A 56,082-nucleotide genomic window follows, 5' to 3' on the forward strand; every position below is an offset into this window, starting at 1 on the left:
GTGACCTCCCGCCCCGGATCCGAGCGAATCCGGGGCGGAAGGTCACTTCTCGGCGGTTACGGGCGGCAGGAAATGCGCGTGCCCGACGCCGGTCGCTCGCCTAGCGTGGTCGGCATGCCCTCCCGCCCGGTCACGAGCGCGACCGCCGCCGCGCCGCTCGCTCCCATCGCCCAGCGCGCCGCGGCACCCGCGAACCTCCCGCCCCTGACGGCGGGCGGCCTGACGTGGCGGCCCGCCGCCGCGGCCGACGCGCCCGCCCTGCTCACGCTGAAGAACGAGATCGCCGCGACCGACGCCGAGCCGTACCGCGAGACGCTCGCCGAGGTCGAGGAGATGCTCACCGCGCCGTGGCGCGCGTTCGAGACGGACTCGCTCGTCGGTGTCGACGCCGACGGCGCGCTGCGCGCGTACGCCCTCGTCGACACGCACCCCGGGGACACGAGCACGGTGCGCGTGTACCTCTGGGGTGGCGTCCACGCGACGCACCGGGGCCGCGGCGTCGGGCGCGAGGTGCTCGCCTGGACGGTCGCGCGAGCGCGCCAGGTGCTCGCGGCCAGCGGCAAGGAGATCCCGGCCCGTCTCGCGGTCTACGGCGAGGACACCGACCCGCCGTCGAAGGCCCGGCTCTACGAGCGGTTCGGCTTCGAGGCCCGCCGCTTCTACTCCGACCTGCGCCGTGATCTCGTCGCGCCGGTCCCGGACGTGCCGCTCGACGGGTCGCTGCGGGTCGTGCCGTGGTCGGAGGACCTCGACGAGGCGACGCGCCTCGCGCACAACGACGCCTTCCGCGATCACTGGGGCAGCGAGCCGCGCACGTCCGAGGCATGGACGCACGGCCGCAGCGAGTTCGCGCCGCAGTGGTCGTTCCTGGTGCTCGACGACGCCCCCGACGTCGAGGTGCTCCTCGCCGATCCGCACACGGACCCGGAGACCGCGGCGACGCTGCGGGCCGGCGGTCCGCTCGTCGTCGGGTACGAGATGGCCGGGCGCTACGACGAGGACTTCCCGGTCCGCGGCTACACGTTCGGCTACACCGAGCTCCTCGGGGTGCGCCGCGCGTACCGGGGGCGGAAGGTCGCCGTCGCGGCGCTCGCGACGGCCATGCGCGCGATGGCGGCGGACGGCATGCAGTACGCGAGCCTCGACGTCGACACCGAGAACCCGTCCGGCGCCCACGGGCTGTACGCGAGCCTCGGCTACGAGAAGGTCAGCGGCTCGCGGATGTACTCGATCGAGCTGTGACTCGCTGCGGAGGGCTACAGGGAGGGGGCGTCGAGCGCGTTGCAGTCCTGGACAGTGCCGCCGTTGTAGCCGATGGTGAACCAGCGCTGGCGCTGCTCGCTCGAGCCGTGGGTCCACGCCTCGGGGTCGACCTGACCGGTCGCGGACTCCTGGATGCGGTCGTCGCCGACGGCGGAAGCGGCCGACAGCGCGTCGCGCAGCTGCTGCTCGGTGACCGGCTCGAGGAACGTCACGCCGGTGTCCGGGTCGACCGTCGTCGCGGCGTGCCCGGCCCACATGCCCGCGAGGCAGTCGGCCATGAGCTCGATCCGCACAGAGTCGGACTCCGGACCGGTGCCGCTGCGGTCCGCCGCCTCCATCGCGCCGACCTGCTGCTCGATGTGGTGCCCGAACTCGTGCGCCACGACGTACATGCGCGCGAGCCCGCCGTCGTTCGCGCCGAACCGTGACGTGAGGTCGTCGTAGAAGGCGACGTCGATGTAGACCGTCTGGTCGGCCGGGCAGTAGAACGGCCCGACGGCGCTCGTCGCGGTACCGCACCCGGTCGACACCTGACCGGATAAGCTCACGACGTCAGGGAGCTCGTACTGCACCCCGGCCTGGGCGGGGAGCGCCTCCTCCCAGTAGGCGTCGAGAGCCTGGGCGGTGGCGCTCAGCTCGCACTCGAGGTCGGTGTTGGCCTGCTCGGCGGTGCAGTCCTCGACGGCCTGGGCCTGCCCCTCGCCGAGCATGTCCGAGGTCGTCCCGCCACCGCCCGTCAGCCCGCCGAGGTCGATGCCCGTCTGGCCGTTGAGGAACGCGATGGCGAGCGCGACGAGCACGGCACCGATCCCGCCTCCGGCGATCATCGGTCCGCGACCCCGGCCGCCGCCCTTGCGCACACGGCCGCCCTCGAACGAGCCACCCTCCTGGAACGTCACGAGCACAAGGTACCGCCGGGTCTGTGAGCAGGCTCCCGGACGGGCGGTCCGGTGGACCGGCCGCCCGGCCCGTAGAATCGACGAGGCCCACCGCGGGCCGGTCCTGCCTGCGACGGCCTGCGACGGCCTGTGACGGCCTGTGACGACCCTGTGTCTGTCCGAGTCCCAGGCGACCGGCCGCCGTCGGGCACCACGACCCACCCGAGAGGACCTCTCCTTGATCACCGCCCACGGCGTCGAGCTGCGTGTCGGCGCCCGTGTCCTGCTGCACGAGGCCACGTTCCAGATCGCCTCCGGCGACCGGATCGGCCTCGTCGGCCGCAACGGCGCCGGCAAGACGACCCTGACCAAGACGCTCGCGGGGGAGACCCAGCCGACGGGGGGGAAGATCACGCGGGGCGGCGACATCGGCTACCTCCCGCAGGACCCGCGCACGGGCGACCTCGAGGTCGTCGCGCTGGACCGCGTGCTCTCCGCCCGCAACCTCGACTCGATCGTCCGCCAGATGCGCGAGACCGAGGGCGCGATGGCGAGCGCCGACGTCGAGACGCACGAGGCCGCGATGGAGCGCTACCCCCGCTTGGAGGCGCGCTTCCAGGCCGCGGGCGGGTACGCCGCGGAGAGCGAGGCGCACCGGATCACGAGCAACCTCGGCCTCGACGACCGCGTGCTCGGCCAGCCGCTCAACACGCTGTCGGGCGGCCAGCGGCGTCGCGTCGAGCTCGCGCGCATCCTGTTCTCCGGGGTCGAGACGCTGCTTCTCGACGAGCCGACGAACCACCTCGACGCCGACTCGATCATCTGGCTGCGCGACTACCTCAAGGGGTACTCCGGCGGCTTCGTGGTCATCTCGCACGACACGGAGCTGCTGCGCGCGACCGTCAACAAGGTGTTCCACCTGGACGCCAACCGCGGCGAGCTCGACCAGTACAACCTCGGCTGGGACGCCTACCTGGCCCAGCGCGAGTCGGACGAGCGCCGACGTCGCCGGGAGCGGCAGAACGCCGAGAAGAAGGCCGGTGTCCTGCAGGCCCAGGGCGAGAAGATGCGCGCCAAGGCGAGCAAGGCCGTCGCGGCGCAGAACATGATGCGGCGCGCGGAGAAGCTGCTGGCCGGCATCGAGGGCGAGCGTCAGTCCGACAAGGTCGCCAAGCTGCGCTTCCCGAAGCCCGCCCCGTGCGGGCGCACGCCCCTCACCGCGTCGGGGCTGTCCAAGGCGTACGGGTCGCAGGAGGTCTTCGCGGGCGTCGACCTGGCCATCGACCGGGGGAGCCGCGTCGTCGTGCTCGGGCTCAACGGCGCCGGCAAGACGACGCTCCTGCGGATCCTCGGCGGCGTCGAGAAGCCGGACACGGGCGAGGTGCACCCCGGGCACGGCCTGAAGATCGGCTACTACGCCCAGGAGCACGACACGCTCGACATGGACGTGACCGTCGTGGAGAACCTGCGCCACGCCGCGCCGGACCTCACCGACACCGAGGTGCGCTCGACGCTCGGGTCGTTCCTCTTCTCCGGGGACGACGCGGACAAGCCGACCAACGTGCTGTCCGGCGGCGAGAAGACGCGCCTCGCCCTGGCGACGCTCGTCGTGTCCTCGGCGAACGTCCTGCTCCTCGACGAGCCCACCAACAACCTCGACCCCGCGTCGCGCGCCGAGATCCTCGGGGCGCTCAAGACGTACGAGGGCGCGGTCGTCATGGTGACGCACGACGACGGCGCGGTCGAGGCCCTCGAGCCCGAGCGCGTGCTGCTGCTGCCCGACGGCGACGAGGACCTCTGGAACGACGGCTACGCGGAGCTGGTCTCGCTCGCCTGACGCGCCTTCAGCTGGGCGTCGACGAGCGCGTCCTCCTCGTCCTCCGCGGTGGGTCGCCGGGTGCGGGCGTCGCGGCGGGCGCGCGCGGCGCCCGGGTCGTCGGCGGCGAGGAGGTCGCCCGCGGTGAGCGTCGTGTCCTCGCCGCGCGCGTCGCGCCGGTCGCGGCGCACGAGCAGCCAGAACCCGATGACCGCGCCGAGCGCGAACACGGCCCACTGGAACGCGTAGGACAGGTGGGACCCGGGGGTGGTGTCGGGCTTCGGCAGGGCCTCGAGCGGCTCGGCCGCAGCCGGTTCCTCCGACCGCAGCTGCCCGTAGGCGCCGACCGTCCGGCCGTCGGCCCACGCGGCGCCGTCGGGCCCGGCGGCGAGCACCTGGTCGGTGGAGATCGCCTGCACCTGGCCCGCCGGTGCGTCCCGGCCCGACGGCGGCTCGTCGGCCCGCAGGGTGACGGTCGCCTCGACGTCTCCCTCCGGCGGTGAGGGCAGGTCGCCCGGGGTCACGGCGTCGGTGCCGAGCGGCACGAACCCGCGGTCCACGACGACCACGAGCCCGTCCGGCGCGCCGGGGCCCGGCTCGGTGACGAACGGCACGAGGACGTGGAAGCCCGGGCTCCCGCCGACGGGACGGTTGCGCAGGAGGACGGTCGCGTCGGCCTCGTACCGGCCCTCGAGGACCACGGGCCGCCACACGTCGGCGTCGTCGAGCGCCGCCCCGGGCGACGGCAGGAGGTCGGCCACGGGGACCGGGTCGGAGACGTAGTTCGCCTCGATCTGCTGGATCTCCGCGTCGCGCGCGACGTACCGGTTCCACTGCCAGCGCCCTGCCAGGAGGCACAGCGCGACGAGCACGACGACGCCGACGGCGAGCGTCACCCACTGCCGCGGCGTGCGGGGCTGGTGGGCGTCCGCGGTGGCGCGCTGCGGCGTCGGGCCCGGGGCGGCTGAGGGTGCGCCCGGACCGGTCGGTGCAGCCGTCACGGCGCCGGCCGGCGGTCGAGGTCGTCGACGGGCACCGTCGACCGCCAGAACGAGCGCGCGCCGAGGAAGGTCTCGAGGTGCTCGCGGTGGGCGTCGCACGCGAGCCACACCTTGCGCCGCTCGGGCGTGTGGATCTTCGGGTTGTTCCACAGCAGACCCCACGCGGCGCCCTCACGGCAGCCCTTCGCGCTGCACACCAGCTCCTCGTCGCCGACCGGGTCGGCGAGGCCCAGGACGTCGGTCATCGCGGGTCTCCGGACGTCGGTCCGGGGCCCAGGCCGTGACCGCCCGGCACGTCGCCGGGCGGCAGGGCGCGGTGCTCCATCGGGGAGGTGTCGTAGTGCACCTGGTCGCGCCCCGCGTTCGCACCGAGAACCGCCGCGTACGGCAGCACGACGGCCGCGACGGCGAGGACCAGGGTGAGCCACGGCAGCGTGTTCCACACGGCGATCGCCGCGACGAAGCACACGAGGCGGATCCCCATCTGGACGAGGTACCGGCGCGTGCGGCGCGCCTGGTCCTCGGCCAGCGGCTGGGGCGCGGCCGTGATGCTCGGGACGGGCTCGGAGGGTCGCCCGCCCGCACGTCGTGTGCTCACCCGACCAGTCTACGTTTGTGCGGACCCCACAAAGCGCGCCGCGGCGACGTATGACGGTCCGCGCGCGCACCTCGTCGAGCTCACGGGGTAGGTTCGGTGCGGTGCCGAGCGCCTGCCGACGCGGGCGCGCACCTCCCCACCGTCGCCACCGAGGAGACCCACGTGTCCGAAGTCACCAACCCCGCCCCGCGCACCGTCGTCGTCACCGGCGCCGCACGCGGGATCGGCCGGGCCATCGCCGAGCGGTTCGTGGCCGACGGCGACCGGGTCGCCACGGTGTACCGCGGCGGGGACCTGCCCGAGGGTGTCTTCGGCGCGATCGCCGACATCACCGACACGGCCGCTGTCGACGCCGCGTTCACCGAGATCGAGAACGCGCTCGGGCCGGTCGAGGTGCTCGTCGCCAACGCGGGCGTGACGCGCGACCAGCTCCTGCTGCGCATGACGGACGAGGACTTCGAGTCCGTCGTCGACGTCAACCTCACGGGAACCTTCCGCTGCGTGCGGCGCGTGACGAAGGGCATGATCCGCCAGCGCCGCGGGCGCATCGTGCTCGTGTCGTCCGTCATCGGCCTGTACGGCGGCGCCGGCCAGGTCAACTACTCCTCGTCGAAGGCCGCGCTCGTCGGCATGGCACGCTCGATCACGCGCGAGCTCGGGACGCGCGGCATCACCGCGAACGTCGTCGCGCCGGGCTTCATCGACACCGCGATGACCGCCGAGCTGCCCGAGGAGCGCCAGGCCGCCTACAAGGCGGCGATCCCGGCCGGCCGGTTCGCGCAGCCCGAGGAGGTCGCGGGCGTCGTCCGGTTCCTCGCGTCCGACGACGCCGCGTACGTCTCGGGGGCGGTCATCCCCGTGGACGGCGGCCTCGGCATGGGCCACTGACGCCTCGTCAGCCCGCACCTCCGGGCGTCCCACGTCGCCCGGATCCCGCTCTCTTTCAGTACGCTCGCCCCAGCGCGCCCTCTCACCGGGCGCTCGACGGAAGGAAACCGATGGGTCTGCTCGACGGCAAGAAGCTCCTGGTGACGGGGGTCCTCACCGACTCCTCGATCGCGTTCCACGCAGCGCGGCTCGCCCAGGAGGAGGGAGCGCAGGTGGTGCTCTCCTCGTTCGGCCGCCAGATGAAGCTCACGCAGGCGTTCGCCAAGCGTCTGCCCGCGGAGGCCCCCGTCGTCCAGCTCGACGTCACCGACCAGTCCGACCTCGACGGCCTCGCGGACGCGGTCCGCGAGCACGTGGAGGTGCTCGACGGCGTCGTGCACTCGATCGGCTTCGCCCCCCAGTCCGTCATGGGCGGCAACTTCCTCTCCGCCTCCTGGGAGGACGTCGCGACCGCGCTGCAGGTCTCCACGTTCTCCTACAAGTCGCTCGCGACGGCCGCCAAGCCGCTCATGACGAACGGCGGGGCGCTCGTCGGCCTGACGTTCGACGCGCAGTTCGCCTGGCCCGTCTACGACTGGATGGGCGTCGCGAAGGCCGGTCTCGAGTCCGCCAACCGCTACCTCGCGCGCGACCTCGGCCCCGACGGAATCCGCGCGAACCTCGTGTCCGCCGGGCCCATCCGGACGACGGCCGCCAAGTCGATCCCCGGCTTCGCGACGATGGAGGACGCCTGGCCGACGCGTGCCCCGCTCGGCTGGGACCAGACGACCGCCGAGCCGGCCGCGCGCGCCGTCGTCGCGCTCCTGTCCGACTGGTTCCCGGCGACGACCGGTGAGATCGTGCACGTCGACGGCGGCGTGCACGCCATGGGTCAGTGAGGCAGGTGGCGCAGGTGGGCGACGAGACCGGCGGCGCGCGGCGCCTCGTGCTCCTGCGCCACGCCAAGGCGGAGCGGGCGGGAGCCGTCGACGACGTCCTGCGGCCGCTCCGGCTCGACGGCCGGCGCCAGGCCGGACGGGTCGGGGCCGCGCTGCGGGACAGCGGTCTCGTGCCCGATCGTGTCCTGTGCTCGTCGGCGCTGCGCACGCGCCAGACGTGGGACCTCCTCGCGGCGCACCTCGGTGACGTCGAGCCGGACGTGACGGTCACCGATGCGCTGTACGCGGCGGACGTCGCGGACGTCGTCGACCTCCTCGCGCAGACCGACCCGCGCGTGCGCACGCTGCTCGTCGTGGGCCACGAGCCCACGATGGCCGCGACGGCCTCGCACCTCGCGGACCCCGCGTCCGACGGCGGAGCGCTCGCCCAGGTGCGCGTCGGCGTGCCGACCGCGACGTATAGCGTCCTGGAGTCGTCGACGCCGTGGGACGCCTGGGACGCGCGAGGCGCCCTGCTGACCTACGTGGGCCGCCCGTCCTGAGTCGGAGGTGCGGCGGCGGGCTGGGGCGTGTCTCCTTCGTCGCGCAATCACAAGAATCCGGACCGGCGCGAACCGGCTGACCACGCGTTGGGTCGCTCTCGGGCGGGTTGTCGACGAAGATCCACGCCGTGGTCGACGGGACGGGCGACCGCCCGCAGTGCTCGTGACTCCGTCACCTACAGAGGCCGCAACACGGTCGAGCGGTTCTTCAACCGCAGCAAGCAATGGAGAGCGCTCGCGACGGGCGGCGGCTTCTCTTTGCCGACCCCGCGGCGGTCGCGGCGGCCATCCTCCGCTACGCGCCCGTGGCTGCGGTGATGGGGGACTTCTACCGTCGGTTCCAGCGGGAGAGCCGGGCGACGCCGTACCCGCCGGAGGCGATCCGGAAAGCGCCGGCTCGACCCACGACGCGTGAGCGCAGGCGATGACGTGCCGTCGACGGCCGGTCAGGAGCCCAGGTGCGTGATCAGCCGTCGGGTCACGCGGTCGAGGTCGGCGCGGTCCGTCGCGGTGAGCGTCGCGACGATCTCCCCCTGGGTCGCGCCGTGGCGGGTGACGGCCTCGTCCACCTGACGCTTGCCTTCGTCGGTCAGCTCGACGTCGAGGCTGCGGCGGTCCTGCGTGCTGGGGACGCGCACGATCAGGCCGCGCTTCTCCAGCCGGTCCAGGCGACCGGTCATGGTGCCGGTGGTCATGAGCAGCGCGCGCGCCAGGCTGGTGGGTGAGAGCCGGTACGGCGCGCCCGACCGCCGCAGGGCGAACAGCACGTCGCCGTCGCCACGGTTCATCCCGTAGTCGGCGGCCAGCGCCTGCGTGCGCGCGTCCACGAGCTCCGCGGCCCGGTTCAGCCGGGCGAGCAGCGCCATGGTGTCCAGGTCGAGGTCGGGGCGCTCGACGGCCCACTGCCCGACGAGCGCGTCGATGCGGTCGTTGTCGTCCATGTCCGCACTTTACCTTGCGCGCGAGTTACTCGTGCGCTAACTTCAACTCAAGCAACTCGCATGCAAGTTACTTGAGAGGGAGTAATCATGACCACGCTGACGCTCAACGGCTCGGAGACCCTGGTGGTGCAGGAGAGCACCGCGGACCGCTTCCAGGTGGAGGCGACGTATGAGCCCCGCGGCTCGCGCCCGCCGAAGCACGTGCACCCGCACCACGACGAGACGTTCACCGTTCTCGCGGGCACGCTCCGCGTCGGGTTCGCCGACCGGGAGCAGGACTTCACCGCCGGCGACTCGTTCGACGTCCCGCGCGGCGTCGTGCACCACATGTGGAACCCCGGTGACGAGCCCGCGACGGTGCGCTGGCTCAGCACGCCCGCGCCGCGCGTCGAGCCGTTCTTCACCGCCATGGACCGGCTGCACCGCGACGGGCGGGCCGGGCTCGTCGGCCTTGCGGGCGTCTTGAACGAGTACCGCGACGTGATGCGCCCCGCGTCGCCCCTCACGCGCGCCGTCGTGCGCGTGCTCGGCCCGATCTCCCGCCCGTCCGGGCGCTGACCCCCGATGACCACCCGGACAACTGTCACCACGAGAAGGAGTGCCCCTGTGTTCCGCAAGCACTTGGCATCCACGCTGACCGTCCTGCTCGCGCTCGGGATCGGCTATGTCGGCTTCAGCTACCTGTTCGCCCCGGCCGCGACGGCGCCGTCGTTCGGCATGCCCGTCTGGCCGGAGGGTGACGCCGCGGCGTTCCTCGCGACCAAGGGCATCCGCGACCTGGCCTCCGGCCTCATCCCGCTCACGCTGCTGCTCACGGGGCAGCGCCGCGCGCTGGGCTGGGTGCTCGCGGTCGAGACGATCGTCCCCGCGACGGACATGATCCTCGTGCTGGCGTCCGGGGGATCGGCGGCTGTCGCGCTCGGCGTGCACGGACTCACCGCCGTGGCCGTGCTCGCCACCGGCGTCCTGCTCCTGACCGAGCCGCGAGAGCGCACGGGCGGCGTCCCGGGGATCGGGCGATGACGTCGAGGTGGTCCGCGATCTCTCAGCCGGGCCGTGTCCCGGCGGGCGGGAGCGCCTCGGCGGCGGCCCACACCTCGGTCATCTCGACGATGCGGTCGGCGCGCAGCGTGATGAAGGTGGCCACCTCGACGTGGAGGCCGTCCCGACAGTCCTGGGCGAGCTCGTCACCCTCGGCAGACCTCGCGCGGTCACCCAACTGGGGAGACACGCGCTAGCTCGCCGTACGGCCCGCGGCGTCGGCGCGGTCGACGACGTCGAGCACCGCGTCGATGCGCGGGCCGTCGACGCCGTAGGGCGCCTGGGCACGGACGACCGGCTTCGCGGCGAACGCGACGCCGATGCCCGCGGCGCCGATCATGTCGAGGTCGTTCGCGCCGTCGCCCACGGCGATCGTGGCGCTCATGGGCAGGCCGAGCTCGGCCGCGAACTCGCGCAGGGCGGTCTCCTTCGCCGCGCGGTCCACGACCGGCCCCGTCGTGCGCCCGGTGAGACGGCCGTCGACGACCTCGAGGCGGTTCGCGCGGAACCGCGTGATCCCGAGCTCGGCAGCGAGCGGCGCGACGATCTCCTGGAACCCGCCCGAGACCAGCCCGACCTCCCAGCCGCGCCGGCGCGCCTCGGCGACGAGCTCGCGTACGCCCGGCGTGAAGGTGGCGCGGGCCCGGACGTCGTCGAACGCCGTGACGGGGACGCCCTCGAGCGTCGCGACGCGCTCGCGCAGCGAGGCGCGGAAGTCGATCTCGCCGCGCATCGCGCGCTCGGTCGCCTCGGTCACCTGCTCGCGGGTGCCGGCGTGGTCGGCGAGAAGCTCGATGACCTCCTGCTCGATGAGCGTCGAGTCGACGTCCATGACGAGGAGCCGGACCGGGCGGTCCGGGGGCGCGGGTACCGCGGTCACTCGACGACCGTGCCCTTCGGGACCACGGTGATGCCGGACTCCGTGACCGTGAAGCCTCGCGCGCGGTCCTGCTCCGGGTCCAGCCCGATGCGTGCCTGCTCCTGGACGACGACGTTCTTGTCGATGATGGCGCGGTGCACCTGCGCGTGCCGGTGCACCTGGACGCCGTCCATGAGGACCGAGTCCGAGACCGACGACCACGAGTGCAGGTACGTCCCGGGCGAGAGGACCGAGCCGACCGCCGTCGCGCCCGAGATGATGACGCCGGGGGAGACGAGCGAGTCCGCGGCGTGCCCGAGGCGACCGCGCCCGGCGTGCACGAACTTCGCGGGCGGCAGCCCGACGTAGCCGGTGTGCAGCGGCCACTCCTCGTTGTAGAGGTTGAACACCGGCGTGACCGCGATGAGGTCCTTGTTCGCGTCGTAGTACGAGTCGATCGTCCCGACGTCGCGCCAGTAGTCGCGGTCCCGGTCGGTCGAGCCGGGGACGTCGTTGCGGATGAAGTCGTAGACCGCCGCCGTGCCCTTCTCGACGAACGCCGGGACGATGTCCCCGCCCATGTCGTGGCGCGAGCCGGCGTTCGCGGCGTCGGACGTCACCGCCTCGACGAGGGCGTCGGTGTCGATGACGTAGTTGCCCATCGACGCGAGGATCTCCTGGGGGGAGTCCGGCAGCCCGACCGGGTCCGTCGGCTTCTCCCGGAAGGCGGCGATCTTCGTCGGGTCCTTCGCGTCCGTCTCGATGACGCCGAACTGGTCGGCCATGCCGATCGGCTGGCGGATGCCCGCGACGGTGAGCTGCGCGCCCGACTCGACGTGCGCGTCGACCATCTGGGAGAAGTCCATGCGGTAGACGTGGTCGGCACCGACCACGACCACGATGTCGGGGCGCTCGTCGTCGATAATGTTGAGGCACTGGTAGATCGCGTCCGCGCTGCCGAGGTACCAGTGCTTGCCGACGCGCTGCTGCGCGGGGACCGGTGCCACGTAGTTGCCGAGCAGGGCCGACATGCGCCACGTCTTCGTGATGTGCCGGTCCAGGCTGTGCGACTTGTACTGCGTGAGCACCACGATGTGCAGGTAGTGCGAGTTCACGAGGTTCGACAGGGCGAAGTCCACCAGCCGGTAGATGCCGCCGAACGGCACCGCAGGCTTGGCCCGGGACTCCGTGAGGGGCATGAGGCGCTTGCCCTCACCCCCGGCGAGGACGATGGCGAGAACTCGGGGTGCGGCGGCCATGCCCAGACCGTAGCCCCTCGGGACGGGCCCTCGCAGCCGGGGGCCGGATCCTGGTCCGATCCCGCCGTGGGCGCCCCGTGGCGGGCGCGGCGTCGTGCACTAGCGTGTGGCGCGTGAGAGTCGACCTGCTGACACGCGAGTACCCGCCGCACGTCTACGGGGGCGCCGGCGTGCACGTGGCCGAGCTGTCCACGGTCCTGCGCCGCCACGTCGACGTGCGCGTGCGCTGCTTCGACGGGCCGCGCTCCGAGGACGGCGTCACGGGGTACTCCGTGCCGGGCGTCCTGTCCGGGGCCAACGCGGCGCTCGGCACGTTCGGCGTCGACCTCGCGATGGCCGGCGACGTCGCCGGCGCCGACCTCGTGCACTCGCACACCTGGTACGCGAACCTCGCCGGGCACCTCGCCGGGCTCCTGCACGGCGTGCCGCACGTGCTGTCCGCGCACTCCCTCGAGCCCCTGCGTCCGTGGAAGGCCGAGCAGCTCGGCGGCGGCTACGCGCTGTCGTCGTGGGCGGAGCGCACGGCCTACGAAGGCGCCGCCGGGGTGATCGCGGTCTCCGCCGGCATGCGGGAGGACATCCTGCGCGTGTACCCGCAGGTGGACCCGGCGAAGGTCCACGTCGTGCACAACGGCATCGACCTCGACGGCTGGCGTCGGCCGGAGAGCGACGCCGACCGCGTGGTCGCGGACCGCGTCGTCCGGGACCTCGGCATCGACCCGGACCGGCCCGCCGTCGTCTTCGTCGGCCGGATCACGCGGCAGAAGGGCCTGCCGTACCTGCTCCGCGCGGCGCGCGCCCTGCCCCCCGAGGTCCAGCTCGTGCTGTGCGCGGGCGCCCCCGACACCCCTGAGATCGCCGCCGAGGTCAGCGGCGCCGTCGAGGCGCTCCAGGCCGAGCGCACGGGCGTCGTCTGGATCGAGCAGATGCTGCCGCGCGCCGAGCTCGTCGCGGTGCTCGCCGCGTCGACGGTGTTCGTCTGCCCGTCGGTCTACGAGCCGCTGGGGATCGTCAACCTCGAGGCGATGGCGGTCGGCCTCCCCGTGGTGGGAACTGCGACCGGCGGCATCCCCGAGGTCGTCGACGACGGCGTGACGGGTCTCCTCGTCCCCATCGACCAGGCGGACGACGGCACGGGCACCCCGCTCGACCCCGACCGCTTCGTCGCCGACCTCGCCGACGCCCTCACGCAGCTCTCCACCGACCCGGCGCGCGCCGCCGAGATGGGCCGCGCGGCACGCACGCGCGTCGAGGAGCACTTCGCGTGGGACGCGATCGGCGAGCGCACGCTCGACGTCTACCGGACGGTCCTGGGCCAGTCCTGACGCACGCGGGTTCGCCGCGGGTGGTGCGGGCGACGTGGTCGGGCTGGGTGGCCGCAGCGGGTCACGTGCTCCGGCTGTCGCGACGTGGTCGGGCTGGGTGGCCGGGGCGGCTGACGTGCTCGGGCTGCCGCGCCGTCACCTCGGTCCGTCGGCTCGCCTTGTGGGAGCGCGGCTCTGACGCCCTTCGCACGTCACCCGCCCCGGCCGCCGTCGTCTCACCTCGGTCCATCCTCGCCTCGCGGCGAACCGGTCCGATCGCGCCCTGCTGGCCGGCTCGCCCGGCGTATCGGGTGTGGGAGCGACGCGACGGGCTAGGCCGCGCGGCTCGGAAGGGCGACGGGCAGGACGAGCGGTGGGGTCGGACCGTGTGCGAAGGGCGTAGAAGCGCGCGCGGGAACGGGAGCCGACGTACCAAGGTGACGGCGCGCCAGCCCGAGCGCACGGTGCGACCGCACCGCGGACGTGACCACGACGTCGTCCGTTCGAGGTGACGGCGCGCCAGCCCGAGCGCACGGTGCGACCGCACCGCGGACGCGACCACGACGTCGCCCGTCGCGACAGGAACGGCTCAGGCGCGCGGGCGGCCGGGCGTGTCTTCGCTCACCCAGAGGGTCGCGGCCCCGATCGCGCGGCGAGAGGCGCGGTCGACCTCGCGGAGCGCCGTCGAGCGCTGGTCGGCCTGCCAGAGGTTGACGGCGCCGCCGTCGTCGGCCGCCGCGAGGTCGACGATCGCGCGCAGGCGCACGGCCTGCTCGAGCACGCGGACCGCGCGGCCGTCCAGGCTGGCCGGGAGCTGCCACGAGGGGGCGCCCCCGGAACGCAGGCCGGCGATGGCGTCGGCCGCGTCTTCGCGCCAGCGCGCGACGTCGAGCGCGTCGAGCGCCTGCGTCGCGACGAGGAGGGCGGTCCGGAGCTCGTGCTCGGCCTCGCCCAGGGTCCCGGTCGCGCCGAGCACGCGAGTCGTCCAGGGAGCGACGGCCGTCGCGTGCCACGTCACGAGGTGACCGGGTTCGAGGTCGCTGCCGAACTCGCTGACCTCGGGGGCGAGCGCCCACGATCCCGCGGACGTCGTGACGAGGACGCACTCCCCGGCGTCGGTGGCCGCGGCGGCGACCTCGGGCGGGACGCCCGTCACGTCCCCGGGGACCGGCGCGAGCGCGACGACGGCGCTCGCGCCGCCTGACCACGCGCCGACGAGGTCGGCCAGCCGGACGTCGCCGAGCGCACCGGAGGCGACGTGCGGTTCGTCGTCCCGCTCGACGGCTCGGACGGCGCGCGCGAGGGCCTCGTCGTCGTCGGGAGCGCGGTGCGCGGCCCGCAGCCACAGCGCGAGCAGGGCGCTGCGGGGCAGCGCGCCGGGCGCGGACGCCGAGGCCGCCCCGGGCCTGCTGGACGAATGGGAATCCACGTCGGCCAACCTATAGGGTCGGTGACCATGAGCGCGGTTCTCGACCTGCAGGGCGTCACGGTCCGACGTGGCACCACGACCATCCTCGACGCGGTCGACTGGCAGGTGAACGAGGGCGAGCGCTGGGTGATCCTGGGCCGCAACGGGGCCGGCAAGACGACCATGCTGCAGATCGCCTCGGCGCGCATGCATCCCACGTCGGGCGTCGCCGAGGTGCTGGGCGAGCGGCTGGGCCGCGTCGACGTGTTCGAGCTGCGCCCGCGCATCGGGCTGGCCTCGGCCGCGCTCGCCGAGCGCATCCCGGCCGACGAGACGGTGCGCGACGTCGTGCTCACCGCCGCGTACGGCGTGACCGGGCGGTGGCGCGAGAGCTACGAGGACTTCGACACCGAGCGCGCGGACGACCTGCTGCGCGCGTTCGGGGTGGACGGTCTAGCGGACCGCACGTTCGGGACGTTGTCGGAGGGTGAGCGCAAGCGCACGCAGATCGCGCGGGCGCTCATGACCGACCCGGAGATCCTCCTGCTCGACGAGCCCGCCGCCGGGCTCGACCTCGGGGGTCGCGAGGAGCTCGTGGGGGCGCTCTCGGAGCTCGCCGGGGACCCGGCGTCGCCCGTCCTCGTGCTGGTCACGCACCACGTCGAGGAGATCCCTCCGGGCTTCACGCACCTCATGCTGCTGCGCGACGGTGCGGTCCACCGGGCCGGACCGATCGGGGAGGTCCTCACGGCCGAGAACCTCAGCGAGGCCTTCGGGCTCCCTCTGCTCGTGGCGCACGGCGGCGGGCGCTGGATGGCGCGCGCGGCTCGCCCCTGACCAGGTCCGACGGTCGCGGAGCAGCGACTCGCCTGGACCCCGACGCGTGCATCCGGCCGGAAAGTTCGGTAAAGTATTCGTAAAGACCGCACGGACAATGGGGGGTCGAGATGGACTGGCTGTGGTGGGTCGGGGGCGCCCTCGTCTTCGCGCTGATCGAGATCATCTCGCTCGACCTGGTGCTCGTCATGTTCGCCGGCGGCGCGCTCGCAGCGGCCGGCGTGAACGCGGCGGGCGGACCGCTGTGGCTCCAGATCCTCACGTTCGCCGTCGTCAGCGTGATCCTCCTCCTGACGCTGCGGCCGTGGCTCCTGCGGGGTCTGCGGGACCGCGTGCCCCTCGCCGAGACGAACGTCGCCGCGCACGTCGGGCGGGCCGCGCTCGCCGTCGACCAGGTCACCGAGGTCGGGGGCCGCGTCAAGCTCGTCGGCGAGGTCTGGACCGCGCGCACGGAGCCCGACGCCCCACCGATCCCCGCGGGCGCCGACGTGCGCGTCCTGCGCATCGACGGCGCGACCGCCGTCGTCGCCCCGCTGCCGGCGGAGCACCCCCGAGGAGCCTGACCAGACCGAGACGTCCTACGGCATACCACCCAGGCCCGGCCGGGCTGGGGAAGCGACCAGGAGGCAGTCGATGACCGACCCCAGCCCCGGAACGATCCTCGCGTACATCGTCCTCGCGCTCGTCCTGATCTTCGTGATCGTCGCGCTCGTCAAGGCGGTGCGCATCGTCCCGCAGGCCGTGGCGCTCATCGTCGAGCGGCTCGGTCGCTACTCGCGCACCCTCGAGCCCGGCCTGCACCTGCTCGTCCCGTTCGTCGACAGGGTGCGCGCGTCCGTCGACCTGCGCGAGCAGGTCGTCTCGTTCCCGCCGCAGCCCGTCATCACGTCGGACAACCTCGTGGTGAGCATCGACACCGTCATCTACTTCCAGGTCACGGACCCGAAGTCCGCGGTGTACGAGATCGCGAACTACATCACGGCGATCGAGCAGCTCACCGTCACCACGCTGCGCAACGTCATCGGGTCGATGGACCTCGAGCAGACGCTCACGAGCCGTGACCAGATCAACGGGCAGCTGCGTGGCGTGCTCGACGACGCGACGGGTCGCTGGGGCATCCGCGTGAACCGCGTCGAGCTGAAGTCGATCGACCCGCCGGCGAGCGTCCAGGGGTCGATGGAGCAGCAGATGCGCGCGGAGCGGGACCGCCGCGCCGCGATCCTCACGGCCGAGGGCTTCAAGCAGTCCCAGATCCTCACGGCCGAGGGAGAGAAGCAGGCCGCGATCCTGCGCGCCGAGGGTGACGCGCAGGCGAAGATCCTCACGGCCGAGGGCGAGGCGCGCGCGATCCTCCAGGTGTTCGACGCGATCCACGAGGGCGACGCCGACCCGAAGCTCCTCGCATACCAGTACCTGCAGATGCTGCCGAAGATCGCCAACGGCACGGCGAGCAAGCTGTGGGTCGTGCCGACCGAGTTCACGGCGGCGCTCGGTTCGATCGCGAAGGGCTTCGGCGGCGTGCCCGGAATCGACGGCGGGGGAGTGCCGGGCCCGGCGCCCGCCACGGACGCGGAGGCCGCCGAGGCGAGCGCCGAGGCGCGGCGCGAGCGCGACCGCGACCGGATCCGGTTCGGGACACCGTCGCTCACCGACCCCGCGGAGGCGCTCGCGGAGGCGCGACGCCAGGCGGAGGCGGCGACGGCCGACGCCACGAGCTCCGGGACGCGGTCCGGGCTGCCGTTCGACCCGTCAACGGAGCGCGGCCAGCACCCCGGCGGCCAGCACCGTGCGGCGCCGCCCGAGCCGGGGGCGGCGTCTCCTCGACCGCTCGGCGGACCGGCGCCGTCCGCGCCCCCGCCCCCGCCGCCCGTGACCGAGGACGAACCGCCGACGGACGAGCCGCCGTTCGGGCAGCCGCCGTCGTTCGAGCCGGGGCGCTGAGCTCCGGGGTCCGATCCCGACAGGACCCCGCACCGCGGTACGGGGTCCCGTCGCGTCGACCGTCCCGGTCGCGACAGAAACCTGTTGCAAGTGAGTGCTCACTCACATAGTCTCGTCCCTGTGATCGCCTCGCCCCGCGCCGCAGCGCGTCCCGAACGCGCCGCACGGATGTCCCGCGACGACCGTCGGGACGCGATCGCGGCCGCGACGGTGCCGCTCCTCGTCGAGCACGGGGCCGCGGTCACGACGCGTCAGATCGCCGAGGCCGCCGGCGTCGCGGAGGGCACGCTCTTCCGGGCGTTCGCCGACAAGGACGAGCTCCTGCGTGCCGCGGTGGTCCGCTCGCTCGACCCGCAGCCCCTGGTCGACGCCATCCTCGCGCTCCCCGGCGACGACCTCCCCGCGCTCGTCCGTGAGCTCGCCGGACTGCTCGCCGAGGCACAACGGGCGGGCATGCGTGTCTTCGCGGCCGCGCACCAGGTCCTCGGCGGGCGCTTCGGCCCGGGGGGCGGCGGACCGGGCCGGGAGTCGGCGACCGTCGGCGACGGCGCGCACCGCCCGCACCCCGGCTTCGACGCGCGCCAGCGCTCTGCCGCGGCCCTGGGCGCCGCGATCGAGGAGCGATTGCGCCCGCACCAGGACGAGCTGCGGGTTCCGGTGAGCGTCGCCGCGGTGGTCGTGTCGTCCTTCGTCCTGGCGCCCGCGGTCGCGCACCTCGCGGGCGGGAGCCGCCTCGACGCCGACCAGGTGGCCGACCTCCTCCTGCACGGGATCGCCGAGCCCACGGGCACCGACCCGTCCCCCTGACACACCGGCCCGCCGCGTACGTCCCGCCCGAGCGCCCGCCCCCGCGGCGCCGTCGAGCAGCACCTCGCCCCCTTAACCCGTCACGCTCCCAGCGACAGGACCTCCCATGCTCCTCAGACTCCTGCGGGCCTACCTGCGCCCGTACACCACACCGATCGTGGTCGTCCTGGTCCTCCAGCTCGTCCAGACCATGGCGACCCTCTACCTCCCGAGCCTCAACGCCGACATCATCGACCAGGGCGTGACCCAGGGCGACACCGCGTACATCGTGCGGACCGGCGGCATCATGCTCGCCGTCAGCCTCGGGCAGGTCGTGTGCGCGATCGTCGCCGTGTACTACGGCGCCCGGGTCGCGATGACTCTCGGCCGCGACGTGCGCGCCGGCCTCTTCACGAACGTCCAGCGCTTCTCGGCACAGGAGATGGGTCGCTTCGGCGCGCCGTCGCTCATCACCCGCACGACCAACGACGTCCAGCAGGTGCAGATGGTCGTGCTGCTGTCCTTCACCATCATGGTGATGGCGCCGATCATGCTCGTGGGCGGCGTCGTCATGGCGCTCCAGGAGAACGTCGAGCTGTCGGCGCTCCTGCTCGTGATCGTCCCGGTGCTGGGCGTGAGCGTCGGCCTGATCGTGGCGCGAATGGTGCCGTACTTCCGGCAGATGCAGAAGCGCATCGACGTGATCAACGCCGTGCTGCGCGAGCAGATCACGGGCATCCGCGTGATCCGTGCCTTCGTGCGCGAGCGTCACGAGGAGCGGCGGTTCGGGGAGGCCAACGAGGCGCTGTTCGACACGTCCCTGCGGGCCGGCAAGCTCATGGCCCTGATGTTCCCGACCGTCATGCTCGTCATGAACGCGTCGAGCGTCGCGGTGCTGTGGTTCGGCGGGCGGCAGATCGACGCGGGCGCGATGGAGGTCGGAGCCCTGACGGCCTTCCTGTCCTACCTCATGTACATCCTCATGGCCGTCATGATGTCGACGATGATGTTCGTCATGGTGCCGCGGGCGGCTGTCTCCGCCGAGCGCATCACCGAGGTGCTCGATGCGGAGGCGTCCGTCGTCGAGCCCGAGCACCCGGTCGCGCTCGGTGACCGCACCGGGAGGGTCGAGCTCACGGACGTCGAGTTCCGGTACCCGGGAGCGGAGGAGCCGGTCCTGCACGACGTCTCGCTCGTCGCCGAGCCGGGCCGCACGACGGCGATCATCGGCTCGACCGGGTCGGGCAAGACCACGCTGCTCAACCTCGTCCCCCGGTTGTTCGACGTCACCGGCGGGTCGGTGCGGATCGACGGCACGGACGTGCGCGACCTGAGCGGCGCCGACCTGGGCTCGCTCCTCGGGCTGGTGCCGCAGAAGGCCTACCTGTTCTCGGGGTCCGTCGCGGACAACCTGCGCTACGGCAGGCCCGAGGCCAGCGACGACGAGCTGTGGGCGGCGCTCGAGGTCGCCCAGGCGCGCGACTTCGTCGAGTCGCTCGACCAGGGGCTCGCGTCCCCGGTCGCGCAGGGCGGGACGAACTTCTCGGGTGGTCAGCGGCAGCGGTTGGCGATCGCCCGCGCGGTGGTGCGCGAGCCGGCCGTCTACCTGTTCGACGACTCGTTCTCGGCGCTCGACTACGCGACGGACGCGCGGCTGCGCGCGGCGCTCGCGCCGCGGACCCGGCAGTCGACCGTCATCGTCGTCGCGCAGCGCGTCGCGACCATCCGCGGCGCCGACCAGATCCTCGTGCTCGACCACGGCCGCATCGTCGGGCGCGGCACGCACAGCGAGCTCCTCGAGTCCAACGAGACCTACCAGGAGATCGTCTACTCCCAGCTCTCGATGGAGGAAGCAGCATGAGCCGCGACGAGACGGCCCGGAGCGCGGACGAGGCGCTCGCGCTGAGCACCGACGAGGGCGACGGCACCGTGACGAGCGAGGCGACCGAGCGCGACGTCGCCTCGACCCGGCTCCGCGGTCGTCCCACCGGAGGCGGACACGGGCCGATGGGCGGCATGGGGATGCCGGGCGAGAAGCCGATGAACTTCCGCGGCACGCTGCGCCGGTTCGCGGGGGCGCTGCGCCCCGAGCGCGTGCCCGTCGTGGCGGTGGTGCTCCTCGGCATCGTCTCGGTGGCGCTCGCCGTCGCCGGGCCCAAGCTGCTCGGCAACGCGACGAACATCATCTTCGCCGGCGTGGTCGGCTCGCAGCTGCCGTCGGGCATCACGCAGGCCCAGGCCGTGCAGGGGCTGCGGGACCAGGGCGAGGACCAGGTCGCCGACCTCGTCTCCGGCATGGTCGGCCTCGTTCCCGGCCAGGGGATCGACTTCACGGCGCTCGCGACGGTGCTCGCGTGGGTGCTCGCCGTCTACGTGGGCTCGTTCCTCTTCGGCTGGCTCCAGGGGCGCATCACGGCGATCGTGGTGCAGCGCACCGTGCTCCGCCTGCGCGGCGACGTGCAGGCCAAGCTCGGGCGCCTGCCGCTGTCGTACTTCGACCGGAACCCGCGCGGCGAGATCCTCTCGCGCGTGACGAACGACATCGACAACATCTCGCAGACGCTCACGCAGACGCTGTCCCAGCTCGTCACGTCGATCCTCACGGTGATCGGCGTGCTCGCGATGATGTTCTGGATCTCGCCGCTGCTCGCCGTCATCGCCCTCGTCACCGTGCCGCTGTCGGTGCTCGTCACGGCGCAGATCGCGAAGCGCTCGCAGCCGCAGTTCATCGAGCAGTGGGCGGCGACCGGCCGCCTCAACGCCCACGTCGAGGAGATGTACACGGGCCACACCCTGGTCAAGGTCTACGGCCACCAGCAGGCGGCGATCGAGGACTTCGACCGCGAGAACGACGCGCTGTACCGGTCGAGCTTCAGGGCGCAGTTCATCTCCGGCACCATCCAGCCCGCGATGGGGTTCATCGCGAACCTCAACTACGTGATCGTCGCGGTCGTGGGCGGTCTGCGCGTCGCGTCGGGCACGATGACGCTCGGCGACGTGCAGGCGTTCATCCAGTACTCGCGCCAGTTCACGCAGCCCATCACGCAGATCGCGTCGATGATGAACCTGCTCCAGTCGGGCGTCGCGTCGGCCGAGCGTGTCTACGACCTGCTCGACGCCGAGGAGCAGTCTCCCGACCCGTCGCCCGCCGCGACGGTCGAGCCCGTGCGCGGACGCGTCGCGTTCGAGGACGTCTCGTTCTCCTACGACCCGGACGTCCCGCTCATCTCGCACCTCGACCTCGTCGTCGAGCCGGGGCAGACGATCGCGATCGTCGGCCCGACCGGCGCCGGGAAGACGACGCTCGTGAATCTGCTCATGCGCTTCTACGACGTCGACTCCGGACGGATCACGCTCGACGGCGTCGACACGCGCGACATGACGCGCGACGACCTGCGTTCCGACATCGGCATGGTGCTGCAGGACACGTGGCTGTTCAAGGGCACGATCGAGGACAACCTGCGCTACGGCGTGAGGGAGTCGCGCCAGGTGGGCAGTGTCGATGACGAGGCGTTCCTCGCCGCGACGCGCGCGACGTCGGTCGACCCGTTCGTCCGGACCCTGCCCGACGGGTACGCGACCGTGATCGACGACGAGGGCAGCAGCGTCTCGGCGGGGGAGAAGCAGCTCCTGACCATCGCGCGCGCGTTCCTCGCCGACCCGGCGATCCTCGTGCTCGACGAGGCGACGAGCTCGGTGGACACCCGCACGGAGGTGCTCGTGCAGCAGGCCATGAACGCGCTGCGCGAGGGGCGCACGTCGTTCGTCATCGCGCACCGGCTGTCCACCATCCGCGACGCCGACACGATCCTCGTCATGGAGCACGGCGACATCGTCGAGAAGGGGTCGCACGACGAGCTCCTCGCGGCCGGCGGCGCGTACTCACGGCTCTACGAGAGCCAGTTCGCGGCGCCGGTCGGCGCCGACGCCGACGACCAGGACGATGCGGCGGCGGTGACCGCCGGCCCTCCCGCGGGTTGACGCCCCGAACCTGTGAGCGGTCCGTCAGCGGCGCATCGCGAGCTCCGGGACGTGGTCGCGCGCCAGCCAGCGCCGGTCGACCCACTTCGTGACCTCGACGAGCAGGAACACCACGACCGAGAGCCCGAGCGTCTTGCCCCACTCCGCGAGGTCGATCGGGGCCGACTCGAACCACGTGTGCATGAACGGCGTGTAGACGAAGACCACCTGGAGCACGAGCAGCGTGGCGGCCGAGATCCAGACGACGCGGTTGCCGCGCAGGACGTCGACCGTGAGGCTCGAGCGGTCGAGGAACCGGCAGTTGAACAGGTACGCGAGCTGGCCGAGCGCGAGCATCGTCACGGCCGTCGTCTGCGCCTCGGCGAGCGGCACGCCCTGCGCCCGCTCGACGTAGAACAGCAGGATCGTCGCGCCACCGATGAGCAACGACACGAGCAGGACCCGGCGCAGGTACGCGCCGTCGAGGATCGACGCGCCGGGGTCGCGCGGCGCGCGGCGCATGACGTCGGGCTCGGCCCTCTCGTACGCGAGCGCGAGAGACAGCGTGACCGCGGTGATCATGTTGATCCACAGGACCTGGACCGGTTGCAGGGGGAGCGTCAGCCCGAACAGCACGGCGACGAGGATGACGAGCGACTGCGCCCCGTTGGTCGGCAGGAGGAACAGCACCGACTTGCGGATGTTGTCGTAGATCCGGCGCCCCTCCTTGACGGCGCGCTCGATCGTCGCGAAGTTGTCGTCCGCGAGGACGACCTCCGCGGCCTCCTTCGTCGCCTCGGTGCCCTTGATGCCCATCGCGACGCCGACGTCCGCCTGCGTGAGCGCGGGTGCGTCGTTCACGCCGTCGCCCGTCATGGCGACGACCTCGCCGTGCGACTGGAGCGCGGAGACGATCCGGATCTTGTGCTCGGGGCTCGTGCGCGCGTAGACGTCGACGTCGCGCACCACGGCGCGCAGCTTCTCCGTCGACATCGCCTCGAGCTCCGGACCGGTGAGCACCGCAGGGGCGGTGGGCTCGCCGCCGTCGGCACCGTGGGCGTCCACGATACCCATCTCGCGCCCGATCGCGACCGCGGTGCCCGCGTGGTCGCCCGTGATCATCTTCACGCGGATGCCGGCGTCGCGGCACTCGGCGATCGCCGCGACGGCCTCGGGCCGCGGCGGGTCGACGATCCCGACGAGCCCGCAGAGCTCGAGCCCCGTCGCGACGTCGTCAGCGTCGAGCGTCGACGTCCCGTCCGCCGCGCGTGCCCGAGCCGCGGCGAGGACGCGCAGCCCACGCGCGCCGAGCGCGTCGATCTGCTGCTCCCACAGGTCCCGGTCGAGCGGCACCGGCCGCCCGTCCGCGCCGGTCTGCGTCGCGCAGCGGTCGAGCACCCGGTCCGGGGCTCCCTTGACGTGCACGTGCAGCGCGCCGGCACTGTCAGCGTCCAGCGTCGCCATGAACTTGTTCTCCGACTCGAACGGCACGACGGCGACGCGCCGCCACCCCGTCGGGTCGACGCCCGCCTTCATGCCGAGCGTGCGCAGCGCCCCCTCGGTCGGCTCGCCGACCAGGCGCCACCCGTCCGCGTCGGTGTCGTCGGGCACGATGCGCGCGTCGTTGCACAGCATCATGGCGGTCGCTACCGCAGCGAGGTCCGGGTCGTCGTCCAGGTCCGCGTGACGTGTGCCCGACGACGACGGGTCGCCCCGCCCGGCCGGCGCGCCGGGTGCGTCGCCCGCCCCGCCCGACCCCGCGACGTCGGGCACGAGCGTCACCTCGCCGACCGGCGCATACCCGGCGCCCGCGACCGCGAACGCCCGCGCGGCCGTGCGCACCGTGCGCGCGGTCATCTCGTTCTTCGTGAGCGTCCCGGTCTTGTCCGAGCAGATCGTCGTGACCGAGCCGAGCGTCTCGACCGCCGGGAGCTTGCGTGTGATCGCGCGCCGCCGCGCCATCTGCTGCACGCCGAGCGCGAGCGTGATGGTCACGAGCGCGGGCAGCCCCTCGGGGACCGCCGCGACGGCGAAGCCGATGGACGCCGAGATGAGCTCGGGCACCGAGAAGTCGTGGACCACGCGCCCGATGACCACCATGACGGCAGCCATCGCGAGGATGAGGACGGCGAGGATCTTGCCGAAGCGGTCGAGCTGACGCGTGAGCGGTGTCTCGAGGTTGCGGACCTCGGAGATCATCGTCTGGATGCGCCCGATCTCGGTCGCCTGACCGGTGGCGGTCACGACCCCGACGCCCTGGCCGGCGGCGACGATGGTCCCCGAGAAGAGCATGCTCGTGCGGTCCCCGACGCCCGCGTCGGCCTCCACCTCGGCGACCTTCTTCGACGACGCCACCGACTCGCCCGTGAGCGCCGACTCCTCGACGCGCAGGTTCGTCGCCTGCAGGAGCCGCACGTCGGCCGGCACCTTGTCGCCCGAGCGCACGCGCACGACGTCGCCCGGCACGACGTCGTCGGCGTCGATGTTCGTCCACGCCCCGTCGCGCCGGACCTGCGCGGTCACGGAGAGCATGTTGCGGATGCCGTCGAGCGCGCTCTCGGCCCGGCCCTCCTGGATGAACCCGATGGCCGCGTTGATGACGGCGACCGCGAGGATCACGGTGAAGTCGACCCAGTCGCCGAGGATCGCCTTGAGCACGGCGGACACGAGCAGGATGTAGATGAGGATGTCGTCGAAGTGGACCAGGATCCGCTTCCACAGCGGGTCGCGCTGCGGCGGTGCGAGACGGTTCGGCCCGACCTCCGCGAGGCGTGCGGCGGCGTCGTCGCCCGTGATCCCGTCGTCGGTCGAGCGCAGCGCGGCGACGACGTCGGCAGGCGGCCGCGACCACGGCGCGGCGAGCGCGGGGTCGTCGGCGAGGGTCGTGGTGGAGGTCGGCACGGCGTCCGGCGCGGGTCCCATGTGCCCATTCGACCGCTCGCGGGCGCATCGCGCGAGAGGGCGAACGTCCTTCAGCGTCCGCTCGGGTCCGTGAACGGGTCGACGACGGGGACGCCCGTGTCACGGAAGTCCCGCGCGTTGCGGGTCGCGACCGTGAGGCCGTGCACGAGCGCGGTCGCCGCGAGCAGGGAGTCCACGGCCGGGAGCGTCCGCGTCGCGTGCAGCGTCGACCACCGTGCGGCGACGTCGAGGGTCACGGGCAGAAGGCGGTCGGCGTAGCCGTCCTCCAGCCCGCGGACCCACGCGTCGAGGGCGCTCGCCCGTCGCGGGTCGCGGAGAGCCAGTCGTTCGACGCCGGTGCGGATCTCCCCGATCGTCAGCACGGAGAGATGGAGCTGGTCCGTGCGCAGCCCGCGGAGCCACGACACGACGTGCGTGTGGGGTCGCGACCTGACCAGCTCGGAGACGACGTCCGTGTCGAGCAGATACCTCATGAACCGGTCCCCAGGTCGACCTCGCGCGGCGTGGAGCGGTCGCGCACGACCTCGAGGTCGTCGGCCTCGGGCGCCTGCAGGAGGTAGTCGGCGAGCTCCAGTCGGACTCCCGTCAGCTCGTGGTAGAGGTCGATCCCCACGACCACGGCGACGTCCTTGCCGTGCCGAGTGATCACCTGGGGTGTGCCGTCGGCTGCCTGCCGCAGCACCTCGCTGAGACGCTGCTTCGCGTCCTGGACCTGCCAGCTGGCCATCGTCATCACCTCCCGCGAATCAGTCTAGACAGTCTGGACAGAACTCGCGACGTCGTCCGGTGGCAGGTTTCCGCCGCGCCGCCCTCCCTACGTCGTGGGCAGCGTCGCGCGACGGCCGCGCGACGCGGACGTCGGAGGTGGGCAGGATGCCTGACGAGCGCACGACCGAGCAGACCGTCCTCGAGCTGCGGATCCACGGCGTGGCGAACACGCCGCCGCACGGGATGCTCGACCTCCCGCCCGGTGAGGTCGAGCAGTGCGACGGCGACGGACTGGGCAGCTTCTGGGTACCGACGCCCGCTGCGGACGAGCGCGACCGCATCCCGGGGACCGGGACCGTGCCGGTCGCGCCGGGCGACCTCCACGCGATCCGCGCCGACGTCCGGCGCGAGGCCTATTCATGGGGGGCGATGGCACGCCTCGGGGCCTTCCCCCTGTCCGGGGTCGTGGGCGCCGTCGGGCGCGGGCTCACGCGCGCGCTGTGGGCCCTCAACGTGCCGTTCGGCCTCGCGAACGTGGCGTACTGGGCCCGGCGCGTCCCAGGGGCGGAGGACGGGGACATCGGCCATGACCCGGCCCGGCGCGCCGACGAGACCGTGGAGCGGGCACGACCCGAGGCCGCGGCGGCGGCCGTGCGCCTGTTCGGCCTCGCGCTCACCCTCCTGCTCACCGCCGCGGTGACGACGGTGACGGTCCTCGTCGTCGGCACGCGCTGCATGGGTGCCGTGGCACCGGACGCCACGACCGTCGACGTGTGCGCGCGCGTCCCGGCGGTGCTCGACGGCCTGGCCCGGACCGACCACGGCGACCGCGTGGTGCTGCTCTCGCTCGTCCCGATCGCCGTCGTCCTGCTGCTGGTCGCCGTCGCGCGCGCCGGTCAGGTCCGGTTCGACGAGCGCGTCTCCCTCGCCCGCGCGGGTCAGGTGCGGGTCGGGGCCGGGACGGGCCCGCTGCTGTACCGGGCGGGCTTCTGGAGCCGGCGTGTCGCCGGTCCCTCGGCCCTCCTCGCGCACCTCGCCGGGGCGATCGCCCTGGTCGCCGTCCTGCTCGCCTGGACCGACGACCGGTCGAGGTCGGGCACGGCCCTCCTCGTGGCCGGGGCGGTCGTCGTCGCCCTGAGCGGGGTGGTCGTCGCGCTGCGCAACGACGACGACGGGATCCAGGTGACGCCGCCTCGCTGGAAGGGCGCCCTCGCCGTCGCCACGCTCGCCCTCGCGGTCGTCCTCTGGATCGCCGCCGCGATGGTCAGCGCACGGCGGGCCCCGGGGGCCGCGCTGCCGTCGTACGTCGGGATCGACGTGGCACCCACGATGCTCGGCGCCGCCCTGACCGGGATCGCCGCGGCCGCGCTGCTGTGGCGGCGGCGCGTCCCGACGGTCATGTGGGCCGCGGTGCCCGTGGTGGTCACGGCGTGCCTCGCCGTCGTCGCCGTCGCCCGGGTCGTGGACGACGGCGGTGCGGTCGCCGCGTACGGCCAGACGGCGAACGCGCTCCTCGTCTGGGGCGCCGTCGCGGCGCTCGCGGTGCCGCTCGGCGTCGCGCTCGTCCCGGCGCTCTCGCCGGCCCGTCGGCAGGGCCCCGAGCGCTGGTCGGGCTGGTCGGGTGCTGGTCCCGGGGTGTTCCTGCTGACCGCCACCGCGACCGCGGCGGTGCTCACGAGCCTGCTGGTCCTGGGGACCCAGGTGTACCTGGCCGGCGGGCGGGACACGCGCCCGGACGCTGACGGGCAGCTCAGCATCGCGATCGTCCGCACCGTCCCCGGCGTGCAGGACCTGCCCGTCCCCTCCGCGTACACCGAGTTCGGCATCAGCGCCCTCGTGCTGTGCGCGACCGCCCTCGTCGGGCTGCTCGCGCTCGCCGCGCCGGGGCTGCACGACCTCACGCGCCCCTGGACGACCTGGATCGGGCGCGCCGCCAGGACGAGTTCCGACACGATCGGACCGACGGCCTGGGCGGCGTCGAGCATCACCGAGGCTGAGCGGCGCCGGACCGAGGGCACGCGGCAGCGGGTCGCCGACATCCCCGTCGCGGCACGTCGCGCCGTCCGCGCCCGACAGGTCGCCGCGGTGACCCACCGGGCGGAGAACGCCGTCGGGGTCCTCGCCCTCGCGTCCTGGTGCACGCTCGTCGTGACGATCCTGCTCGGGCGGACGGGGGAGTCGGTCGCCGGGGTGTGGGACCTCGGCTGGGACCAGCTCGCGGCCGTCGCGGTGCCCGCCGTCGGGGCGCTCGCCCTCGCGCTCGTGGCGAGCTTCGTCGCCGCGGGCTCGGAGGGGTTCTCCCGGCCCTGGGGCCTGCTGTGGGACCTCATGTGCTTCCTGCCGCGCAGCGCGCACCCGTTCGGCCCGCCGTGCTATGCGGAGCGCACCGTCCCCGAGGTCGCGGCGCGCGTCGAGTCGTGGCTCGACGCCGAGGACCTGCCGCTCGCCCGGCGCGTCGCCGCGGCACCCCGGCGTCGCGTCGTGCTCTCGGCGCACTCGCTCGGCGCCGTCATGGCCGTCGCCGTCGTGCTGGGCCGTGCGGGGAACCCGGCGCCACGCACCGGTGAGCTCTCTCCCGAGCTCCGGACGGACGGCGACGGGCGGCTGGGGCTCCTCACGTACGGGGTCCAGCTCCGTCCCTACTTCGGCCGGTTCTTCCCGTCCCTGCTCGGTCCGCAGGTGCTCGGGACGCCGCCCTGCGGCGGACCGGCGTGGCGCGGGGACCCGTGGCTCCGGCAGACCACGAACCCCCGGGTCGCGCTGCGCGAGGCCGTGCGGCAGCTGCGTCCCGCGGCGCGAGCCGGGAGCGAGGCACAGAACGTGTTCGACGAGCATGCCGCGCTCCGCAGGACGGCTGTCGCGCGGGACGCCGAGCTCCGGCAGGCCGAGTCCCGGCTGCGGGCGGCGACGGCGCACAAGCTGCCGGAGGCCCGCCTCGAGGAGCTGCGCGACGACGTCGACGCCGCCAGGAAGGCGCTCAAGGCCGCCAGGGTCCCGCTCGAGGCGTCGGAGGACGCCGTGACAGGTCCGGTCGTGGCGGAACGACGTGCGCTCGAGGTCGAGGCCGACGCCGCGGAGCGTGCCTACCGCGCCACGCGCCTCCACGACGAGAAGGCGACGGCCGAGCGGCGGGACGCCGACGCCGCCTGGTCCCGCGCGTGGGCCGGGCCCGGCTCCGCGCCGCTCGACCCGGCGACGCCCACGCTCGCCCGGCTCCTGCGGCACGGCGAACGGCTGCCCGCGTGGGTCAACCTGTGGCGCCGCACGGACTTCCTCGGCTTCCCCGTCGTGTCCTACGGGACGAACCCCGTGGACCGGGGGGCCGACGAGGTCGACCGCGGCGCCTACCTCCTCACCGTGGCGGCCCACAGCGCGTATCCCCGAGCATGGGCCTACCACCGGGCTCTCGACACGGTGCTCGACCGGCTCGGGACGCCAGCGCCTGCCGCGAGCACCAGCCGGACCGCCCGGCGGCCGGTGCGCAGGATGCCCGCCACGGTCGGCTGATCGTGGAGAATCGACGGCGTGATCCCCGAGAGCGTGCACGTCGTCCGCGTCACCGACCCTGCCGACGAACGGCTCGCCGACTACACGAGCCTCACGGACGTGGCGCTGCGCGCGAAGCACGAGCCGGAGAAGGGCCTGTACATCGCGGAGAGCTCGACCGTCATCCGTCGCGCGCTCGCCGCGGGGCACCGGCCGCGGTCGTTCCTCATGGCGGAGCGCTGGCTCGCGGACCTCGCCGAGGACATCGAGGAGCTCGCCGTGCGGTTCCCCGTCGACGACGCCCCGGGCGGCACAGGCGAGCCCGTGCCGGTGTTCGTCGGCGAGCCCGACGTGCTCGAGGCGATCACAGGGTTCCACCTGCACCGCGGGGCGCTCGCGGCCATGCACCGGCCGCCGCTGCCGAGCGTCCACGAGCTCGTGACCGGCGCTCGCGGCGGCGCGGGTGCCCGGCGCGTGGCGGTCATCGAGGACGTCGTGGACCACACGAACGTGGGCGCGATCTTCCGCTCGGCCGCCGCGCTCGGCGTCGACGCCGTGCTCGTCTCGCCGCGGTGCGCCGACCCGCTGTACCGCAGGTCCGTGCGGGTCAGCATGGGCACGGTGTTCCAGGTCCCGTGGACGCGGTTCGAGACCTGGCCCGGCGGGCTCGCGGCGCTGCAGGAGGACGGCTTCACCGTCGCGGCGCTCGCGCTGTCCGACGACGCGGTGAGCCTGGACGAGCTCGTCGCCGACGCGCCGGAGCGCCTCGCGCTCGTCCTCGGGACCGAGGGCGACGGGCTGTCGCGCGGCGCGGTCGAGGCGGCGGACCAGGTCGTGAAGATCCCCATGGCCGGGGGAGTGGACTCGCTGAACGTCGCGGCGGCGTCGGCGGTGGCGTTCTGGGCGACGCGGTCCTGACCTCAGGGGACGCCTTCCGGACGACTTTCGGTCGCCGGGAACAACCTGGCGCACCGGCGCGTTGGCCTCGTGTCCGTACGTCGTACGAGAAGAGGTTCCATGCCGGTCCAGCCCTCCCCGTCCATCACCGCCCCTGGCACCACGCTGCAGGAGATCACCCCGCACGACGCGGCGGCGCACGCCCTGGCCGAGGAGCAGCGGCATCTCGATGCCGCGCTCGCACGCAGGGTACAGCTGCTCGACGAGCTGGACGCGCAGCTCGCGGCGCCCGCCGAGACCGACACGTCCGGGGCGGACGGCGCCGTCGAGCACTCCCGCCGCGCCGGGTTGCGACGGCGTCGGGCCGAGCTCGAGCACGCGGACAGCGGGCTCGTCTTCGGCCGCATCGACACGGTCGGCGGGGTGACGCGCCACGTCGGCCGTGTCGGGATCGCCGCGGCGGACGGCGACGCAGACCCGCTCGTGCTCGACTGGCGCGCACCGGGTGCGCGCGCCTTCTACACCGCGACGGCGCTCGAGCCGCAGGGCCTCGCGCGCCGTCGGCACGTGCGCACCTCCGGGAAGCGCGTGACGGGCGTTGACGACGAGCCGCTCGACGGCGTCGACGGCGACGGAGCAGACGACGGGCTCGTCGGCGAGGGCGCACTGCTCGCCGCCCTGTCCGAGCGCCGCACGGGACGCATGGGGACCGCCGTCGCGACGCTCCAGACCGAGCAGGACGCGATCGTGCGCGCGCCGGCGGACGGGACGCTCGTCGTGCAGGGCGGGCCGGGCACGGGCAAGACCGTCGTGGCGCTGCACCGCGTCGCCTACCTGCTGTTCACCCACCCGCACCTCGCCGAGCGGGGCGTCCTCCTGCTCGGCCCGTCGACCCGGTTCCTCGAGTACGTCGCCCAGGTGCTGCCCGCGCTCGGCGAGACGGCCGTCGTGTCGGCGACGTGCGACACGCTCGTGCCCGGCGTCGTGCCCGAGCGCGAGGAGGAGCGCGACGTCGCCGAGATCAAGGGCCGCGCGCTCTGGCAGGACGTGGTCGGCCGGTACGCCGACGCGCTCGTCCCGGGCGCTCGGGCGCTCGCGGTGCGGGTCGACGGCGAGCCGCACACGCTCGATGCCGACCGGGTCTCGCGCGTTCTGCGCGCCGCCCGGGCCGGGGGCCGCAGCGTGCTCGCCGCACGCCGTCGAGCGCACGACCTGCTGCTCGACGCGCTCGTGGACGAGGTCGCGGCGCGCCATGCGGAGCTGCTCGAGCGGGTGGAGGAAGGGTTCGAGGACGTGCTCGGCCGCCTCGACGCAGGGCTCGCGGCGCGCGACGACCGCGCGGCGACCACCGGCGCGAAGGGCGGCGACGTCGACGGGGAGCTCACGGAGGACGATCTCGAGCGGCTGCGCGGCGACCTCGCGCGCGACCCCGCGGTGACGACCGTGCTCGACGCCTGGTGGCCGGTCGTCGATCCGCGCACCGCGCTGGACGACCTGCTGGGCGACGCCACGCTGCTCTCCCGCCTCGCGCCGGAGCTCTCGGCGGCGGAGGTCCGCCGCGTCGTGGCCGAGCCCCTCGCGCTCGCGCCGAGCGACGTCCCGCTCCTCGACGCGCTCGCCGACGCGCTCGGCACCCGGGACGAGCCGGGCGACCCGGGCGAGTTCGTCGCCGGGCGGGCGGCGGCGCGGCGGGACTGGGTGTACGGGCACGTCGTGGTGGACGAGGCGCAGGAGCTGTCGCCCATGCAGTGGCACATGGTGCTGCGCCGCAGCCCGACCCGGTCCGTGACCGCCGTGGGCGACGTCGACCAGACCCGGGCACCGCACCCCCACACCGACTGGGACGACGCCGTCGGCCCCGTGCTCGGGACTCGTTGGCGTCGTGCCGACCTGACGATCTGCTACCGCACGCCGCGCGAGGTGATGGAGCTCGTCGGTCCGGTGCTGCGCCGGGCGGGCAGCCGCAGCACGCCGCCGCGCGCGGTGCGCTCGTCGGGGGTCCCGCCGCGCGACGTGACGTCGGGCGCAGCCGGGCTCGGGGCGGTCGTCGCGGCCGAGGTCGCCGCGCTCGCCGCGCGGTACGACGGCGGCACGGTCGGCGTCGTGGCGCCGCACGCGCGGCTCGCGGTGCTGCGCGACGCCGTCGGCGACGCCGTGCCCGACGAGTTCCCCGACGTCCCCGTGCTCGGCGCGTCGGAGGCCAAGGGCCTCGAGTGGGACGCGGTGGTCGTCGTGGACCCCGACGGCGTCGCCGCGGAGCCGCGCGGTTGGAACGGGCTGTACGTCGCGATGACCCGGTGCACGCAGGAGCTCGTGCGGGTGACGGTGGGCGTCGGGGCGGCCCCCGGCGCGCCATGACCGCGACGGCTCAGCGCGAGGCGGTGGACCGGGACAGGCGCTCGACCTCGCGCACGACGACCGCCACGACGCGCGGGTCGCCGAGCGGCTTGAAGTGGCCGGACACGGGGAGCTCGACGTTCGTCGCGCCCGGCAGCGCGCCGGTCTCGGGGATGTGCGGGTCGAACCGCGGGTAGACGGCGGTGATGCGCGCGTCGACGGCGCGCTCCGCCACGAGAGCGAGGAGCTCGGCGTCGGTGGGGGAGAACGCGCGCAGCGTGCGGCCCACCAGGTAACGGGCCCAGCGCGAGCCGCGGAACGGCGTCGCGACCGCGACCATCCCGGCGACGCGGTCGCCGGCGGGGGAGAGCATGACGCGCTTGCCGATGAGCCCGCCCTTGCTGTGCGCGACGAGCACGGCACCGCGCAGGTCGGCCGTCTCGAGGTACGCCGCGGCGAGGTCGGCGCCCGCGGCGACGGACTCGCGGTTGTACCGCAGGTCCGGCACGACGTGCACCGGGTGGCCCGCCGCGGCGAGCGCGCGAGCCTCGGGCGCGAGGAACTGCCAGGTCTCGTAGACGCCGGGCAGCAGCAGGACGGGGGCACGGTCACCTGCGCCGCTCGGCACCGGCCGACGGGGACGCAGGCCGTGCTCGACCTGGCGGACGCCGGCGTAGGCGTAGTCGGCGGCCCAGTGCGCCAGGTGTCGGGCACGGTCCAGGAGGCTCACGCTCACCGGGCGACCTCTCCGACGTCCCGTGCGGCGTCGAGGACCGCGTCGACGAGCGCGCCCGGGTCCGAGTCCATCGCGTGGTGGCGACCGGCAACCTCGCGCAGCTCGCCGTGAAGCGCGGCGTCCGCGAGCTCGCGGGCCCAGGCGTGCGGCGCGATCGGGTCGTCCCTGCCGCGCAGCACGACGACGTGCCCTGGCACGCGCGGCAGGACCTCCTCGAGCCGGTGGTCCAGCATGCGGCGCACCTGGCGCGCGTAGTAGGGCAGCGTGCAACGCAGGACGTAGTCGACGGCGAGCGTGCCGAGCGCGCGCGGGCGCTCGCCGAACCCGTCGCGCAGGAGACGCAGAGCGTGGCGCGGCGCGGTGCGTGCGTGGCGGTCCGCGGTCGGTCCGACGAGCACGCCCGCGGGCGCCTCGCGCGGGTGGTCGGCCATCGCCTGCCCGACGATCTGCCCACCCATCGAGTGGCCCACCAGCACGACCGGAGGTGCGGGGACGTCGTCGGGCACCACCGCCAGGACGCGGTCGCGGACGTACGCGGCGACGAGCGCCGCGTGCTCCGCGAGCGGGACGTCGCGCCCGGTGCGAGGCGCGGCGCCGTACCCCGGCAGGTCGATCGCGTGGACGGCGGCGCGGACGTCGTCGCGGCGCGCGAGCTCGTCGACGATCGGGCGGAAGGCGCGGGAGGACGAACCCAGGCCGTGCACGAGCACGACGACGACCTCCGGATCGGCGGACCCGCCGACGTGCGCGACGGCGGTCAGGTCGCCGACGGTGAACCGTCTGTCCGCCTCGTCCCGCGTCGGGATCCAGGACGAGGCGCGGGTCGGCATGGGCCCAGCATGCGGGAGGTGCGGCCGGTGCGCACGGCCGGCCCGGAACGGAGGCAGGGCGGTGCGACCGGCGGAACGACGAGAGCGGGCCCGGGGAGACCCCGGACCCGCTCCGTCGTGGTTCGTGCGGCTGTCAGCTCACGTCGCCGCGCCACGCGCCCGTCTCGACGCCGCGCGACTCGATGAACTCCTTGAACCGCGCGAGGTCGCCCTTCACGCGGCGCTCGTCGAGCTGGAGCAGGTCGCCGGCCTTCTCCACGACGCCCTCGGGCGACCAGTCGAGCTGGACCGTCACGCGCGTCTCGGCGTCGCTCAGCCGGTGGAACGTCACGACGCCCGCGTGGTCGGGGCCGGACGTGCTGTTCCACGCGACGCGCTCGTCGGGGTGCTGCTCGGTGATCTCGGCGTCGAACTCGCGCTCGACGCCGCCGATCTTCGTCCTCCAGTGGGTGTGCGTCGGGTCGAGCTGGCGGATCTCCTCCACGCCCTCCATGAAGCGGGGGAACTCCTCGAACTGCGTCCACTGGTCGTAGGCCGTGCGGACGGGGACGCTGACGTCGATCGACTGGGTGACGGTGCTCATCGAGAGACCTCCTGGTGTCGGGGGCGGTTCCCCTCCACCCTGAGCACGATCACGCCCGCTCGCGCGCCGAGCGCTCGGCGCGAGACGCGCGGCGGTCACTCCACGTGGCTCGACGGGTCGCCCGAGGCGGGGCCGGACGCCGCGTCGCGCTCCGCGGCGGGGTCGCGCATCTCCGCCTTGTCGACGACGCCGAGCTCGTCGAGGAGGAAGAGGAACGCGCGGGCGTACGGGTTGTCGTCGACCCGCTCGCGCACCTCGGGCCACGCGATCTGCTCGCGCATCGCCCGGGCCACCGGGAGCAGGCGCGAGAAGTCGCAGAAGTGCTCGCCGATCACGCGCAGCTTCGACGCCATGATCTCCGTCGCCGACAGCACGGGCATGCGGACCGCGAGCACCTCGAGCTCGTCGGTGCGCGCCAGCAGGTCGTCGTCGATCGGCTCGCCGACCATGCGGTACAGCACGTCGACGAGCTCGCCGTGGTGATACGCCTTGAACAGCCAGTTCTCCGTCGGCTCCGTGATCTCGAGCCCCGCCTCGGCCAGCACCTCGCGCGCCCGGTCCACGTCGACCTCCCGGATCGCGAAGTCGGCGTCGTGGCTGGGCTCCGGGGCTCCGCGGGCCCACGCGGCGTACCCGCCGACGAGGGCGTGCGGTATCCCGGCCTCGGCGAGCGCGGCCGCCGTCATGCGCAGGCCGTCGTGCAGGGCCTCTCTGTCGTCCACCATGCCCCAGGGTCTACACCACGTGCCGTCCACCGGCACGTCGCGCGACCGTCGTGCGCGCGTCGTGCGTGCGGTGGCGCACCGGACGGATCGTGCGGGGGTGCGGCGTCACGCCGACGCCCCCAGAATCGAGGCGATGCGCCTCGCGACGTTCAACATCCTCCACGGGCGGTCGACGGTCGACGACAGGGTCGACGTCGACCGGTTCGCGGCCGCGGTCCGCGCGCTCGACGCCGACGTCCTCGCGCTGCAGGAGGTCGACCGCGACCAGCCGCGGTCCCACGGCGCCGACCTGACGGCCGTCGCCGCCGAGGCCGCGGGTGCGGTCGACCACCGGTTCGTGGCGACGCTCGTCGGCGAGCCGGGGGTCTGGTCCGCACCCACCGGCGAGCAGCAGCCGGGCCAGGCGGCGTACGGGATCGCCGTCGTGAGCCGGTTCCCGGTCCGCTCGTGGCGGACCGTCGTCATGCCTCCGCCCCGCACGCGCGTCCCGGTGCGCTTCCCCGGCAGCCGCGTGCCCACGCTCGTGCGCGACGAGCCGCGGGCCGCCCTCGTCGCGAGCGTCGACGCCCCCGCCGGCCCGCTGACGGTCGTGTGCGCGCACCTGACCTTCGTGCCGGGACGCAACCTCACCCAGCTCGTCCGGCTGACGCGCTCGCTCGTCGAGGACACGCCGGCGGGCGAGCCCGTCGTGCTCATGGGCGACCTCAACGTCGACGCGCCGCAGGCCGCCCGCACGAGCGGGTGGCAGCCGCTGGCGAGCGCCCCGACGTTCCCGGTCGGTACGCCCGCGCGCCAGCTCGACCACGTGCTCGCCCACGGGGCGGTCCGCGCCACCGCGCCGGGCGTCGCGGTGGACACGGGGCTGTCCGACCACCGGGCGCTCGTCGTGCCCGTCGCGCTCGGCGGCGAGCATGCCGCGTCGCCCACGCGCGCGCACGCTGCGGACGAGGACCGCGCGCCGTCGGTCCACCCGCAGGAGCACGGCGCTCGGCGCGCGTGACGGACGAGCGTGACGAGCGAGCGTGACGACGGTCGCACCGGACACCCTGGCTCAGGCGGCCCGACATAGATTAGCCTCACCTTTGTGAGTGCACCCTCAGTCGAGACCTCGACTCCCCGCCGGCCCGGTGCCGCAGCGCTGTCCGGCCACGACCTGCACCTGTCGTACGACGCTCGGACCGTCGTGCACGGCGCCGGTCTCGACCTCGTCCCGGGCGAGGTCACGGCCCTCATCGGGCCGAACGGGTCGGGCAAGTCCACCCTCCTGCGCTCGCTGGCCCGCCTGCACCGGCCCGACGCCGGCTCCGTCACGCTCGACGACGCGACCGACGCCCTGGCGCTGCACCCCAAGGACTTCGCGCGGCGCGTGACGTTGCTGTCCCAGAGCCGGCCCACGCCGTCGGGCGTCTGCGTGCGCGACGTCGTCGCCTACGGCCGCCACCCCTACCGCGGGCGGTTCCGCGCGAACGACCCCGACGGCCCGCGCGCGATCACGCACGCGATGGAGGTGACCGGGGTCGCGACGATGGCCGACCGCGGCGTCGACGAGCTGTCCGGCGGCGAGCTGCAGCGCGTGTGGCTCGCGACGTGCCTCGCGCAGGACACCGGCGTGCTCCTGCTCGACGAGCCCACGACGTACCTCGACCTGCGCTACCAGGTCGAGCTGCTCGACCTCGTGCGCGACCTGGCGACCGAGCACGGGGTCGCCGTCGGCGTCGTCCTGCACGACCTCAACCAGGCCGCCTCCGTGGCCGACCACGTGGTCCTGCTCCACCACGGCGTGGTGCGCGCGGCCGGGCCCGCCGACGAGGTGCTCACCTCGGAGCTGCTCACCGCGGTGTACGGCATCCACGTCGACGTCTACACGCACCCGCTCACGGGCCGCACGTGCTGCGAGCCGCTCGGGCGGCACGCCGCCCGGGTCGGCGCCGCCGTGCTCGTCTGACCACCCGCAGAACGACCCTCATCCCGCAACGCCCGGGCCTCGCTCGGCCTCCTGCCGCACCGTCGCGCCCGGCACCTACCCCGAACCTGTGAGGACACGCATGCGCTCGACCCGAACCCGATCCCTCGCCGCGGGGGCGCTCGCGCTCGCCACGACGTTCGCGCTCGCCGCCTGCGGCACGACCGAGGACCCGGCGGACGCCGCGACCGACGACGGGGCGGCCGACGCGGCCTCCGGTCCGGTGACGTACACCGACGAGCGCGGCGAGCACACGCTCGACGCCCCGGCGACCGAGATCGTCTCCCTCGAGTGGGGCCTCACGGAGAACCTCGTCGCGCTCGGCGTCGAGCCCGTCGGCCAGGCCGACGTCGAGGGCTACAACACGTGGGACACGGTCGCGCCGATCGACGCGAGCACGCCCGACGTCGGCACGCGCGGCGAGCCCAGCCTGGACGCCATCTCGGCGCTCGAGCCGGACCTCGTCGTCACGACGACGGACCTGCCGGAGAACGTCGTCGCGCAGATCGAGGAGGTCGCGCCGGTGCTCGTGCTGCGCGGCTCCGACGGCGAGGACCCGATCGGCTACATGCGATCCACGGTCGAGACCCTGGGCGCCGTCACGGGCCGCGAGGACGAGGCGACCGCCGCGCTCGGGGAGTACGACGCGACGATCGCGGACGCCACGGCGGCGCTCGACGAGGCCGGTCTCGCGGGGGCCGAGTTCGCCATGGCCGACGGCTGGATCACCAACGGTGCCGTGTCCGTGCGCATGTACACCCCGGGCTCGTTCTTCGGCGCGATCGGCGAGGAGCTCGGCCTCATCAACACCTGGACCGAGGGCGGCGACCCCGACTACGGCCTCGCGCAGACCGACGTCGAGGGTCTGACCCAGCTCGGGGACGTGCAGTTCCTCTACGTCGCGAGCGAGTCGGAGCCGAACCCGTTCACCGACGGCCTCGCGGGCAACGCCGTGTGGGAGCAGCTGCCGTTCGTCGTCTCCGGTGACGTGCACCGCCTGCCCGACGGCATCTGGATGTTCGGCGGCCCGCTGTCCGCGTCGGCCTACGCCGACGCGGTCGTCGACGCCCTGACCGCCTGACCCTCCCCACCACCGCCGGCGTCGAGCCCGCGGCAACAAGGCTGACGAGAAGGCTGACGAGACGACTGTGACGAGGCGAGAGCACACGACGGCGGAGCCGGACACCCTTCTCCTGGAGGACCCGGCTCCGGCCGTCGTGCCGACATCCGGACCCGCCCGCGGGGGCGGCCCCGCCGGGACCACGGCGGCGCGCGTGCCGACGTCACGCCTCGGCATCACCGGGGCGTTCGTCGTCGCGGTCGTGGTCGCGGCCGTCCTCGCCGCCGTGCACCTCACGCAGGGAACGGCCGACGTCGGACCGCTCGACCTGCTGCGCCTGGCCACCGGCGGGGAAGGCGTCGACCAGACCGTCGCCGTCCTCGTGGCCTCGCGCGTTCCCCGACTTCTCGCGGGCCTGCTGCTGGGCGTCGCGCTCGGCGTCGCGGGCGCGGTGCTGCAGTCGGTCGCGCGCAACCCGCTCGCGTCCCCGGACACGCTCGCGGTGAACGCCGGCGCGTACCTCACGGTCGTGGTCGTCGCCGCGTTCGGCCTCTCGATCCCGTTCTACCTCCAGGGCGGTCTGGCGTTCCTCGGCGGGCTCGCCGCGGCCGGGCTCGTGCTCGTGCTCGCGCGCGGCGGTGCCGACGGGCCGACCCGCCTCGTGCTCGCCGGGTCCGCGATCATGCTCGCGCTGCACTCGCTGACGATGGTCCTCCTCGTGCTGTTCGAGCAGGAGACGATGGGTCTCTTCGCGTGGGGGAGCGGGTCCATCGTCCAGTCGGGCACCCGCACCGTCGCGATGGCGACACCGGTCGTCGTGGTCGGCGTCCTCGCCGCCCTCGTCCTGTCGCGCCGCCTCGACCTCCTCGGGCTCGGCGACGACGCCGCGACCGTCCTCGGCGTCGACGTGCGCCGCACGCGTGTCGTCGCGGTCCTCGTCGCCGTGCTGCTCGCCGCGATCGCGGTGACCGTCGCGGGCCCGGTCGGGTTCGTCGGGCTCGCGGCCCCCGTCGTCGCGCGGCTCGTCGCGCGCCGCGTCCCCGGGCTCGGGCGGCACGTGCTGCTCCTGCCGTTCGCGGCGATCGTCGGCGTGGTCGTCGTCCTCGGCGCGGACGTCCTGCTGCGCCTCCTGCTCCCGGGCATCCTGTCCATCGCGGTGCCCACGGGCATCGTCACGACCGTCCTCGGCGCGATCCTGCTGATCTGGCTCGCACGGCGTCTGCGCGACTCCGGCTCGGGGGCCCGCGGCGCGCACGGCGCGCTCAGCCGGCCGCGCTCGCGGCGGGCCGTGATCGTGGTCGTCGTCGTGCTGGTGCTCGCGGTCGTTGCGGCGACCGTCGCGGGGCTCCTGCTCGGCGACCGGGTCGTGCTGCTCGGCGACGTGGCGAACTGGTGGGACGGCGTCGCCGGACGGCACGTGACGTTCGTGCTCGACCAGCGCGTCCCGCGCGTGCTCGCCGCCCTGCTCGCCGGCGCTGCGCTCGCGCTCGCCGGCACGATCGTCCAGGCCGTGTGCCGCAACCCGCTCGCCGAGCCCAGCCTGCTCGGCGTGACGTCGGGGGCCGGGCTCGGCGCCGTGACGATGATCCTCCTCGTGCCGGGCGTCGGGATCTGGCCGATGTCCGCCGCCGCGGCGGTCGGGGCCTTCGCGGTGTTCGGCCTGGTCTACGGCCTGTCGTACCGCGGCGGGCTGAGCTCGGACCGGCTCGTGCTCATCGGCATCGGCGCCCAGGCCGGCGTCATGGCCCTCATCACGCTGCTCGTCGTCGTCGTCGCGCCGTGGGACGTGAACCTCGCGCTCACCTGGCTGTCGGGCTCGACGTACGGGCGCACGCTCGAGCAGCTCCTGCCCGTCGCGCTCGCGCTCCTGGTCATCACGCCGCTCGCCGCCGTGTACCGCCGCGACCTCGACGTCGTCGCGCTCGACGACGACACGCCGCGCGTCCTCGGCGTCGCGCTCGATCGCACGCGCCTGCTCCTGCTCGCCGCCGCGGCCCTGCTCACCGCCGCGGCCGTGTGCGCCATCGGCGCGCTCGCGTTCGTGGGGCTCGTCGCCCCGCACGCGGCGCGGGCGCTCGTGGGCGCCCGGCACGCACGCGTGATCCCCGTCGCGATGCTCCTCGGCGCGCTCCTGGTCTCCGTCGCGGACACGCTCGGGCGCGTCGTCATCGCGCCCGAGCAGATCCCCGCGGGCCTCGGCACGGCCCTGCTCGGCGCGCCGTACTTCGTCTACCTGCTCTGGCGCAGCCGGGGCCGGGGCGCGTGACGCGGATCACCAGGCCCGGCGCCCGTCCGCAGCCCGGACGGGTTGACCCGGGCGGGGCCGCGTAGGTTAGCCTCACCTGTGTGAGTCAGACCGTCGAGACGCCCCGGACCGCCGCCCGTCGCCGCCCCGCCGCACGGGCCGCCGCGCGCACCGCGAGCCCGTGGCAGTTCTTCGACGTCGAGGTCGCCCGGATCGAGCAGATCACGCCGAGCTTCCGTCGCTTCACGTTCACCGGTCCCGCGCTCGAGCACTTCGCCGACCCGGGCCGCGACGTGCGCATCAAGTTCGTCCTGCCCGCCCCGGACGGCGGCTACGAGCACCTCGTGCGTTCCGACGACTGGTACGCCGCGTGGCGCGCCCAGCCCGAGCAGCGGCGCAACCCGTTCCGCACCTACACGACCGTCGCCGTACGCCCCGAGGCGCGCGAGGTCGACGTCGACGTCGTGCTCCACGGGGACGCCGGGCCGGCCTCGCGCTGGGCGCTCACGGCGGAGGTCGGCACGCCGCTCGTCCTGCTCGGCCCGGACGCACGCTTCGACGGCCCGGCCGGCGGCATCGAGTTCCACCCGCCGGCGCGCGCCCACGCGCTCCTGCTCGCGGGCGACGAGACCGCGCTGCCCGCGATCGCCGCGATCTGCGAGGACCTGCCCGCCGACGCGTGGGGCGAGGTCTACGTCGAGGTGCCGCACGCCCGGGACGCGCGCACGCTCGTCGCGCCGCCCGGGGTGCGCGTGACGTTCCTGGCACGCGACGCCGCGGCTGCGCCCTGCGACCTGACCGACGACCTGACCGCCGACGAGACCGACGACCTGGCTGGTGACCGTACGCCCGCGGAGCACGGTGCGCTCCTCGTGCCCGCCGTGAAGGACGCCGCCGAGCGCATCCTGGCCGCCGGTGTGCTGGGCACGGACCCGCCGACGCAGTGCGTCACCGCGGACGCGCTGGAGGACGTCGACATCGACGCGTCGATCCTCTGGGAGGTCCCGGCCCTGCTCGAGGACGAGACCGTCCTCTACGCGTGGCTCGCGGGAGAGGCGAGCGCGATCAAGACCCTGCGCCGCCACCTCGTCGCCGAGCTGGGCGTCGACCGCAGGGCCGTCGCGTTCATGGGCTACTGGCGCGAGGGCCGCGCGGAGAGCTGACGCAGCCGCGGCCTCACGGTCGCGTGACACCGCGGAAGCCGGTCCAGCGCAGCTCGACGGGCAGGTGGCCCAGGTCGTTGAACATCACGACCGTGGGCGGCAGGCCCGTGCGGTGCTCGATCACCGTCAGCGCGGCGTTGGCGCTGTCGAGGCCGAGCCAGCGGGCCGGGGGAGCGTCGAGCGCGTGGCGCACGAGCCAGGCGATCGGGTAGGCGTGGGTGACGAGGACCTCGTGGACGTCGTCGGCCTGCCGCGCCGAGCGGGGAACCGGAGCGGGAGCCGACGCGAAGCGGGCGACCAACGCCTGCGCGGTCCTGTGTCCGGCGTCGGCCTCCTCCGCGTCGTAGCCGTCGAAGAACGGGATCCACGACGGGGGCGTCTCGGCGGGAGCGGGGACGTAGGGGACGTGGTCGACGAGCTCGGGAGCCTCGGCGACCAGCACGTGCGCGGGCAGGTGCCGGGCGAGCTCGTGGGCGCTCGCGACGGCCCGCGGGAGCGGGGAGTGCCACACGGCGTCGATCGGGAGCGCGGTGAGGCGCTCGCCCAGCAGGCCGGCCTGTCGTCGGCCCGTGTCGGTGAGCGTGCCGAACGGGTCGGCGTCGCCGTGCCGGGCGATGTAGAGGTGTCGGGTCGACATGGGTGCACGGGCCTCTCTGGTCAGGTGCCGGACGCGGTGACGGTGCTGGCCGGGGTGACGGTGCCGGCGGCGCCGTCGAGGGTGACGACGGCGCCGTCCGGGAGCAGCGCGGTCGCACCGGGGACGCCGAGGACCGCGGGGATCTGCTGCTCACGGGCGACGATCGCGGCGTGGGAGAGCGCGCCTCCGGTCTCGGTGACGACGCCGGCGACGATGCGCAGCAGGGGTGTCCAGGCCGGGTCGGTCCAGAGGCAGACCAGGACGTCGCCGGGGCGCACCCGGCCGAAGTCCTCGGGACCGCGGACGACCCGCGCCGTGCCGGTCGCGATCCCGCGGCTGCCCGGCGTCCCTGTCAGCGTGGCGGTCGTGGAGACGGGGGTATCAGCGCGTGCCGGTGGTGGGGCGGCCGTGACCGGCCGTGACTGCAGGATCCACACGTGACCGCCGACGACGGCCCACTCGACGTCCTGGGGACCGCCGAGCAGGGCGGCGACCTCCTGACCGAGCCGTGCGAGCCGCACCGCGGTCGCGTCGTCGAGCGTCGCCCGGGTGCGATCGGCGGCGGGCACGTCGCGCGTGACGAGGCGAGCGCCGTCGCGGTCGAGGCGGGTCCGCTTGTCGGCGACGGTCCGGGCGACCGACCCGTCCGCGGCGAGGCGGTACGCGTCCGGGGTGACCGTGCCTCCGACGACGCTCGGACCGAGGCCCCAGGACGACTCGATCCGGGTCGTGCCGTCGGGCGCGGTGGGCGTGAACAGGACGCCGGAGACGTCGGCGTCGACGAGACGCTGGACGAGCACGGCCATCGCCGGGGCGCCGGTCGAACGGGCGCCCTTGGAGGCGCCTCGATACGTGACGGCACGTGACGAGTGGAGCGAGTCCCAGCAGGCCCGGACGGCGTCGGCGACCGCGCCGACGCCGCGCACCGCGAGCACGCTCTCGTGCTGTCCCGCGGCCGATGCCTCTGCGGTGTCCTCGCCGTCGGCCGACGACCGCACCGCGACCGGCGGGTCGCCGAGGTCCTCGAGACCGACGGCGAGCGCGTCGAGCAGGCGTGCCGGCAGCGCGCCGGCCGTCGCGCGGTACTCGTCGAACGGGACGACGAAGCCGTCGGGCACCGCCGCACCCGCACGCAGCAGGACGCCGAGCGCGGCCGCCTTGCCGCCGCTCGTGCTCGCCGTGGCGTCCCGGAGGGGAACGATCATCCCGCATCCTCTCAACAAGACGTTGACAACATTGTGTTGATTGTGCAGGATCGACGGCATGACGGGCAAGGACGACGCCGCGCGGGCCGATCACCGCCAGGCGCGACGCGAGCAGGACGCGCGCGAGCAGGTGCTCGCTCTCGGCGCCGACGCCCTCGGCGAGCGCCCGTGGCGCCCGGCGTCCGTGCCGCCGTCGGCCGTGGACCTCGCGCAGTTCGCGCTCTGGCGGTCCACCGACCTGGCTCCTGACGGCGTCCTCGCCGCGCTCGCGCTGCTCCCTGCCGCACGCGCCGAGGTCGAGGGGCTCGAGGCGGGCCTGCTGTTCACCGCGCGCAGCGCGGGCCTGACCTGGGCCCAGATCGCCGACGCGACGGGATTCAACTCCCCCCAGGCGTGCCAGCAGCACTACGGGCGTCTCACGGCCAGGCGTGGTGCCGCCTCGTGACCCACGACTCGGCCACCGACCTCCTGGTCCTGCACGCCGTGCGGATCCTCGGGTTCGCCGACTCCGCCGCGATCGCCGGCCGCTTCGGGCTCGACCCGGCGGTCACGGTCGACCTGCTCCGGGACGCCGCGGCGCGCGGCTGGGTGGACCACGCCGCCTTCGCGGGCCTGGAGGGCTGGTCGCTGATCGGCGCCGGCAGGGCCGAGAACGAGCGTCGCCTGGCGGCGGAGCTCGCGAGCACCGGGGCGGGCGACGAGATCCGTGCGGTGTACCGCGAGTTCCTGCCGCTGAACGCGAGGCTCCAGCGTGCCTGCACCGACTGGCAGCTGTACCCCGCCGCGGGCGACCGGCTCGCCGTGAACGACCACACCGACCCCACCTGGGACGGCCGCGTCCTCGACGAGCTCGACGCGCTCGCGCAGGCCCTCGCGCCGCTGGTCGCCCGCCTGCGGTCCGTGCTCACCCGGTTCGGCGGGTACGACACGCGGTTCTCCGGTGCGTCGGAGCGTGCCCGCGCAGGGGACGGTGGCTGGGTCGACCGCACCGACGTCGACTCGTGCCACCGGGTGTGGTTCGAGCTCCACGAGGACCTCGTCGCGACCCAGGGTCTCGACCGCGGCGTGCACGCCTGACGTCGGCATCGAGACGGGCATGCGGCGGGCAGGGGTCGGTGCGGTCGGGGGACGGGGTGGTCAGGGGACGAGGGTCGCGAGGTCGTCGACGACCTCGACGCCCGGCAGTCGACCGAGCAGCGCGCCCGGCAGGAGCAGCTTCGAACGGCGCACCCCGCTGCCGATCAGCGCGAGCTCACCGTCGGTCGCGACGCGCGCGTCGACGAGGACCCGCCATCCCTCGGGCAGCCCGACCGGCGTGATGCCGCCGTACTCCATGCCGGACTCGGCCGTCGCGCGGTCGGTCGGCAGGAACGACGCCTTGCGCACGTCGAGGAGCTTGCGGAGGCGCGTGTTGACGTCGGCGCGCGTGTGCGCGCGCACCACGGCGGCGGCGACGCGCTCGTCGCCCGCGCGCGAGCCGCCCACGACGACGCAGTTCGCCGACGCCTCGACGGGCAGCGCGAACGTCTCGTTGAGGGTCGCGGTGTCCGCGAGGCCGGGGTCGATCTCGGTGACCGCCACCAGGGCGACGACGTCGGGGTCGACGTCGGCCCAGCGGCGCAACGCGTCCGCCGTCACGGGTGCGACGAGGTCGAGGTGGTCGAGAGCGGGCTCCCAGCGCAGGGAGCCGAGCGTGGGCAGGGCGGGGGCGTCCATGGGTCCTTCCGGTGGTCGGCAGAACGGCGCGGCGTCCGGCCGGAGGGCGGTCATGCGGCGGCGGTCAGTCCTGCGCCTGGTGCGTCACGGTCAGGGTCGCGCGGGCGAGCGTGCGGAACAGCGCGTTGAACGCTACCGCGGTCGGCGTGGCGTCGGGGCCGAGTCCCGCGGTGTCGGCGAGCGAGTCGACGTCGAGGGCGTGCACGGCGAACACGTAGCGGTGCGGACGGTCCCCGGCGGGCGGCGCGGCGCCGGTGTAGCCCGGCTCGCCGCCGTCGTTGCGGACCTGGAACGCGCCGTCGGGCAGGCCGGAGCCGTCGGGGGCGCCGGCGCCGCTCTCGAGCGACGTCACGGTGGCGGGGACGTCGGCGACCGTCCAGTGCCAGAAGCCGGCGGGGGTCGGGGCGTCCGGGTCGAAGCACGACACGACGAACGAGCGCGTGCCCTGCGGGGCGCCGGACCACGCGAGAGCGGGGGACCGGTCGCCCTCCGCGGCGACGTGCGCGGCGGGCATGGGCTCGCCGTCGGTGAGGTCGGTGCTCGTGAGCGCGAAGGACGGCACCGCGGGGAGGCGGTCGTAGGGGTCGGGGGCGGTCGGACGGGAGTCGAGGTCCACAGAGGTCATGGCCACATCGTGCCGAACCGGACGGTCACAGGCATCTCGCGGAGCGCGGCGCCGGGTCCGGAGAAGAGTGAGGCTCAGGTGGAGGTCGAGGGTTCGGGGACCACGCGGAGAACATTCGAGCGGTGGTCGAGGGTTGACGAGGAGCATTCGGACGAAGGCGACGACCCGCCCCTGCGGAGTTGACAGGGTCGCCGGGGCGGTCGAACACTGGAGATGTTCGAACATCTGTTCGAACTCGGCTTGTCCCCCTGGGACGGCGCGGTGAGCACGAGCAGGACCTGGAGGCGAGATGACCGTCCTCGCCGATCCGGCCGAGCGCCCGACGCCTCCGGTCGGCCCGACGGCTCCGGCCGCAGGCCGGGCCGATCGCGCCGCACTGGCCCGGGCCGCCCTGCGCCGGGCGGAGGAGCGGGCCGGCGTCCGCCACCACGACCGCCGTCGCCCTCTCGCGACGCCGCCCCTCGCTCCCGTCACGCCCGTCGCCGTCGTCCACGACCGCGCCACCGACGTGCGCACCGCCGTGCCCGACGGGCGCACCGACGCGCGGACCGTACCCACCGTGCCGGCGGTGCGCGTCCCGCCGCGCGAGCCGTCGCGGACGACGGCGCCCGACGAGCGGTCGTGGCCCGTGCAGGACGCGCTCGCGCCCCTCCTGCCCACCGGCGCGCTCCAGCGCGGCACGGTCCTCGCCGTGCGCGGCTCGACGAGCCTGCTGCTCGCGCTCGTCGCGGGCGCGTCGGCGGCCGGGGCGTGGACGACGGCGGTCGGTCTGCCCGACGTCGGGCTGCTCGCCGCCGCGGACGCCGGCGTCGACCTCGGCCGCCTCGCGCTCGTGCCGCACCCGGGGCCGGACGCCGCGGTCGCCCTCGCGGCGCTCGTCGACGGGATGGACGTCGTGGTCGTCGGACCGGCGGCGACGCTCGTCGACGCCGACCGTCGTCGCGTCGTCGCGCGGGCGAGGGAGCGCGGCACGGTGCTCCTCGCCGCGACCACGTGGCCCGGGGCGCACGTCGCGCTCACCGTGACGGGCGGGGCCTGGTCGGGCGCCGACCACGGCGCGGGCTGGCTCCGTCGCCGCACGCTGCACGTCGAGCGCGCGGGGCGCGCGGGCGCGGCGCGGCCGGTCCGCCTCGAGGTCGAGCTGCCGCTCGGCCGCCGGGACTGGCCCGCGTACCTCGTCGAGCGCGACGGCGCGACGGCGGACCCCGCGGACCGGCGGACGGCCGACGACCAGGTCGCCCTGACGCAGCGCACGGACCGGCTGAGGCTCGTGGGATGACCGGCCGCCCGACCCGTGGGCCGCGCCGGGCCTCCGAGCAGGCCGGGCAGGCCGCGACCGACGTGGGCAGGGCGCCCACGCGCACCGCCGCCCTGTGGGTCCCGGACTGGCCCGTGCTCGCCGCGATGGCCGTCCGCGAGATCCCCGCGCACGTGCCGGCCGCGACGCACGACGGCCGCCGCGTCGTCGCCGTCTCGGCCACCGCGCGGGCCGCCGGGGTGCGCCGGGGGATGCGGCGCCGTCGGGCCCGCGAGTGCTGCCCCGAGCTCGAGCTGCTCGACGTCGACGACGCGCGCGACGCCCGCGAGTTCGAGCCCGTGGCGCTCGCGGCGGAGTCCGTCGTCGCCGGGCTGGAGATCACCCGGCCGGGCCTGCTGCTCCTGCCCGCCGCCGGCGCGAGCCGCTACCACGGCTCCGACGCCGCGCTCGCGGAGGCGCTCGTGGCGCGCGTCGTCGAGCGCACGGGCCACGAGGCGCAGGTGGGCGTCGCGGACGGCATCCTCGCGGCGGTGCTCGCCGCGCGCTCGTCGGTGACGGTGCCGCGGGGCGAGGCCGCGGCGTTCCTCGCGCCGCGCCCCGCGTCCGACCTCGTCCACGTCGCCACCCGGCCCGACGTCGCGGTCGCGGTCGCCGAGCTCGTCCAGCTCCTCGACCGCCTCGGCGTCCGCACGCTCGGCGCGCTCGCCGCCCTGCCCGCCGCGACCGTCGAGGGGCGCTTCGGCGAGACCGGCGCGTGGGCGCACCGCCTGGCGCGCGGCGAGGACCTGCGCCCGCCCGCCCGTCGGCGCGTCGAGGCGGACGTCGCCGTCGCCACCGAGCTCGACCCGCCCGCCGAGCGCGTCGACGTCGCGACGTTCGCCGCGCGCCGCCTCGCGGAGGACCTGCACGACCAGCTCGTTACCCGGTCCCTCGTCGCCGGGAGGCTGCGCATCACCGCGCGCACCACCGAGGGCGACGACCTCGAGCGCACGTGGCGCCTCGACGGCCCGACGGGCGTCCTGAGCCCGGCCCGCATCACGGACCGGGTGCGCTGGCAGCTCGAGGGCTGGCTCACCACGTCCTCGCTCCGGGCTGCCGGGCGGTCCGGCGGTGCCGCCGCCGTGCCCGACGGCGCACCCCTCGCGCGCCTCGCCCTCACCGCCGAGGAGGTCGTCCCGGCGGGCGCCGAGCAGCCGCGCCTGTGGGGCGCGTCCAGCGGCGAGGACCAGCGTGCCCACCGTGCGCTCGGTCGCGTCCAGGGGCTGCTCGGCGGCGACGCCGTGCTGCGCGCGCGCGTCCAGGGCGGCCGCGACGCGACCGACCGCGTCCACCTCGCCCCGTTCGGCGAGGACGTCGCGCTCCCGCGCGACCCCGCCCGGCCCTGGCCGGGCGCGCTGCCCAGCCCGGCGCCCGCCGTCGTGCCCACCGCGCCGCAGGACGTCGTCGTGCTCGACGACGCCGCGCGCCCGGTCGTCGTCGACGCGCGCCTCGCGATGAGCGGCGAGCCGGCGACCGTGCGGTGCCCCGCGGACGAGGCGACCGGGACGGACCGGCGGGCGCCGGAGAGGACGGACCGACCGCTGCCGGAGGGCGCGGGGGAGGAGCGCGTCGTCGTCGACTGGGCCGGGCCGTGGCCCGTCGCCGAGCGGTGGTGGACCCCCGCGCCCCGCCGCCGCGTCCACCTCCAGGTGCTGCTCGACGACGGCCGCGGGCTGCTGCTCGCGAGCACGCGCGGTCGCTGGACCGTCGAGGGGGTGTACGACTGATGGCCGCCCGCCCGCCCGCCCGTCCAGGAGCCCGGTACGCCGAGCTGCACGCCCACTCCGCGTTCAGCTTCCTCGACGGCGCGTCCCATCCCGAGGAGCTCGCCGCCGAGGGTGCGCGCCTCGGGCTGTCCGCGCTCGCGATCACCGACCACGACGGCCTCTACGGCGTCGTCCGGTTCTCCCAGGCCGCCGCGAAGGTGTCGCTGCCCACCGTCTTCGGCGCGGAGCTGCACCTGCCGGTCCCGGCCGGCTCCGGCGTGCCCGGAGAGGCGGCCGGAGGCCCGGTCGGGCGCGGGGCGCAGCGCGGGAGACGCGCGCCGTCGGGCGCACCGGTGCTCGACCCGCCCACCGGCGTGCCCGACCCGCGCTCCACCCACCTGCTCGCCCTCGCGCGCGGGCCGCAGGGCTACCGGAACCTGTCGCGCGCGATCGCCACCGCGCACCTCGCGACCGGGACCAAGGGCGCCGCCGACTACCGGCTCGAGGAGCTCGGGCACGAGGCCGACGGGCAGTGGCTCGTCCTCACCGGGTGCCGCAAGGGCGCCGTGCGCCGGGCGCTCGTCACCTCCGGGCGCGCGGAGGCCCGTCGCGAGCTCGACCGGCTCGTCGCCGTCTTCGGCGCCGGGAACGTCGCCGTCGAGATCACCGCCCACGACGACCCGCGCACCGCCGACCTGCACGACGCGCTCGCCGACCTCGCCGCCGACGCGCGGCTCCCGCTCGTCGCGACGACCGCCGCCCACTACGCCCGGCCCCGCGACGCCGACCTCGCAGGGGCGCTCTCGGCCGTGCGCGCCCGGTCGTCGCTCGACGACATGGACGGCTGGCTGCCCGGCGCCCCCACCGCGCACCTGCGCTCCGCGGCCGAGATGCTGGCGCGGCACCGCCGGTACCCGGAGGCGGTCGCGACCGCGGCGGCGCTCGGCGACGAGTGCGCGTTCGACCTGAGCCTCGTCGCACCCCGGCTCCCGCCCTACCCCGTGCCCAAGGGCCACACCGAGGCCACGTGGCTGCGCGAGCTCGTGCGGCGCGGGGCCGAGGGGCGGTACGGGCCACGTCCCCGGCCCGGCGAGAGCGAGCGCGTGCCCGGCGCGTGGCGGCAGATCGACCACGAGCTGAGGGTCATCGAGGACCTCGAGTTCCCCGGGTACTTCCTCGTCGTCTACGACCTCGTCGAGTTCTGCCGGGTCAACGGCATCCTCGCCCAGGGCCGCGGGTCCGCCGCGAACTCCGCCGTCTGCTACGCGCTCGGCATCACCGCCGTCGACGCCGTGAAGCACGGCCTCCTGTTCGAGCGCTTCCTCGCGCCCGAGCGCGACGGCCCGCCCGACATCGACGTCGACATCGAGTCGGAGCGGCGCGAGGAGGTCATCCAGCACGTCTACGGGAAGTTCGGCCGCACGCACGCCGCGCAGGTCGCGAACGTCATCTCCTACCGTCCCAAGTCCGCCGTGCGCGACGCCGCGCGGGCGCTCGGGTACGACGTCGGGCAGGCCGACGCCTGGAGCAAGTCCATCGAGCGCTGGGGCTCCCTGCGCGGACCGGACCCGTCGTCACCGGCGGCGGACCGCGCGGCCAAGGAGCGGGACATCGCGACGAAGACCGCCGAGAAGGACGCGCGCGTCGCGGCGCTCTGGGGTCCTGGTGTCGATGAAGCCGGTCGCCCGTCGGGGTCACCTGGGAGGGAGGTGGGGGTGGCGCGCGCGGCCTACCATCCGCGGGCCTCGTCCCTCGGCCCGCTCCCGCCAGACCCGACCACGGCCGCGCGCGCCACCCCCACCTCCCCACGCACCGGCACCTCCCGGGACGGCGCCTCGCGCGACGACGGCCTCACCTCCCCACGCACCGGCACCTTCCGGGACGGCGCCTCGCGCGACGACGGGGCCACCTCGGCGTCGGGCGTCGCCACCGGGGCCACGCCCGGTGGGCGCGGTGAGCGGCCGCACGTCGGGCACCGGGGCGACTGGTCGCCCGACCTGACGGGCCGGGCGATGCGGCCGCGCGTCGTCGACCCGCTCGCTGAGGACGACGGTGCTGCTCGCCGGAGGGAGCAGGCGGGGGGCACCACCGACCAGGGCGACGTGCACGGCAGAGGGCGGGGGGTGGGGACCGCCGAGGGCCGTGGTCGGGCCTGGCGGGAGGACCCGAGGAACGAGGGTCCGGATGGTAGGCCCGAGCGCGGTCCCCACCCCCCGGCCGGAGGCGACCGGGAGCGCGGTGACCACAGGATCGGTGACCACAGGATCGAGGGGGCGCTGCGCGCGGACGACACGCACGACGTCGTGCCCGAGCAGCGGCCTCCGTCCGCCGCAGAGGACGGTGAGATCCCCGACGAGGTGCTCGACCTCGCGGACCGGATGCTGCGTCTGCCGCGGCACCTCGGGATCCACTCGGGCGGCATGGTCATGTGCGACCGCCCGGTCATCGAGGTGTGCCCGGTCGAGTGGGCGCGCATGGAGGGGCGCACGGTCCTGCAGTGGGACAAGGAGGACTGTGCCGACGCGGGGCTGGTGAAGTTCGACCTGCTGGGGCTCGGGATGCTCACGGCGCTGCGCATCGGCTTCGGCCTGGTCGAGCAGCACGAGGGGTCGCACCTGGAGCTGCACACGCTGCCCGAGGACGACCCGGCGGTGTACGACCTGCTGTGCGCGGCGGACACCGTGGGCGTGTTCCAGGTGGAGTCGCGCGCCCAGATGGCGACGCTGCCGCGGCTGCGACCGCGAAAGTTCTACGACATCGTCATCGAGGTCGCGCTCATCCGCCCGGGACCGATCCAGGGCGGGTCCGTGCACCCGTACATCAACCGGGCGCGTGGGCGGGAGCCGGTGACGTTCCTGCACCCGCTGCTGGAGAACTCGCTCGGCAAGACGCTCGGCGTGCCGCTGTTCCAGGAGCAGCTCATGCAGATGGCGATCGACGTCGCGGGCTTCTCGCCGGCCGAGTCGGACCAGCTGCGGCGGGCGATGGGGTCGAAGCGCTCGGTCGAGCGCATGGAGGCGCTGCACGGGCGGCTCCTCGAGGGCATGGCGAAGAACGGCGTCTCCCGGGACGTGGGCGAGCAGATCTACGACAAGCTCAAGGCGTTCGCGGACTTCGGGTTCCCCGAGTCGCACGCGTACTCGTTCGCGTTCCTCGTGTACGCGAGCTCGTGGCTCAAGGTGCACCACCCCGCGGCGTTCTACGCGGGGCTGCTCGCGGCGCAGCCCATGGGGTTCTACTCGCCGCAGTCGCTCGTGGCCGACGCGCGGCGCCACGGCGTGACGGTGCTGCGCCCGGACGTCAACGCGTCGGGCGTCGAGGCGACGGTCGAGCGGCTGCCTGCGGACGGGGACGCGGGAAGGGGCGGGGACCGCGCTCGGGCCTACCCTCCGGACCCTCGTCCCTCGGGTCCTCCCGCCAGGCCCGACCACGGCCCTCGGCGGTCCCCGCCCCCTCCCGTGCCGGTCGCGGGACCTCCGCGGATCGACACCGCGTTCGGGCCCGAGCCGGACCTCGGGCTCGCGGTGCGGCTCGGTCTCGCGAGCGTGCGGGGACTGGGGAAGCAGGCCGCCGAGCGGATCGTCGCGGCGCGGGACGGGACGGGCGCCGAGGGCGCCGCGACCTCGCCCGCCGGCCCGGCGGCGTCGTGGGCCGACGACGGGCCTCGCCCGTTCACCGACCTGCGCGACCTCGTGCGGCGCGTCGACCTCACGACCGCCCAGCTCGAAGGGCTCGCGACCGCGGGCGCGACGGAGTCGCTCGGGACGTCGCGACGCGAGGCGCTGTGGGCCGCGGGCGCGCTGTCCCAGGAAGGACCGGACACGCTGCCGGGCGTGAGCGTCGGCGTCGAGGCACCGCCGCTGCCCGGCATGACCGACGTCGAGACCGCCGTCGCCGACGTGTGGGCCACGGGGGTGTCGACCGACTCCTACCCGACGCAGTACGTGCGCGACGGTCTCACCGCAGCCGGGGTGCTCACCGTCGCGGGCGCGGTGCGCGCCGCCGAGGAGATCGAGCGCGCGGACGAGGCCGAGCGGGCTGCGGGGGAGGGGCCCGGGACCCGCGCACGGCCGGGGTCGCGCGTCGCCGTCGGGGGGGTCGTGACCCACCGGCAGCGCCCCGGCACGGCGCGCGGCGTGACGTTCCTGTCCCTCGAGGACGAGACGGGCATCCTCAACGTCGTCTGCTCGGCCGGGCTCTGGCGCCGGTTCCGCAAGGTCGCGCGGGCCTCTGCGGCGATGGTCGTGCGGGGCCGGCTCGAGCGGGCCGACGGCGCGACGAACCTCGTCGCGGAGCACCTCGCCCCGCTCTCGCTCCAGGTGTCGACGACGTCCCGCGACTTCCGCTGAGGTGCGCGCCGTCCGGTATCACGCGTCCCGCGGGGCTGCTCCCTCCTCGTAGGAGGACCACGGGAAGGACCGGGCCATGTCGACGGAGACAGGACAGGGCGGACGACGCCGGTCCCCGCGTCGCGTCACCACCGCGCTGCTGACGGCCGGGGTCGTGTGCGCGGGTGCGGCGTGCAGCTGGGACGGTGAGAAGCCCGCACCGGACACCGAGACGGCGACCGACGGCGCGGCACCCCCGGCGCAGGGCGGAGCGTCCGGCGGCTCGCCCGTCCGGATGGGGACCGCGGCGCAGCAGATCGGCATCGAATTCGCCGAGGTGCGCGCCAGGTTCCTCGACGAGATGACGGCGAACTGTGGCGGGGAGCTGTGCGTGACCGTCGTCTCGGACCCCGCCGACGTCGGGCCCGGCTGCCTCTACGACGGCTCCGACCCGGCGTGGCGCGAGGACCTCACGGTCGAGCGATGGTCGACCGTCGTCCTCCTGGCGGACTGCAGCGCGACCACCACGGAGCCCGGCACGACGGATCCCGGCACGACGGATCCCGGCACCACGGACCCCGGCACCACGGACCCCGGCACCACGGCGGGCGACGGGCCGTGACCGAGCGTCCTCCGGCGGACCCCGGCGCTGCCCGCCCGGCCGACGCCCGGCCATCGGAGGACGCCGACCCGAGCACCGACGTGCCGCGTCTCGCACGGATCGTGACGGAGGTCGTGGCTCCTGCGGGACTGCTCACGGCGCTGCTCTACTTCTTCGGCCGCCAGCGCGCCATGTTCTTCTACCAGTACTTCGGCGTCGACGTCACGGCCCTCCAGCTCACGTCGACGGACTACCTGGTGCTCGCCCAGGACGGCTTCCTCCTCCCGCTCGCGGTGGTGGCGGTCGTCGTCCTGGTCGCGGTCTGGGTGCGCGGCGGCTCGGTCCGCGCGGGCGAGCGGCGCCTGCATCCGCGCGCGCTCCTCGGCGTCGGCGTGGTCGGAGCGGTCCTCGTCGGGTTCGGGCTCTTCCAGGCCGTCTGGCCGGGACGAGGGCTCGCCGACGGCGTCCCGTCCTGGCTCGCGCCGCTCTGCCTCGCGCTCGGGCTCCTGGTCCTGGTCGCCGTCATCAGGAGGTGGCGCGACGCGCTCCGTCGTTCCCGCCCGGAGTGGCGTCCACCGTCCGTCGCCGCGCGCCTCACCGAGTGGGCGGCTGTGTTCACGCTCGTGGCGGTCGCGCTCTTCTGGGCGGTCGCGAACTACTCGGCGGACATCGGGGAGAGCCGCGGCCGTCAGTTCGAGGCCGAGCTCGCCGGGTACCCCGGCGTCGTGGTGCGCAGCACGACGGACCTGCGGCTCGTGGCACCCGGCGTGGAACCGCTGGTCTGCGCTCCGGAGGGCGCCGCCTTCCGGTACCGGTACGACGGTCTCGTCCTCGTGCAGCAGGCGGGCGGGACCTACTTCCTCGTCCCCCGCGACTGGTCGCGTGCGGCCGGGGACTCCGCCGTGCTCGCCGTGCCGGTCACGGCCGGCGTGCGCCTGGACTACCTCCCGCCGGACCCGCAGGGCGGGGCGCCGCGACAGGGGCCGGTCGCGCCCGACGGCGGCTGCTGAGAGCCGGGCCTCACGCGCCGTCGGGCGCCTCCGTGACGACGACGCACACCTCGAACCCGTCCCGGGCCCGGCGCAGCAGGTAGCGCACGGTGCTCGACTCCTTCTCGTTCGCGTTCTCGTCCCGGTAGCTCCAGCGCACGCGCGCCCACAGGAGTGCGTCGCCGATCTCCTCGACGTCCTCGAGGTACGGTGCGGCGGCCACCAGCCCGCGCTCGCTGCGTCCTCGCGCGGTGTCCCGGGCGCCGTCGCGCACGGCGTCGGGGTCGGGGACGAGCCGGGACGACGTCGCGCCCACGACGAGCGCGGGGAAGGCGTACCCGTCGGCGATGGCGTCGAGGTCGCCCGTGCTCACCGCCACCCCGAACGTGGTGAGGAACGCCCGGACGTCGTCGCTGTCGTAGGACTCCATGTCCTCGTTTCTACCCTGCGGGCGGCCGCTCGGCGCGGGCGGAGGCGAGGCTCACCACGCCTGGGCGACGAGCTCCGCGAACAGCTCGTCCGCGTCGGTGCCGAGCCCGCGCGCGGCGAACCACGCGCTCATCGTCCGGCAGTCGCGCAGCAGGAGCTCGGTGCCGAACGGGTTCGCGACGAGGTCCACGACCTGCGGGAGGTCGATGACGACGAGGCGGTCCTCGTCCGCGAGCACGTTGTACGGCGACAGGTCGCCGTGCGCGTAGCCGAGCCGGGCCATGACGGCCATGGCGTCGCGCAGCTGGTCCCACCACGAGGCGAGCAGATCGGGGTCGGGCCGCGTGCGCGCGAGCCGCGGTGCGGCCTCGTGCGCGTCGCCGTCGCTCGTCCCGACGAACTCCATGAGGATCTCGCTCCCGTCGATCTGGACGGGGTAGGGGACCGGGACGCCCGCGGACCACAGCTCGCCGAGCGCCGCGAACTCCGCCGCGGCCCACTGACCCGCCGCGACCTGGCGCCCGTAGGAGCTCTTGCGGTCGAGGGCTCGTCGGTCACGCGTGCGGCGTACGTTCCGGTCCTCGGTGTAGAGGGAGTCGCGCCGGAAGGCGCGGTGGTCGAGGTCGCGGTAGCGCTTCGCGGCGAGCAGCGACCGCTGGGCGGGGTCTCCGGGAACGGCGCGTTCGACGAGGAA

51 protein-coding genes and 1 pseudogene (1 of these 52 only partly in view) are annotated in these 56,082 nt (G+C 74.7%); 30 read left to right on the plus strand and 22 right to left on the minus strand.

The window, feature by feature from the left end:
- The first annotated feature begins 114 nt into the window (after window positions 1–114).
- Window positions 115–1,242, plus strand: coding sequence for a GNAT family N-acetyltransferase (locus AC4H2G_RS10755; protein WP_494365763.1), 1,128 nt, complete (start codon window positions 115–117; stop codon window positions 1,240–1,242).
- Window positions 1,243–1,256: 14 nt separating this feature from the next.
- On the opposite strand, the gene ypfJ is transcribed toward AC4H2G_RS10755, so the two are convergent.
- Window positions 1,257–2,162 carry a KPN_02809 family neutral zinc metallopeptidase gene (gene ypfJ, locus AC4H2G_RS10760; protein ID WP_494365764.1) on the minus strand — a complete coding sequence of 302 codons (906 nt, stop codon included), beginning with the start codon at window positions 2,160–2,162 and terminating at the stop codon, window positions 1,257–1,259.
- A 217-nt stretch (window positions 2,163–2,379) separates the two neighbouring features.
- Here ypfJ and AC4H2G_RS10765 point away from each other — a divergent pair, with 217 nt between their 5' ends.
- On the plus strand, window positions 2,380–3,978 hold the full coding sequence (locus tag AC4H2G_RS10765; protein WP_494365765.1) for an ABC-F family ATP-binding cassette domain-containing protein: 1,599 nt from the start codon (window positions 2,380–2,382) through the stop codon (window positions 3,976–3,978).
- Here AC4H2G_RS10765 and AC4H2G_RS10770 read toward each other — a convergent pair.
- The 3 genes from AC4H2G_RS10770 to AC4H2G_RS10780 are packed head-to-tail and all read right to left on the minus strand — an operon-like array spanning window position 3,951 to window position 5,556.
- Entirely contained in the window at window positions 3,951–4,958 is a 1,008-nt protein-coding gene (locus AC4H2G_RS10770; RefSeq protein WP_494365766.1) for an SURF1 family cytochrome oxidase biogenesis protein, read from the minus strand. The two genes, AC4H2G_RS10765 and AC4H2G_RS10770, sit on opposite strands and share 28 nt — an antisense overlap.
- Window positions 4,955–5,203, minus strand: coding sequence for a hypothetical protein (locus tag AC4H2G_RS10775; RefSeq protein WP_494365767.1), 249 nt, complete (start codon window positions 5,201–5,203; stop codon window positions 4,955–4,957). Before AC4H2G_RS10775 ends, AC4H2G_RS10770 begins: the two co-directional genes overlap by 4 nt.
- Window positions 5,200–5,556, minus strand: a complete 357-nt coding sequence (locus AC4H2G_RS10780; protein WP_494365768.1) for a DUF3099 domain-containing protein — start codon at window positions 5,554–5,556, stop codon at window positions 5,200–5,202. The genes AC4H2G_RS10775 and AC4H2G_RS10780 overlap by 4 nt, the downstream gene beginning before the upstream one ends.
- Before the next feature lie 162 nt (window positions 5,557–5,718).
- Between AC4H2G_RS10780 and AC4H2G_RS10785 the strand changes: the two genes are divergently transcribed.
- From AC4H2G_RS10785 to AC4H2G_RS10800, 4 genes and pseudogenes are all read left to right on the plus strand, one after another.
- Window positions 5,719–6,444, plus strand: a complete 726-nt coding sequence (locus AC4H2G_RS10785; protein WP_494365769.1) for a beta-ketoacyl-ACP reductase — start codon at window positions 5,719–5,721, stop codon at window positions 6,442–6,444.
- Window positions 6,445–6,554: 110 nt separating this feature from the next.
- Window positions 6,555–7,322: an enoyl-ACP reductase FabI gene (gene fabI, locus AC4H2G_RS10790; RefSeq protein WP_494365770.1), complete on the plus strand. Its 768-nt coding sequence runs from the start codon at window positions 6,555–6,557 to the stop codon at window positions 7,320–7,322.
- 14 nt (window positions 7,323–7,336) lie between these two features.
- Window positions 7,337–7,864: a SixA phosphatase family protein gene (locus tag AC4H2G_RS10795; protein WP_494365771.1), complete on the plus strand. Its 528-nt coding sequence runs from the start codon at window positions 7,337–7,339 to the stop codon at window positions 7,862–7,864.
- A gap of 45 nt (window positions 7,865–7,909) precedes the next feature.
- A pseudogene (locus AC4H2G_RS10800) lies at window positions 7,910–8,010 on the plus strand (IS5/IS1182 family transposase); the annotation flags it as partial.
- 300 nt (window positions 8,011–8,310) lie between these two features.
- On the opposite strand, the gene AC4H2G_RS10805 reads toward AC4H2G_RS10800, so the two are convergent.
- Window positions 8,311–8,805: a MarR family winged helix-turn-helix transcriptional regulator gene (locus AC4H2G_RS10805; RefSeq protein WP_494365772.1), complete on the minus strand. Its 495-nt coding sequence runs from the start codon at window positions 8,803–8,805 to the stop codon at window positions 8,311–8,313.
- 87 nt (window positions 8,806–8,892) lie between these two features.
- On the opposite strand from AC4H2G_RS10805, the gene AC4H2G_RS10810 reads away from it, so the two are divergent.
- Complete coding sequence (locus tag AC4H2G_RS10810; protein ID WP_494365773.1) at window positions 8,893–9,363, plus strand: cupin domain-containing protein; 471 nt, start codon at window positions 8,893–8,895, stop codon at window positions 9,361–9,363.
- Between the two features lie 48 nt (window positions 9,364–9,411).
- The gene (locus AC4H2G_RS10815; protein ID WP_494365774.1) at window positions 9,412–9,828 is read left to right on the plus strand and encodes a DUF4267 domain-containing protein; all 417 of its coding nucleotides are present in this window, start codon (window positions 9,412–9,414) and stop codon (window positions 9,826–9,828) included.
- A 22-nt stretch (window positions 9,829–9,850) separates the two neighbouring features.
- Here AC4H2G_RS10815 and AC4H2G_RS10820 read toward each other — a convergent pair whose 3' ends face one another.
- The 3 genes from AC4H2G_RS10820 to glgC are packed head-to-tail and all read right to left on the minus strand — an operon-like array spanning window position 9,851 to window position 11,964.
- Entirely contained in the window at window positions 9,851–10,036 is a 186-nt protein-coding gene (locus tag AC4H2G_RS10820) for a hypothetical protein (RefSeq protein WP_494365775.1), read from the minus strand.
- 3 nt (window positions 10,037–10,039) lie between these two features.
- Window positions 10,040–10,726 carry a phosphoserine phosphatase SerB gene (gene serB / locus AC4H2G_RS10825; protein WP_494365776.1) on the minus strand — a complete coding sequence of 229 codons (687 nt, stop codon included), beginning with the start codon at window positions 10,724–10,726 and terminating at the stop codon, window positions 10,040–10,042.
- Window positions 10,723–11,964 carry a glucose-1-phosphate adenylyltransferase gene (gene glgC / locus AC4H2G_RS10830; RefSeq protein ID WP_435736167.1) on the minus strand — a complete coding sequence of 414 codons (1,242 nt, stop codon included), beginning with the start codon at window positions 11,962–11,964 and terminating at the stop codon, window positions 10,723–10,725. The genes serB and glgC overlap by 4 nt, the downstream gene beginning before the upstream one ends.
- Before the next feature lie 113 nt (window positions 11,965–12,077).
- Here glgC and glgA point away from each other — a divergent pair, with 113 nt between their 5' ends.
- Window positions 12,078–13,289 carry a glycogen synthase gene (gene glgA, locus AC4H2G_RS10835; RefSeq protein ID WP_494365777.1) on the plus strand — a complete coding sequence of 404 codons (1,212 nt, stop codon included), beginning with the start codon at window positions 12,078–12,080 and terminating at the stop codon, window positions 13,287–13,289.
- Window positions 13,290–13,857: 568 nt separating this feature from the next.
- Here the strand turns inward: glgA and AC4H2G_RS10840 are convergent.
- The gene (locus AC4H2G_RS10840) at window positions 13,858–14,697 is read right to left on the minus strand and encodes an Rv1486c family protein (protein WP_494365778.1); all 840 of its coding nucleotides are present in this window, start codon (window positions 14,695–14,697) and stop codon (window positions 13,858–13,860) included.
- A 27-nt stretch (window positions 14,698–14,724) separates the two neighbouring features.
- On the opposite strand from AC4H2G_RS10840, the gene AC4H2G_RS10845 reads away from it, so the two are divergent.
- The 6 genes from AC4H2G_RS10845 to AC4H2G_RS10870 all read left to right on the plus strand — a co-directional run bounded on the left by AC4H2G_RS10845 (window position 14,725) and on the right by AC4H2G_RS10870 (window position 22,221).
- Window positions 14,725–15,513: an ABC transporter ATP-binding protein gene (locus AC4H2G_RS10845; RefSeq protein WP_494365779.1), complete on the plus strand. Its 789-nt coding sequence runs from the start codon at window positions 14,725–14,727 to the stop codon at window positions 15,511–15,513.
- A 110-nt stretch (window positions 15,514–15,623) separates the two neighbouring features.
- A complete protein-coding gene (locus AC4H2G_RS10850; RefSeq protein WP_494365780.1) occupies window positions 15,624–16,076 on the plus strand; it encodes an NfeD family protein in 453 nt (150 codons plus the stop codon).
- Between the two features lie 70 nt (window positions 16,077–16,146).
- Window positions 16,147–17,454: an SPFH domain-containing protein gene (locus AC4H2G_RS10855; protein WP_494365781.1), complete on the plus strand. Its 1,308-nt coding sequence runs from the start codon at window positions 16,147–16,149 to the stop codon at window positions 17,452–17,454.
- Between the two features lie 120 nt (window positions 17,455–17,574).
- Window positions 17,575–18,261 carry a TetR/AcrR family transcriptional regulator gene (locus AC4H2G_RS10860; protein ID WP_494365782.1) on the plus strand — a complete coding sequence of 229 codons (687 nt, stop codon included), beginning with the start codon at window positions 17,575–17,577 and terminating at the stop codon, window positions 18,259–18,261.
- A gap of 106 nt (window positions 18,262–18,367) precedes the next feature.
- Window positions 18,368–20,101, plus strand: coding sequence for an ABC transporter ATP-binding protein (locus AC4H2G_RS10865; RefSeq protein WP_494365783.1), 1,734 nt, complete (start codon window positions 18,368–18,370; stop codon window positions 20,099–20,101).
- Between the two features lie 146 nt (window positions 20,102–20,247).
- Window positions 20,248–22,221 carry an ABC transporter ATP-binding protein gene (locus tag AC4H2G_RS10870; RefSeq protein ID WP_494366107.1) on the plus strand — a complete coding sequence of 658 codons (1,974 nt, stop codon included), beginning with the start codon at window positions 20,248–20,250 and terminating at the stop codon, window positions 22,219–22,221.
- Between the two features lie 24 nt (window positions 22,222–22,245).
- Here the strand turns inward: AC4H2G_RS10870 and AC4H2G_RS10875 are convergent, their stop codons facing one another.
- Genes AC4H2G_RS10875 through AC4H2G_RS10885 form a run of 3 tightly spaced genes read right to left on the minus strand, consistent with a single transcriptional unit; the run spans window position 22,246 to window position 25,849 of the window.
- On the minus strand, window positions 22,246–25,122 hold the full coding sequence (locus tag AC4H2G_RS10875; protein ID WP_494365784.1) for a cation-translocating P-type ATPase: 2,877 nt from the start codon (window positions 25,120–25,122) through the stop codon (window positions 22,246–22,248).
- Window positions 25,123–25,172: 50 nt separating this feature from the next.
- A complete protein-coding gene (locus AC4H2G_RS10880) occupies window positions 25,173–25,595 on the minus strand; it encodes a type II toxin-antitoxin system VapC family toxin (protein WP_494365785.1) in 423 nt (140 codons plus the stop codon).
- Window positions 25,592–25,849 carry a type II toxin-antitoxin system Phd/YefM family antitoxin gene (locus tag AC4H2G_RS10885; protein WP_494365786.1) on the minus strand — a complete coding sequence of 86 codons (258 nt, stop codon included), beginning with the start codon at window positions 25,847–25,849 and terminating at the stop codon, window positions 25,592–25,594. Before AC4H2G_RS10885 ends, AC4H2G_RS10880 begins: the two co-directional genes overlap by 4 nt.
- A 146-nt stretch (window positions 25,850–25,995) precedes the next feature.
- Here AC4H2G_RS10885 and AC4H2G_RS10890 point away from each other — a divergent pair, with 146 nt between their 5' ends.
- From AC4H2G_RS10890 to AC4H2G_RS10900, 3 genes are all read left to right on the plus strand, one after another.
- A complete protein-coding gene (locus AC4H2G_RS10890) occupies window positions 25,996–29,337 on the plus strand; it encodes a hypothetical protein (protein ID WP_494365787.1) in 3,342 nt (1,113 codons plus the stop codon).
- A gap of 18 nt (window positions 29,338–29,355) precedes the next feature.
- Entirely contained in the window at window positions 29,356–30,234 is an 879-nt protein-coding gene (locus AC4H2G_RS10895; protein ID WP_494365788.1) for a TrmH family RNA methyltransferase, read from the plus strand.
- Window positions 30,235–30,333: 99 nt separating this feature from the next.
- Window positions 30,334–32,571 carry a HelD family protein gene (locus AC4H2G_RS10900; protein ID WP_494365789.1) on the plus strand — a complete coding sequence of 746 codons (2,238 nt, stop codon included), beginning with the start codon at window positions 30,334–30,336 and terminating at the stop codon, window positions 32,569–32,571.
- 10 nt (window positions 32,572–32,581) lie between these two features.
- Here the strand turns inward: AC4H2G_RS10900 and AC4H2G_RS10905 are convergent, their stop codons facing one another.
- The 4 genes from AC4H2G_RS10905 to AC4H2G_RS10920 form a co-directional block, all read right to left on the minus strand.
- Window positions 32,582–33,286 carry an alpha/beta hydrolase gene (locus tag AC4H2G_RS10905; RefSeq protein ID WP_494365790.1) on the minus strand — a complete coding sequence of 235 codons (705 nt, stop codon included), beginning with the start codon at window positions 33,284–33,286 and terminating at the stop codon, window positions 32,582–32,584.
- Window positions 33,283–34,116 carry an alpha/beta fold hydrolase gene (locus AC4H2G_RS10910; RefSeq protein ID WP_494365791.1) on the minus strand — a complete coding sequence of 278 codons (834 nt, stop codon included), beginning with the start codon at window positions 34,114–34,116 and terminating at the stop codon, window positions 33,283–33,285. The genes AC4H2G_RS10905 and AC4H2G_RS10910 overlap by 4 nt, the downstream gene beginning before the upstream one ends.
- A gap of 133 nt (window positions 34,117–34,249) precedes the next feature.
- Window positions 34,250–34,699, minus strand: coding sequence for an SRPBCC family protein (locus tag AC4H2G_RS10915; RefSeq protein ID WP_494365792.1), 450 nt, complete (start codon window positions 34,697–34,699; stop codon window positions 34,250–34,252).
- Between the two features lie 95 nt (window positions 34,700–34,794).
- Entirely contained in the window at window positions 34,795–35,424 is a 630-nt protein-coding gene (locus AC4H2G_RS10920) for a nucleotidyltransferase family protein (RefSeq protein WP_494365793.1), read from the minus strand.
- Window positions 35,425–35,557: 133 nt separating this feature from the next.
- Between AC4H2G_RS10920 and AC4H2G_RS10925 the strand changes: the two genes are divergently transcribed.
- From AC4H2G_RS10925 to AC4H2G_RS10945, 5 genes are all read left to right on the plus strand, one after another.
- A complete protein-coding gene (locus AC4H2G_RS10925) occupies window positions 35,558–36,424 on the plus strand; it encodes an endonuclease/exonuclease/phosphatase family protein (RefSeq protein ID WP_494365794.1) in 867 nt (288 codons plus the stop codon).
- 84 nt (window positions 36,425–36,508) lie between these two features.
- Window positions 36,509–37,369 (plus strand): ABC transporter ATP-binding protein, encoded by an 861-nt coding sequence (locus AC4H2G_RS10930; RefSeq protein WP_494365795.1) that lies wholly within the window; start codon window positions 36,509–36,511, stop codon window positions 37,367–37,369.
- A gap of 100 nt (window positions 37,370–37,469) precedes the next feature.
- Entirely contained in the window at window positions 37,470–38,468 is a 999-nt protein-coding gene (locus tag AC4H2G_RS10935) for an ABC transporter substrate-binding protein (RefSeq protein WP_494365796.1), read from the plus strand.
- 67 nt (window positions 38,469–38,535) lie between these two features.
- The gene (locus tag AC4H2G_RS10940; RefSeq protein ID WP_494365797.1) at window positions 38,536–40,713 is read left to right on the plus strand and encodes an iron ABC transporter permease; all 2,178 of its coding nucleotides are present in this window, start codon (window positions 38,536–38,538) and stop codon (window positions 40,711–40,713) included.
- An 80-nt stretch (window positions 40,714–40,793) separates the two neighbouring features.
- Window positions 40,794–41,855, plus strand: a complete 1,062-nt coding sequence (locus AC4H2G_RS10945) for a siderophore-interacting protein (protein ID WP_494365798.1) — start codon at window positions 40,794–40,796, stop codon at window positions 41,853–41,855.
- 13 nt (window positions 41,856–41,868) lie between these two features.
- On the opposite strand, the gene AC4H2G_RS10950 is transcribed toward AC4H2G_RS10945, so the two are convergent.
- On the minus strand, window positions 41,869–42,492 hold the full coding sequence (locus AC4H2G_RS10950) for a histidine phosphatase family protein (protein ID WP_494365799.1): 624 nt from the start codon (window positions 42,490–42,492) through the stop codon (window positions 41,869–41,871).
- Window positions 42,493–42,512: 20 nt separating this feature from the next.
- Window positions 42,513–43,697 (minus strand): PEP/pyruvate-binding domain-containing protein, encoded by a 1,185-nt coding sequence (locus AC4H2G_RS10955; RefSeq protein WP_494365800.1) that lies wholly within the window; start codon window positions 43,695–43,697, stop codon window positions 42,513–42,515.
- A 58-nt stretch (window positions 43,698–43,755) separates the two neighbouring features.
- On the opposite strand from AC4H2G_RS10955, the gene AC4H2G_RS10960 reads away from it, so the two are divergent.
- Complete coding sequence (locus tag AC4H2G_RS10960) at window positions 43,756–44,142, plus strand: DNA-binding protein (protein ID WP_494365801.1); 387 nt, start codon at window positions 43,756–43,758, stop codon at window positions 44,140–44,142.
- Window positions 44,139–44,774, plus strand: coding sequence for a transcriptional regulator (locus tag AC4H2G_RS10965; RefSeq protein WP_494365802.1), 636 nt, complete (start codon window positions 44,139–44,141; stop codon window positions 44,772–44,774). The genes AC4H2G_RS10960 and AC4H2G_RS10965 overlap by 4 nt, the downstream gene beginning before the upstream one ends.
- A 60-nt stretch (window positions 44,775–44,834) precedes the next feature.
- Here AC4H2G_RS10965 and AC4H2G_RS10970 read toward each other — a convergent pair whose 3' ends face one another.
- Both AC4H2G_RS10970 and AC4H2G_RS10975 read right to left on the minus strand, forming a co-directional pair.
- Window positions 44,835–45,413 carry a YbaK/EbsC family protein gene (locus AC4H2G_RS10970; RefSeq protein ID WP_494365803.1) on the minus strand — a complete coding sequence of 193 codons (579 nt, stop codon included), beginning with the start codon at window positions 45,411–45,413 and terminating at the stop codon, window positions 44,835–44,837.
- Window positions 45,414–45,477: 64 nt separating this feature from the next.
- The gene (locus tag AC4H2G_RS10975; RefSeq protein WP_494365804.1) at window positions 45,478–46,038 is read right to left on the minus strand and encodes a YbhB/YbcL family Raf kinase inhibitor-like protein; all 561 of its coding nucleotides are present in this window, start codon (window positions 46,036–46,038) and stop codon (window positions 45,478–45,480) included.
- A gap of 289 nt (window positions 46,039–46,327) precedes the next feature.
- Between AC4H2G_RS10975 and imuA' the strand changes: the two genes are divergently transcribed.
- From imuA' to AC4H2G_RS11000, 5 genes are all read left to right on the plus strand, one after another.
- Window positions 46,328–47,317 carry a DnaE2-dependent mutagenesis accessory factor ImuA' gene (imuA', locus tag AC4H2G_RS10980; protein ID WP_494365805.1) on the plus strand — a complete coding sequence of 330 codons (990 nt, stop codon included), beginning with the start codon at window positions 46,328–46,330 and terminating at the stop codon, window positions 47,315–47,317.
- Complete coding sequence (locus tag AC4H2G_RS10985) at window positions 47,314–49,062, plus strand: DNA polymerase Y family protein (protein WP_494365806.1); 1,749 nt, start codon at window positions 47,314–47,316, stop codon at window positions 49,060–49,062. Before imuA' ends, AC4H2G_RS10985 begins: the two co-directional genes overlap by 4 nt.
- Window positions 49,062–53,390, plus strand: a complete 4,329-nt coding sequence (locus tag AC4H2G_RS10990) for a DNA polymerase III subunit alpha (protein WP_494365807.1) — start codon at window positions 49,062–49,064, stop codon at window positions 53,388–53,390. The genes AC4H2G_RS10985 and AC4H2G_RS10990 overlap by 1 nt, the downstream gene beginning before the upstream one ends.
- A gap of 76 nt (window positions 53,391–53,466) precedes the next feature.
- Window positions 53,467–53,991, plus strand: a complete 525-nt coding sequence (locus tag AC4H2G_RS10995) for a hypothetical protein (protein ID WP_494365808.1) — start codon at window positions 53,467–53,469, stop codon at window positions 53,989–53,991.
- A complete protein-coding gene (locus AC4H2G_RS11000) occupies window positions 53,988–54,980 on the plus strand; it encodes a hypothetical protein (RefSeq protein WP_494365809.1) in 993 nt (330 codons plus the stop codon). The genes AC4H2G_RS10995 and AC4H2G_RS11000 overlap by 4 nt, the downstream gene beginning before the upstream one ends.
- A gap of 10 nt (window positions 54,981–54,990) precedes the next feature.
- Here AC4H2G_RS11000 and AC4H2G_RS11005 read toward each other — a convergent pair whose 3' ends face one another.
- Together AC4H2G_RS11005 and AC4H2G_RS11010 are read right to left on the minus strand one after the other, a co-directional pair.
- Complete coding sequence (locus tag AC4H2G_RS11005; protein ID WP_494365810.1) at window positions 54,991–55,389, minus strand: DUF6841 family protein; 399 nt, start codon at window positions 55,387–55,389, stop codon at window positions 54,991–54,993.
- A gap of 51 nt (window positions 55,390–55,440) precedes the next feature.
- Window positions 55,441–56,082, minus strand: partial view of a serine protein kinase RIO gene (locus AC4H2G_RS11010; RefSeq protein ID WP_494365811.1) — the 3' portion only. Its footprint extends 294 nt past the window's final position; the window shows 642 of its 936 coding nt (coding positions 295–936); its start codon lies off the right edge, out of view — the gene reads right to left on this strand; its stop codon occupies window positions 55,441–55,443.

This window comes from Cellulosimicrobium sp. BMG9.23, from assembly GCF_059159985.1.

What these genes read in the sequence shown, in the direction of transcription:
- AC4H2G_RS10755 (WP_494365763.1), top strand. Translation starts at nt 115, where the DNA reads ATGCCCTCCCGCCCGGTCACGAGCGCGACCGCCGCCGCGCCGCTCGCT.
- AC4H2G_RS10775 (WP_494365767.1), bottom strand. Translation starts at nt 5,203, where the DNA reads ATGACCGACGTCCTGGGCCTCGCCGACCCGGTCGGCGACGAGGAGCTG.
- fabI (WP_494365770.1), top strand. Translation starts at nt 6,555, where the DNA reads ATGGGTCTGCTCGACGGCAAGAAGCTCCTGGTGACGGGGGTCCTCACC.
- AC4H2G_RS10805 (WP_494365772.1), bottom strand. Translation starts at nt 8,805, where the DNA reads ATGGACGACAACGACCGCATCGACGCGCTCGTCGGGCAGTGGGCCGTC.
- AC4H2G_RS10810 (WP_494365773.1), top strand. Translation starts at nt 8,893, where the DNA reads ATGACCACGCTGACGCTCAACGGCTCGGAGACCCTGGTGGTGCAGGAG.
- glgC (WP_435736167.1), bottom strand. Translation starts at nt 11,964, where the DNA reads ATGGCCGCCGCACCCCGAGTTCTCGCCATCGTCCTCGCCGGGGGTGAG.
- AC4H2G_RS10845 (WP_494365779.1), top strand. Translation starts at nt 14,725, where the DNA reads ATGAGCGCGGTTCTCGACCTGCAGGGCGTCACGGTCCGACGTGGCACC.
- AC4H2G_RS10850 (WP_494365780.1), top strand. Translation starts at nt 15,624, where the DNA reads ATGGACTGGCTGTGGTGGGTCGGGGGCGCCCTCGTCTTCGCGCTGATC.
- AC4H2G_RS10855 (WP_494365781.1), top strand. Translation starts at nt 16,147, where the DNA reads ATGACCGACCCCAGCCCCGGAACGATCCTCGCGTACATCGTCCTCGCG.
- AC4H2G_RS10865 (WP_494365783.1), top strand. Translation starts at nt 18,368, where the DNA reads ATGCTCCTCAGACTCCTGCGGGCCTACCTGCGCCCGTACACCACACCG.
- AC4H2G_RS10870 (WP_494366107.1), top strand. Translation starts at nt 20,248, where the DNA reads ATGGGCGGCATGGGGATGCCGGGCGAGAAGCCGATGAACTTCCGCGGC.
- AC4H2G_RS10875 (WP_494365784.1), bottom strand. Translation starts at nt 25,122, where the DNA reads ATGGGACCCGCGCCGGACGCCGTGCCGACCTCCACCACGACCCTCGCC.
- AC4H2G_RS10880 (WP_494365785.1), bottom strand. Translation starts at nt 25,595, where the DNA reads ATGAGGTATCTGCTCGACACGGACGTCGTCTCCGAGCTGGTCAGGTCG.
- AC4H2G_RS10885 (WP_494365786.1), bottom strand. Translation starts at nt 25,849, where the DNA reads ATGGCCAGCTGGCAGGTCCAGGACGCGAAGCAGCGTCTCAGCGAGGTG.
- AC4H2G_RS10890 (WP_494365787.1), top strand. Translation starts at nt 25,996, where the DNA reads ATGCCTGACGAGCGCACGACCGAGCAGACCGTCCTCGAGCTGCGGATC.
- AC4H2G_RS10900 (WP_494365789.1), top strand. Translation starts at nt 30,334, where the DNA reads ATGCCGGTCCAGCCCTCCCCGTCCATCACCGCCCCTGGCACCACGCTG.
- AC4H2G_RS10910 (WP_494365791.1), bottom strand. Translation starts at nt 34,116, where the DNA reads ATGCCGACCCGCGCCTCGTCCTGGATCCCGACGCGGGACGAGGCGGAC.
- AC4H2G_RS10915 (WP_494365792.1), bottom strand. Translation starts at nt 34,699, where the DNA reads ATGAGCACCGTCACCCAGTCGATCGACGTCAGCGTCCCCGTCCGCACG.
- AC4H2G_RS10920 (WP_494365793.1), bottom strand. Translation starts at nt 35,424, where the DNA reads ATGGTGGACGACAGAGAGGCCCTGCACGACGGCCTGCGCATGACGGCG.
- AC4H2G_RS10925 (WP_494365794.1), top strand. Translation starts at nt 35,558, where the DNA reads ATGCGCCTCGCGACGTTCAACATCCTCCACGGGCGGTCGACGGTCGAC.
- AC4H2G_RS10935 (WP_494365796.1), top strand. Translation starts at nt 37,470, where the DNA reads ATGCGCTCGACCCGAACCCGATCCCTCGCCGCGGGGGCGCTCGCGCTC.
- AC4H2G_RS10950 (WP_494365799.1), bottom strand. Translation starts at nt 42,492, where the DNA reads ATGTCGACCCGACACCTCTACATCGCCCGGCACGGCGACGCCGACCCG.
- AC4H2G_RS10955 (WP_494365800.1), bottom strand. Translation starts at nt 43,697, where the DNA reads ATGATCGTTCCCCTCCGGGACGCCACGGCGAGCACGAGCGGCGGCAAG.
- AC4H2G_RS10960 (WP_494365801.1), top strand. Translation starts at nt 43,756, where the DNA reads ATGACGGGCAAGGACGACGCCGCGCGGGCCGATCACCGCCAGGCGCGA.
- AC4H2G_RS10970 (WP_494365803.1), bottom strand. Translation starts at nt 45,413, where the DNA reads ATGGACGCCCCCGCCCTGCCCACGCTCGGCTCCCTGCGCTGGGAGCCC.
- AC4H2G_RS10975 (WP_494365804.1), bottom strand. Translation starts at nt 46,038, where the DNA reads ATGACCTCTGTGGACCTCGACTCCCGTCCGACCGCCCCCGACCCCTAC.
- imuA' (WP_494365805.1), top strand. Translation starts at nt 46,328, where the DNA reads ATGACCGTCCTCGCCGATCCGGCCGAGCGCCCGACGCCTCCGGTCGGC.
- AC4H2G_RS10985 (WP_494365806.1), top strand. Translation starts at nt 47,314, where the DNA reads ATGACCGGCCGCCCGACCCGTGGGCCGCGCCGGGCCTCCGAGCAGGCC.
- AC4H2G_RS10990 (WP_494365807.1), top strand. Translation starts at nt 49,062, where the DNA reads ATGGCCGCCCGCCCGCCCGCCCGTCCAGGAGCCCGGTACGCCGAGCTG.
- AC4H2G_RS10995 (WP_494365808.1), top strand. Translation starts at nt 53,467, where the DNA reads ATGTCGACGGAGACAGGACAGGGCGGACGACGCCGGTCCCCGCGTCGC.
- AC4H2G_RS11005 (WP_494365810.1), bottom strand. Translation starts at nt 55,389, where the DNA reads ATGGAGTCCTACGACAGCGACGACGTCCGGGCGTTCCTCACCACGTTC.